This window comes from Streptomyces shinuiensis (genome assembly GCF_043660855.1).
In the GTDB taxonomy this organism is placed as follows: domain Bacteria; phylum Actinomycetota; class Actinomycetes; order Streptomycetales; family Streptomycetaceae; genus Streptomyces.
The window spans coordinates 3,506,628-3,563,462 of sequence record NZ_JBIHML010000001.1; the positions used below are offsets into that span (position 1 = coordinate 3,506,628).

A 56,835-nucleotide genomic window follows, 5' to 3' on the forward strand; every position below is an offset into this window, starting at 1 on the left:
CCTGGACATGTCCTCGGCCAGCTCCAGGACGGCGCCCTCCACGTCCGGGAAGTACTGGTAGAAGGTCGCGGGGGAGGTGCCCGCGCGCCGGGCGACGTCGATCACCCGGACGTCGCGGTAGGGCGACGAGCTGAGCATTTCGTCGAGGCAGGTGAGCAGCTTCTGCCGCGTCGCCTGGCCGCGGCGCCCGGCCACCCGGCCGTCAACAGTTCGTACTTGTCCTGTCATGTCGTCAGCTTACCGAGGGATGATCGGCCCGCGATTCGACCGACCCCAAATGGGGTGATCTACTACAAGAGGGGTGCTACGTGGATGGCGTTCGCCTGTCGGGGCGCAACCGTACGGAAGGAGCGGGAGATGGTCGCTGCCGAAGGCGCCTCCGCCGAGGGCACACCCTGCTGGACCGACGCGATGCTTCCCGACCTGGAGGCGGGCAAACGCTTCTACGGCGAGCTGTTCGGCTGGACTTTCGGCGCCCCTGCACCGCCCGGACCGCCCGGACAGGAGTCCCGCACGGTCGCGCTGCTCGACGGCCGGCGGGCCGCGTCGCTCGTCCGCAAGCCGGACGGCCGGCTGCCGACGGTGTGGACGGTCTACTTCGCCACCCCCGACGCCGCGGCGACCGCCCGGCGCATCCGGGCCGCGGGCGGGCAGCTCGTAACCGAGCCCGAGGCGGTCGGCCGGGACGGGGTGGCGGCCACCGCAGTCGATCCGGGCGGCGCGGTCTTCGGCCTGTGGCAGCCGGAGGCACTGGCGGGTTTCGAGGCGGTGCGCGAACCCGGTTCGTACGTGTGGACGGAGGTGTGCACCCGGGAGAGGGAGCCGGTGGACGCCTTCTACCGGGAGGTCTTCGGCTACGTCATGTATCCGGCCGGTGACGAGAGCACGGGTGAGGCGGCCGACGTCATGGTCTGGGCCCCGCGCGGGGAGCCCGCCGACGACGAGCATGCCGTCGGCAGCCGTACGATGATCGACGAGACGTACCCGGTGGAGATGCCCGCCCACTTCCTCGTCCACTTCGCGGTCGCCGACTGCGACGCGGCCGTCCGCACGACCGTGCGCCTGGGCGGCCGTACGGTCGACGGCCCGCAGGACACACCCTTCGGACGCCACGCCGTCCTCGCCGACAACCAGGGTGCGCGCTTCGGGGTCCTGGACACCTCCACGGTGCTCTGAGGCCGGAAGCCCGTCCCGGAGCCCGCCGGCCGGGGAATGGGCGACTCACCGCCCCCGGGTTCGCAACCGAGGGCTTCGCCAGGAAGAATCGCTGTCGGACCGCGGGACCGGTACGCCGGTGGAAGGCTGCACGGGGCGGCGATCGTCGACCCCGACGGGGAGGTGGCAGGCAAGTGGTGGAGCAGCTGACGCAGCACGATCCGCGGCGTATCGGCCCGTTCGAGGTGCTCGGGAGGCTGGGCGCCGGGGGCATGGGGCTGGTCTACCTCGCCCGTTCGGCCTCCGGGCGCCGGGTGGCGATCAAGACGGTGCGCACCGAGCTCGCCGAGGACCAGCTCTTCCGCGTCCGCTTCACCCGGGAGGTGGAGGCGGCCCGCGCCGTCAGCGGTTTCTACACCGCCGCCGTCGTGGACGCCGATCCGCGCGCCGCGGTGCCGTGGCTGGCGACCGCGTACGTGCCCGCGCCGTCCCTGGAGGAGATAATCAACGAGTGCGGGCCGCTCCCGGCGCAGGCCGTGCGCTGGCTGGCCGCCGGGGTCGCCGAGGCGCTCCAGTCCATCCACGGGGCGGGCCTGGTCCACCGTGACCTGAAGCCCTCCAACGTGCTGGTGGTCGAGGACGGCCCGCGGGTGATCGACTTCGGTATCGCCTCGGGGGTGTCCAACACCCGGCTGACGATGACGAACGTCGCCGTCGGCACCCCCTCGTACATGTCACCCGAGCAGGCGAGGGACTCGCGCAGCGTCACGGGCGCCAGCGACGTCTTCTCCCTCGGCTCCACCCTGGTCTTCGCCGCCACCGGTCATCCGCCCTTCCACGGGGCGAACCCCGTCGAGACCGTCTTCATGCTGCTGCGCGAGGGCCCGGACCTGGAGGGCCTGCCCGACGAGCTCGGACCGCTCATCGAGTCCTGCATGCGCACCGAGCCCGACCAGCGGCCCACCCCGGCCGATCTCCAGGCGCAGCTCGCCCCGCACCTGTTCTCCTCCGGCGGCGACGACAGCGGTACGGCCTCCGCCTGGCTGCCGGCCGGCGCGGTGGCGCTGATCGAGCGGCACCGGGGCGGGCGGGCGCGGCCCGTGCGGCCCGCCTCCCGGCCCAGGCACCGGGCGCCGGAGCCCGCGGCCGCGCCCGCGCCCGCGGCCGTCCCGGCCCAGGCGGCGGCCGGACCCGGGGCCGGGTGGCGGCCCCCGGCCGCCGACCCGCGGAGCGGGGGGGCGCCCGCCGCGTCAGTGGCCGCGCCCCCGGTGCCGCCACCTCCGCACGCCCCGGTCCCGCCGCCCTCGCACGCCCCGGAAGAGGGCTCCGTGCGGCTGCCGGGCGCTCCGCTGCCCATCGGCCCCGGCCCCCGGCGGCCCCGCGCCCGCGTCACCGAGGTGAGCTCCCCGACGTCCTGGGTGCTGCGCGCGCCGGACGGCGGCGGCGCGGACGGCACCGGCGCCCTCGGCGCCACCGTGGCCCACCCTCGGCCCCGCACCCCCTCCCAGGCCTCCTCCCACAGCCCTTCCGGCGGCTCTGCGGGCGGCTCCGCGGGAGGTGAAACCGCCGCGCCGCCGCGCTGGCGGCCGTGGCGCTTCCGGATGTCGAACGACGTGTGGGGCACCCCGGTCGTCGCCGACGGCCTGCTGTACGTCACCTCCTTCGAGGTCCACGCGCTGGACGTGGCGACGGGGCGGCGGCAGTTCAAGACCCGCGAGGTGGCGTGGTCGATGGCCGTGAGCAACGGCCGGGTCCACGCCTCCGACGGCCCGAGCCTGTACGCCCTGAACGCCCGCGACGGCTCCGACGTCTGGCGGCTGGCGGCGGACGGCTGGGTGTACGCGCTCCGCGCCGACCGCGGCACGGTCGTCACCGGCACCCGCGGCGGCGGCGTACAGGCCTGGGACGCGGCGGGCGGCGAGCGGCTGTGGGAGCTGTCCGGCGCGCAGACCGACTTCGAGACCCCCGAGGCCGGTCCGGTGATACGGGGCGGTTCGGTCTACGTCTGGGGCGACGGGCGGCTGTACGCCCTGGACGCGCGCACCGGCACCGAGCAGTGGTCGTACCCGGTCGGCGACTCCTCGGCCACCGGCGGTGTCCCGGTGCGGCTGCTGCCCGCCGACGACGGCGCGGTGTACGTCAGCGCCGGCTCGCGCGTCTTCGCCCTGGACGCGGCCACCGGAGCGGAGCGGTGGCGCTTCGACGCGCCCGCCGCGTTCCTGTGCCCGCCGGCCTTCGCGCCGGGCGCGGCGATCGCGGGCGGCGGCGTGTATCTGGCCGACTACCTGGGCACGGTGTACGCGCTGGACGCCGCCAACGGCCACGACCGCTGGCGGATCGCCACCGAGTCCCGCCAGTCGGCCGAGCCGGTGGTGGTGGCCGACGGGCTGGTCCACCTGGGCAGCGGCGGCGCGCTCTACACGCTGGACGCGGTCAGCGGCACCCCGCGCTGGCGCTTCGCGACGGGCGGCGAGATCACCGGTGCCCCGGTGTCGGCGGACGGCCGGGTCCACTTCGGCTCGGCGGACCACTGCCTGTACACGCTGGACGCCGTCGGGGGCCAGCTGCGCTGGAAACTCGCCACGGAGGGCGAGATCACCGGATCGCCGGTGGTCGCGGGCGGCGTGGTCTTCGCGTGCAGCCGGGACCGCTGCGTGTACGCGCTGGACGCGGCCAAGGGGACGGGCCAGGCCCGCTCCTGACGGCTCGTCCTCCCCTGCCCGCCACGCCCCGCCGCCCGCCCGGTTCACCGGCGAACCGCTTTACGCGGGAACCCCGTCGGCCGCTCTCCGCGTGAACCCTGTTAGAAAATCCGGCAGTCGACAGGCGGGCGAGCGCGCCGAGCGCACCCGGGGGAGAACGCGTTATGAAGCGCTCTGTGAAACGTCATCTCAGGCTGATAGCCGTCGTCACCGTCGTGACGCTGGCCCTGTCCGGTTTCAGCCAGGCCCGAAGCGGCGGCGGCAAGGGCGGTGGCGGCCGGGGAAGCAGCAGCAAGAGCGGAGGCGGAGGCGGAGGCGGGGGCGGGGGCGGGGGCGGCGGCTGCGGTAAGGACGGCTCCAGCAGCCGGTCGGGCTACAGCGGCTATCGGAGCACGACGGCCGGCAGCGGCTCGGCCGGCTCCTCCTCGCGCAGGGACGAGCCGGACGCCGAGATCATCTCGTGCGCCGAGGGGAAGAAGGGGGCGGTGGTCGAACTCTCCGACGGCGACGCCGGCACCTACACCGTCCACGTGTATCTGGTCGACGACTTCGGGGACACCATCGACACCTCCTCCCAGCGCGTCAGTGTGGGAAGGGACCAGACCAGGCGCGTCGAGGTGAAGCCGAGGGACCCGAGCATGGTGGGGGCCGCGGACGACTGCCGCGTCTCGGTGATCGGCTGAAACGGTCCGGGAGCGGCGGGAACCGCGACGGGGGCGGCGCGTACACGGGCCCCTCGGGCAGCGGGACCCCGCGGTGCGGCGTGGCCAGGGCCGACCGCACCCTGACTCGAACGGGTCGGGGGGCGGAGCCGCGACAGCGGTTCCGCCCCCCGACGGGTGCCCGGAAGTCCTCCGGGTACCCGCCTCAGTTTCCGGCCGGCTGGGAAGGCCAGGAAACGAACGCGTGGTTGTCGGCCAGCGCCGGCGCCGCGCCGATGCCCACCGCCGCCACCGCCAGCGCCAGGGCGGTCAGGAACTTCGTCACGCGGGTCATTCCAACTCCTTGGTGTGGGCCGGGGGATAAGGGTTCCGGGTTCGCAGAGGTGAAGGTAGCTCCTCAGCGCGTACAGTTCTGTTCTTCCGCGCATGACTGTCCGGTAATCGCCTGTATGCACATGACAAGAGCCGGCCGCGGCGGCTCCCCCTCTGCGCCGCCGGGGCCGGCCCCGTCTGCCCCCGTGGTGTGCGGTCCTACTGCCCGTTTTCCTCGTTGACCTGGGTCTCCGGGGCGGCGGTGGTCTCGGTGCCGGTGGACTCCGAGGTCGTTGAACCGCCCTCGCCGGGAGCCGGCGCGTGATTGTCGAGTTGCGGGCCGCCTGTCGTGATCTTTTTGGTGGTCTCGCTCATGTGGACCAGCTCCTAGGTTCTGGTGGCAGGGAGGTCCTGAGCACGTCCGGCGACTCCCCCGTGGGCCGCCGGACGTGCGCTTCCGGGCTACTCGCCCTGACGACGCAGGGCTGTCGGACCCATCGACCCGCCTGCCCCCCGACGCGGCGGATCGATGTGCATAAGCATGGCGGGTGGCGATAAACAATCGATGAACGCCCACTGCCGATGACTGCGGTGCCTAAGCGACGGCGACGGGGAAGAGCAGCTTGCGCACCTCGGCGGCCTCGGGCGAGTCCAGGGACTCGAAGATGCTCAGCGCATCCTGCCAGCAGGCCCGGGCGCGGTCTGTCTGGCCCAGCGCGTCCAGGGCGCGTCCCAGTACGGTCAGCACGTTTCCGCGCCGCCAGTCCCAGCCGATCACACGCATCGCGAGGGCCTGCTCGGCGTGGGCCGCCGCCTGCGTGGGCCGTCGCGCCGCCATGTGCGCCTCGGCCATCCGCAGATGGGTCGCTCCCTCCCACATCGGCTGGCGGCTCTCGCGGAAGAGCACAAGAGCCTGGTTGAGTTGGTCGAGGGCCTCGGCGGTGCGCCCGGCGCCGGTCAGGGCCATGGCCAGGGCGTAGCGGCCGTTCGCCAGCCGCATGGCCATCCCCAGATCGGCGTAGACGGCCACGCCCTGCTCGGCGAGCCGGATCGCGCTGTCCGTCCGGCCCAGCCCCAGACGAACGCGGGAGAGGTTGCACAGCGCACTGGCTTCGCCATTGGGGTTGTGATCCGCGCGGAACGCGTCGAGGGCCTGGTTCAGATGCGTTTCGCCGTCCTCGTAACGGCCGCGGGAGATGGCGATGATGCCGCGGTCGTTGGGTGCGTACCCGCTCACCACCGGGTCACCGGTGTCCTCGGAGAGTTCCATGGCACGCTGCGCGCTCCGGTTCGCCTGTTCGAAGCGTCCGGCCACGATGTGAACATGGGTGAGCATGATGCGGGCGCGTCCTTCGGCCCAGGCGTCTTCGGCGGCCCGCGCGGCCTCGTGCACGGCGGTGGCGGCCCGTTCGTAGCGCAGTGAGTGGATACCGGAGTCGGCCAGGTCCTTGGCGACGAGCAGCAGGTCGGCCGCGCGGCGCAGCGTGTCACCGTCCGCCGACTGCTCCACACAGGCCAGCAGGCAGTCGGCCTCGGAGAACAGCCAGTCCAGCGCGGCGGCGTGATCGCCGAACTCCAGCCCGGGGTGCTCGGTGGCGGCCAGATGGCTCACGACCCGGTCGCCGGGGCGGGCCAGGGCGAACACGCCCGCCGCCGTGGCCAGGTAGAAGTCCAGCAGCCGGGACCGCGCGGCGGACCGGTCCGAGGAGGGGGCCTCGTCGCGTTCGGCACAGGTGCGCGCGTAGAGCCGCACCAGGTCGTGGTAGCGGTAGCGGCCGGGGGCGGCCGACTCCAGCAGGGAGGTGTCGACCAGGGACTCCAGCAGGTCCTCGGTCTCCTCCGGGGTGCGGTCCAGCATGGCGGCCGCGGCCTGCACGGAGATGTCGGGGCCGTCGGCCAGGCCCAGCAGGCGGAAGGCGCGGGCCTGCTCCGCCTCCAGCTGGCCGTAGCCCAGTTCGAAGGTGGCCTTGACCGCCTGGTCGCCGGCCTGGAGCTCGTCCAGCCGGCGGCGTTCGTCGGCGAGCCTGCGGGCCAGGAAGGAGACCGTCCAGGTGCGGCGGGCGGCCAGGCGGGAGGCGGCGATGCGGATGGCCAGGGGCAGGAAACCGCAGGCCGCGACGACGTCCATGGCGGCCTCGCGCTCGGCTCCCACCCGTTCGGCACCGACGATCCTGGTGAACAGCGTCATGGCCTCCTCGGGGCTCATGACGTCCAGGTCCACCAGGTGCGCGCCGGCCAGGTCCACCATCCGCACCCGGCTGGTGATCAGCGCGGCGCAGCCCTCGGTGCCCGGCAGCAGCGGACGGACCTGGGCGGCGTCGCGGGCGTTGTCCAGCAGGGTCAGGATGCGGCGGCCGGCCAGCGTCGAGCGGTAGAGCGAGGCCCGCTCCCCCACCCCGTCGGGGATCGCGGAGTCCGGGGTGCCCAGGGCCCGCAGGAACGCGCCCAGGACCGCCTCCGGCTCCGCCGGGGCCGGGCCCGCCCCCTGGAGGTCGACGTAGAGCTGGCCGTCGGGGAAGCGGTCGCGGGCGGCGTGGGCGACGTGCACGGCCAGGGTGGTCTTGCCCACCCCGCCGATGCCCGCGACCGCCGAGACCGCCATGACGCGGCTCTCGGCGGTGACGAGCTGGTCGCCCAGCTCCGCGACGAAGGCGGTCCGGCCGGTGAAGTCCGGTACGGTCGCCGGGAGTTGTGCGGGCCGTACGAAGGTGGCCGTGCCCGGCGGTACGGACTCCTCGACGGGCCGCGCCAGCTCCTCGTCGGCCCGCAGGATGCGCTGCTGGAGCTCGGCCAGCTCCGGGCGTGGGTCCACCCCCAGCTCCTCGGCCAGCAGCCGCCGGGTGTCGGCGTAGACGGCCAGCGCCTCGGCCTGGCGGCCGCTGCGGTACAGAGCCAGCATCAGCAGCTCGCGCAGCCGCTCGCGCAGCGGATGTTCGGAGGTCAGGGCGGTCAGCTCGCTGACCGCCTCGGCGTGGGAGCCGAGCTGGAGGCCGAGATCGAGGAGGTGCTCCAGCAGGGACAGCCGCCACTCCTCCAGCCGGGTCCGCTGGTTCTCGGCGTACGGCCCGGGAACATGGGCCAGGGGCTCGCCGTCCCACTGCGCCAGCGCCAGGCCGTACAGCTCGCGCGCCCGGTGGCGGTCGCCGGAGGAGGCGGCCTTCTCCGCCTCCAGGGCGTGGGCGGCGGCCGTGTCCGCGTCGATCCCGGTGTCGGGGCCCAGCCGGATCGCATAGCCGCCGGACTCGCTGATCAGGGCCTCGGCGCCGAGCACCTTGCGCAGCCGGGAGGCGTAGGTGCGCAGCGCGGCCAGGGCGCGCTGCGGCGGGTCCTCGCCCCACAGCGCGTCCACCAGCTCCTGCGCGGTGGCCGTCTGACCGCCGCGCAGCAGCAGGGCGGCGAGCAGGGCCCGCTGCTGGGGCGAGCCGACGCCGACCGGCTCGCCGTCCCGCCAGGCACGCACCGGTCCGAGCACGGCGAAACGCAGCCGGTGACGACCGTTGTCCGGCTGCTGCAGTCGTTCGCGCCCGGTGTGCCCCTCGCCGTCCATGGTGCCCCCTGCGAAGTGTGACGACCCGCAGCGCACAGTGTGCCCTGCCAAGGGTCGGTACGTCAGCCGTGCCCCTGCCTATCCTCGCAGTCACCGCAAACCAGCGACCGAATCGACAACTGATGACCCGACAGATGGCGAGATGTCCGGTGGTGGAGCGAATTCCTCGTCGGGCAAAGGAGTTGGCCAATGGCGGCGCCTCCGCCTCTCGGCGCGCCCCAGCCACGGCGGGTTGGTCGTCGCCGCCATGGGACCCGGCAGCCCCGCGCCGCCGCCCTGGACGGGGTGGCGCACCTCGGCGCTCCGTCCCCGCCCCCGCTTCCCTCCGCGTGCGCGAAGCCCGCGCTCCGGAGTGCGGGCGCGCTCGCAGCCCCCGCGGCAGCGGACGGCCTCGGTACGTCGCGCCGGTCCGTGGAAGCCCTGCCCTGTCGCCTCGGATGTGACGCGGGGCACTTTCCCACGCGTACGTGACGGGCGCGGAAAGGGCCTGTGGACAACTGGGCCGATACCGCATGACGGCGAGTGCGGCGAGGACGCGGGAGAGGCCGCGGCAGTGGGGAGAAGGTGTGGGGAACACCCCCGTCCCCGCCTTCCGGCCGACGCCGGGGGCGCTCGTATGCTCGCTTCCATGACTTCGTCGAGCGGGCAGGCAGCACCCACCGCCAACGCCATGCGCCGCGCCCTGCGGCGGGCCCGTGACGGGGTCGCGCTGGACGAGGCCGAGGCCGCCGTGCTGCTCCAGGCACGCGGGGAGGACCTGGCCGACCTGACGGCGTCCGCCGCCCGCGTACGGGACGCCGGCCTCGGGGCGGCCGGCCGCCCCGGTGTGATCACCTACTCGCGCAAGGTCTTCATCCCGCTCACCCGACTGTGCCGGGACCGCTGCCACTACTGCACCTTCGTCACCGTGCCGGGGAAGCTGCGCCGCGAAGGGCACGGCCCCTACCTCTCCCCGGACGAGGTGCTGGACATCGCCCGCCGGGGAGCGGCGACGGGCTGCAAGGAGGCGCTGTTCACCCTCGGCGACCGGCCCGAGGACCGCTGGCCCGAGGCCCGCGAGTGGCTGGACGCGCACGGCTACGACGACACCCTCGCCTATGTGCGCGCCATGGCGATCCGGGTGCTGGAGGAGACCGGCCTGCTGCCGCACCTCAACCCCGGGGTGCTGACGTGGACGGACTTCCAGCGCCTCAAGCCCGTGGCCCCGTCCATGGGCATGATGCTGGAGACCACCGCCACCCGGCTGTGGTCCGAGCCCGGCGGTCCCCACCACGGCTCGCCCGACAAGGAGCCGGCCGTCCGGCTGCGGGTACTGGAGGACGCGGGGCGCTCGTCCGTCCCCTTCACCACCGGCATCCTCATCGGCATCGGCGAGACGTACGCCGAGCGCGCCGAGTCGCTGTTCGCGATCCGCCGCGTCCAGCGGGCTTACCAGGGGGTCCAGGAAGTCATCGTGCAGAACTTCCGCGCCAAGCCCGGCACCGCCATGCGCGGCATGCCCGACGCCGAACTGGAGGAACTGGCCGCCGCCGTGGCCGTCGCCCGCCACGTCCTCGGTCCCGCCGCCCGCATCCAGGCCCCGCCCAACCTGGTGGGCGGGGAGTACGCGCTGCTGGTCGGCGCCGGGATCGACGACTGGGGCGGCGTCTCCCCGCTCACCCCCGACCACGTCAACCCCGAGCGCCCCTGGCCCCAGATCGGCGAACTCGCCGGGCACACCCGCGCCGCCGGCTTCGAGCTGCGCGAACGCCTCACCGTCTACCCGGAGTTCGTCCGCCGCGGCGAGCCCTGGCTCGACCCGAGGCTGCTGCCCCACGTCAACGCCCTGGCCGACCCGGACACGGGCCTGGCCCGCGAGGGCGTCACCGTCACCGGCCGCCCCTGGCAGGAGCCCGACGAGGCGTTCACCACCACCTCCGCCGGCCGCACCGACCTGCACCGCACCATCGACACCACCGGCCGCACCGCCGACCGCCGCGCGGACTTCGACGAGGTCTACGGCGACTGGGGGGCGCTGCGCGAGAGCGCCGCGCCCGGCATGGCGCCGGAGCGGATCGACGCCGACGTACGCGCCGCCCTGGCCACCGCCGCCGACGACCCCACCCGCCTCACCGACGACCAGGCCCTCGCGCTGCTCCACGCCGACGGGCCGGCCCTGGACGCGGTGTGCCGCATCGCGGACGACGTGCGCCGCGACACCGTCGGCGACGACGTGACCTACATCGTCACGCGCAACGTCAACTTCACCAACGTCTGCTACACCGGCTGCCGTTTCTGCGCCTTCGCCCAGCGCCGCACCGACGCCGACGCCTACACCCTCTCCCTGGACCAGATCGCCGACCGGGCGGCGCAGGCGTGGGAGGTCGGCGCGGTCGAGGTCTGCATGCAGGGCGGCATCCACCCGGACCTGCCGGGCGCCGCGTACTTCGACATCGCGCGGGCGGTGAAGGAGCGTGTGCCGGGCATCCATGTGCACGCCTTCTCCCCGATGGAGGTCGTCAACGGCGCCACCCGCACCGGCATGCCGGTGCGGGACTGGCTGACGGCGGCGAAGGAGGCCGGGCTCGGTTCCATCCCCGGCACGGCCGCCGAGATCCTCGACGACGAGGTGCGCTGGATCCTCACCAAGGGCAAGCTGCCGGCCGCCACCTGGGTCGAGGTGGTCACCACCGCGCACGAGCTGGGCCTGCCGTCGTCCTCGACGATGATGTACGGGCACGTGGACCGGCCCCGGCACTGGCTGGGCCATCTGCGGCTGCTGGCGCAGATCCAGCAGCGCACCGGCGGCTTCACCGAGTTCGTGACGCTGCCGTTCGTCCACACCAACGCCCCGGTCTACCTCGCCGGGATCGCCCGCCCCGGGCCGACGGTGCGTGACAACCGCGCGGTGACGGCCATGGCCCGTCTGCTGTTGCACCCGCACATCACCAACATCCAGACGAGCTGGGTCAAACTGGGCGCCGAGGGTGCGGCCGAGATGCTGCGCTCGGGCGCCAACGACCTGGGCGGCACGCTGATGGAGGAGACCATCTCCCGGATGGCCGGCTCCTCCTACGGCTCGTACAGATCCGTCCGGGACCTGGTCGCCATCGCCGAGGCCGCCGGGCGCCCGGCCCGCCCCCGCACCACCACCTACGGCGAGGTTCCCGGGGAGCGCGTACGGGCCGCGGAGGCTTCCGACGGGCGCCTGCCGGAACTGCTGCCGGTGCTGGAGGACTGAGGACCGGGGCGCGCCCGGGGCCTCCGCGGAACGGGCGGGCCGGAACGGGCGGGCACGGGGCGACTTCCGGCCGTCTTCCCGGTATCTCCGGCCCCCGTCCGCCTCCGGGCCGCTTCCGCCTCCGCACCGTCGATTACAGTGCGGTCCGAAACTGGCGGGAACGGACCGGGGCGGACGAGAGCGGACGAGAGCCGAGGGCGAACGGGAGGGGACGGCACGGTGACCGCGACATCTGGCGGCGGCATCTGGGGCCGCACCGAGCAGCAGGACTTCCGCAGCCGGGTACGGGGCTGCCTGCTCGGCGGCGCGATCGGCGACGCGCTCGGAGCGGGGGTCGAGTTCGACTCGCTCGACGCCATCCGGGCCGCCCACGGCGTCCAGGGGGTGACGGACTACGTGCCCGCCTACGGGCGGCGCGGCGCCGTCACCGACGACACGCAGATGACCCTGTTCACCGTCGACGGCCTGATCCGCGCCCATGTCCGGCGCGACACCGGGGCCTGGCACCCACCGACCGACGTGCACGCCGCCCACCTGCGCTGGGCCGTCACCCAGCGCGACTGGGGCCCCGACGAGCGCCGCACCGAGGACGGCTGGCTGGCCCGCCAGGAGTGGCTGTACTCGCAGCGCGCACCCGGCCGCGCCTGCCTGACCGGACTGGCCGACAGCCGGATGGGCACACTGGAGGCCCCGAAGAACCCCGGCTCCAAGGGCTGCGGCACCGTCATGCGCTCCGCGCCCTTCGGTCTGCTCGTCGGCTGGGAGCCGCAACTCGTCTTCCGGCTCGCCGCCGAGTGCGCCGTCCAGACCCACGGCCACCCCACCGGCTACCTGTCGGCGGGGGCCTTCGCCGTCATCGTCCACGCCGTCGCCCGGGGCGAGAGCCTGGACGTCGCGGTGCAGCGGGCCCTGGCCCACCTGGCGGCCCACTCCGGCCACGAGGAGACCACGGACGCCCTCAAGCACGCGCTCGGAGCCGTACGCCAGGGGCTGCCGGGCGCGGAGCGCGTGGAGTCGCTGGGGGAGGGCTGGACGGCGGAGGAGGCGCTGGCGATGGGCGTGTACTGCGCGCTGGTGGCCGAGGACGTACGCCACGGTCTGCTGCTGGCGGTCAACCACGGCGGCGACTCCGACTCCACCGGCTCGGTCTGCGGCAATCTGCTGGGCGTGATGCACGGGGAGACCGCCCTGCCGCCGAACTGGGTCGCCGAACTGGAGGGGCGCGCCACCATCCTGGAGCTGGCCGACGACTTCGCCATGGAGATGACCCAGGGGCCGGCCCTCCACAGCCCGGCCACTCCGGCCGGCTCACCGGGCTGGCTGACCCGCTACCCGCGCGCCTGACCGGGCCCGGCCCCGCGCGGAACCGGATCTCACGCGCGGAACCGGGCCCCGCGTGCGGGGCCCGGGAAGCACCGAACCCCCTCGGCCGGGACGGCGAACCAGTCGAGAGGGCTTCGGTCGCGGTGCCGCGCGGCACCGCGAGGCACGGCGCCGCCGTGGTGCGTCGTGCGGTGTGCGGGAGCGGTCAGCGCCGGGCGAGCGAACCCTGGCCGAGGGCTCCCACGAACGCCGTCCACGAACCGGGGACGAAGTCCAGCGACGGCCCCTGCGGGACCTTGGAGTCGCGCACGGCGACCGCCCGCGGCTCCGGGGACCGCACCTCCACGCACGCCCCGTTCCCGGCGGAGTGGCTGGACTTGGTCCACCTGTCGGTCATGCCCTGTCGGATTGCCATGTCTTCTCCGTTTTCTCCCAGACGGTGAAAATAGCCGGTTGGGCCCGGCGTGCGGCAGACGGTACCCCTCAACCGGGGCCTCCATTAACGCCGTTCACTCGACCGGATGGCATATTCCAAACAGCTCTTCACATCGACACGCCGCTAGGTGTAACTTGCCGTGCCGCCCGCGCCGGCGCCGCCCGTGCGCCGCTGGTGCGCCGGTCTCAGCCCTGGGTGTACTCCTTGGCGATGCCCTCGACGAACTCCCGGGTCTGCTCGACGTTGAGGGCCTGCGCCCGCAGGTGCTCGTACATCACGCTGTAGTTGTGCACGTCGCCGGCCTTCTCCAGATAGAGGTCGCTGGTGACGCCCTCCAGATAGACCACCGTCGAGTCCGCCGCGTCCGGGAACTCCAGGATCGCGTACTGGCCGTTGAGTCCGGGGTGCGCGCCCATGGCGAAGGGCAGCACCTGCACCGTGACATGGGGCAGCCGGGAGAGTTCGAGCAGGTGCTCCAACTGGTCCCGCATGATCTGCTTTCCGCCGACCGTCCGGCGCAGCGCGGCCTCGTCGATCACCGCCCACAGGCGCAGCGGGCTCTTCCGGTCGTGGATGCGCTCCTGCCGGCGCAGCCGCACCTGCACGCGCTTCTCCACGTCCTCCGCCGACGCCTCGGGCAGCGCGCCCGCGACGACGGCCTCCGCGTACCGAGGGGTCTGCAGCAGCCCCGGCATGACCTGCGGCTCGTACACGCGCAGGGACGCCGCGTCCGTCTCCAGCCCGATGTACACGCTGTACGGGATGTCGCCGAACGCGTGCCACCAGCCCTGCTGTCTGGACTCCTTGGCCATCTGCATCAGCGAGTCGACTATCCGCTGGTCGTCGACGTCGTAGACCCCGCACAGATCGCGGACGTCGCGCTGGCTGATGCTGCGGCGTCCGTTCTCCAGCCGGCTGATCTTGGACTGGGAGACCAGCAGCCGGTCGGCGACCTCCTCGGCCGTCATGCCTCTCTGCTCACGGAGCCGGCGCAGCTCCTGACCCAGCCGGCGCCGCCTGACGGTGGGATTGACACTGGATGCCACGGTGCGCACACCTCCGCTTACGCCAATAGGACCGCTCTTGCAGCAGATTGCCACCAACGACCGCGTTCGCGCTGGAAAACCGCCACACAGGGTGTGCACACGCACGCGCGGGGTGGCGGTCCGCACTCCGGTCCCGGAGTGCGGACCGCCACCCCGCGCTTCGCGGCCGACAGAGCGGATTTCGGCCGAGTTCGGGAAATCCGCCGGGTGTCCGCCGAGTGGGGGTGCGGCAGGGTCAGCGGGCGCCCGCGCGGGCCATCCCGCCCCGCCGTGCCTGTCCGGCGAGCGACTGCGGCGCGGTGGCCCGCGTCGCGGCCCGCCCGCCTCCCGGCCCGCCCGCACCCCTGCCGGGAGCGGTGCGCCGGGGCTGCGCGCCCGCGCCGTTCTGCACGTCCATCACGGCGTGCGCGACGAGGCCGCCCATCGGGTCGTGCCTGATCAGATCCCTCAGCCGGGAACGGGATGACCGTCCCTCGTTGCCGGGGTAGAGGTGCTTGCCGAGGCCGACCGCGTGGGCCAGCGCGGCGAGTGCGGCGGTCCGCGGGTCCGGCGGTACGCCGGTGCGGATCGCGTTGTCGAGCCGGGCCCTGATCTCCCGGCTCACGGCCGTCTCCGTCGCCTGGTAGCGAGTCGTCGGCAACACCCCGCACATCTGGCTGGATACGGCATGGACCATGCCGCAGCGCTCCAGGTGTGTGAGATAGGTTTGGCGTAGCCCGAGTCTGGGCCCGCCGATCCAGTGGACCGCGCGGACGGGGCTGCCGCGCCTGCGCAGCAGCTCCAGTGCGGAGTCCAGGGTTGGATCTCCGGTCGGCCGTGGCAGCACCACGGCTATGCGATCCCCGTCAGGGGCTATCCGTCCTGCGAGAGCCAGCTCCACGAGCTGGGCCCCGGCCAGGCCGAGGTCGAGCGACTGCGGCTGCGCCGTGGTTCCCGTTGCCGGGTCCAGGGCCAGCAGCAGAAGCTCCTCCGGAATTGTTCTGCGGCTCCTGCCCATCCATGCCTCCCCGCGTGGATGCATGACAGGGTGACCCCTCTCACAGAGGTCTGTCGAGAGTGCCTGAGTGCTTTGTCATGGAACCGGTAGGTATGTCGTTACCGTCTGGCAATTTAGCGGGCCCTCGCGGCCGCGAAACAGGGCCGGAGTGCCGGGAGAGGACCGGCGTTCAGGACACTGTTTACTGATATGACGAGTGGCGACACCAAGCAGGAGGCATAGGTGGCGGGCAAGTCCCCCGACAGTTCGGAACGGCAGACTTCGTTGGGGGAGACGACCGGAGAGGCCGGAACGGTTCCCGAGCGGGGGCGTGATCCCCGCGTGGCGCTGTACGAGGCACCCGGGGACGAGGCCGGGGCCGGTGGCGAGGAGCCCTCGCCGAACGGCGACGGCCCGGCGGGAGCGGCCGGAGCGGCCGGTTCCGCCGAGGACGGTGCAAAGGCGGAGGCAAAGGCGGAGGCGCGGGAGCCGGAGCCGGAGGAGGCCGGGAAGCCGGAGGCCGCCGGTGAGGACCGGCCCGCCGGTGGGGAGTCCGGGACCGGAGGGCCCGCGGCCGAGGCCGGGCCCGTGGACCGGGCGACGGCGGTCTTCCGGGCTCCCGGGAACAAGACCGGGGACAAGACCGACGAAGCCGACGAGGGTACCGGCGCCGAGGCGGAGACCGACGGGGGCGGGGCTTCCCAGGACGCCGACGCCGGCGTCGATGATGCCGAGGCCCGGCCGGTGGATCAGGCGACGGCGGTGTTCCGCACCCCCGGGGACAAGGCCGAGGACGGCGGGAACGACGAGGACGACGAGGACGCCGGGACCGGCCGGCCGGTCGACCGGACCACCGCGATGTCCCGGGTGCTTCCGGGAAGCGCCCCCGAGGAACCGGTCTCGAAGGACCGCGAGGAGACCGGGGAGCCGGAGGAGACCGAGGCCCCCGCGGAGGCCGCGGAGCCGGCGGAGAGCGAGGCCGAGCGGACGAGCCGATTCGTACCGCTGCGGTCCGCCGACGCCCCCCGCGTGCCCCCGGCCGTCGTGTCGCCCGAGCAGCCGCCGCACACGCCGGGCCCCGAGCTGCCGGAGGCCGAGCGGACGAGGCAGCAGCCGCTGCCGCCGCACAGGCCCCTGGAACTGCTGGCCGAGCTGACGAACAAGCCCGCCCCGCCCGAGACCCCGGTGCGGGTCGCCCTGCGGCGGATCAAGATCTGGTCGCCACTGGTCCTGCTGCTGGTGATCGTTCTGGCGGTCACGCAGCTCATGCGCCCGCTGCCCGCCCCCGAGCTGGTGCTCACCGCCTCCGCCACCCACACCTTCGAGGGCGAGGAGCCCGCCCTGGACTGGCCGCCCGAGGGCCAGGCCGTCCTGGAGGTGGAGGGGCTCGGGTCCCTCGGCTCGTACGGCGAGGAGAAGCCGGTGCCGATAGCGAGCGTGGCGAAGGTGATGACCGCCTACGTCATCCTGCGCGACCACCCGCTCAAGGCGGGCGAGGAGGGCCCGAAGATACCGGTCGACGCGCAGGCCGAGAAGGACGCGGGCCTCAGCGCCCAGGGCGAGTCGACCGTCGAGGTGGAGGAGGGCGAGGAGATCACCCTCAACGAGGCCCTCCACGCCCTGATGATCGCCTCCGCCAACAACGTGGCGCGGCTGCTGGCCCGCTGGGACTCCGGCGGCTCGGAGAAGGCGTTCGTGGAGAAGATGAACGCCGCCGCCGAGGAGCTCGGGATGGAGAACACCACCTACACCGACGCCAGCGGGCTGCGGAAGGACACCGTCAGCACGGCCGCCGACCAGGTGAGACTCGGTAAGAAGGTGATGGACTACGAGGCGTTCCGGGACATCGTGAAGAAGCCCTCGTACGAGGACCGCAACGGCGTCAACCACCGAAACTGGAACGGACTCGTCCCGTACAACCGCGCGATCGGCATCAAACCCGGCACGACCACCGCGGCCGGCGGCAATCTGCTGTTCGCGGGGGAGAAGGAGGTCGGCGGCACCACGCAGCTGATCGTCGGCGCGGTCATGAGCCAGCACAAGCCGTCGATCATCGACACGGTGGTCGCCGAGAGCCGCGATCTGCTGATCTCCGCGCAGGAGGTCCTGAAGTCGGAGAAGATCGTCGCCAAGGGCGACGTGGTGGGCTATGTGGACGACGGCCTCGGCGGCCGTACGCAGGTGGTCGCGACCGAGGACGTCTCGGCGGTCGGCTGGTCCGGCCTGAAGGTGGAGCTGGCCCTGACCGACGGCGGCAAGGGCGTGCCGCACACGGCGGCGCCGGGCGACACCGTCGGCACCCTGACCGTCGGCAGCGGGCCGGGCCAGGTGAAGGTCCCGGTCGCCGTCCGGGGCGAGATGGCCGAACCGGACGTGGGAACGCGGCTGACCCGCATCCTGTGACGTACGGGCCGCGGGGCCCGTAAGCGGGGCGCGGTACGGACGGGAGACACCGTCCGTACCGCGCCCCGCGCGCGTCCGGCCGGGCCCGCCGTTACCCAGCCGTGCCCCCGGCCGGCACATGTCCGGGCCCGCGGCGGTAATCCTCAGGACCATGGCGAAGACGTGGTGGGCCGTCGCGCGGGGCATGGCCAAGGAGTTTTTCGACGACGAGATCCCGGACCGGGCGGCGACCCTCACGTACTACGGCGTGCTGTCGATCTTCCCCGCCCTGCTGCTGCTCGTCTCGCTGCTCGGCGCGGTCGGCGAGACGGCGACGGAGTACATCCTGGAGAACCTCCAGCGGCTCGCGCCCGGCCCGGCCCGCGAGATCCTGAGCGACACGGTGGGCGAGATCCAGCGCGGTGGTGGCGGCGGCTTCGTGGCGGTCGTCAGCCTGCTGGGCGCGGTGTGGGCCTCCTCCGGCTACGTCGCCGCGTTCATCCGCGCGGCCAACCGCGTCCTCGACATCCCCGAGGGCCGCCCGGTGTGGAAGCTCACGCCGCTGCGGATCGGCGTGACGCTGACCCTGATGGTGCTGCTCGTGGCGAGCGCGGTGATCGTGGTCTTCACCGGCGGACTGGCCGAGCAGGCCGGGAAGGCCGTCGGCATGGGCGACCAGGCGCTGCTGGTGTGGTCGGTCGCCAAGTGGCCGGTGCTGGTGCTGCTGGTCGCGGCGATGATCAGCATCCTGTACTGGTCGGCCCCCAACGCCCGGCTGCGGGGCCTGCGCATGGCGCCGGGCAGCGTACTGGCCGTGCTGCTGTGGCTGGCCGTCTCGGCGGGCTTCGCGGTCTACACGGCGAACTTCGGCTCGTACAACAAGACGTACGGCACCCTCGCCGGCGCCGTGGTCTTCCTCGTCTGGCTGTGGCTGTCGAACCTGGCCATCCTGCTCGGTCTGGAGCTGGACGCCGAGCTGGCCCGCCGGCGGGCGTACGCGGACGGGCTGCCGAAGGGGGAGGAGCCGTACGTGGAGCCGCGCGACACCACCAAGTGGCCGCGTTCGCTGCGGCTGCGGCTCAGGCGCCTCAGGTGGCTCAGGAGGCAGCGGCGCGGAGGCGAGCCCGCCCGCACCGGCCCGGACCGGGACCGGGCCCCGGATCGGGACTCGGACCCGGACGCCTCACGCGGCCATACGCTTGACAAGGCGGCGGACTGACGCCGGCATCCGCGGGTCGTGGCGCAGCGGGTGCCGCTGCCGCAGCACCTGCCGCCGCCGCAGCACCACGGCGGCCACGGCGATGGCGAGCGCGGCCCCGCCCGCCACGGCCAGCGGCACGGCGTTGCGCCGGCCCGCCCGTACGGCGCCCGCCGCCTTGCGCTGCGCCAGGGCCCTGACGTCGGCCTTGGCCGTCAGCTCCTCGATGGTGTCGCCCAGCTCCCGGCGCGTGCGGTCGATCCGCTCACGCAGCTCGGCGGGGGTCTCCGGGTCGACGGGGATGCCCGGGGTGTCCGGGACCTCCGCCTCCCTGGTGTCCCTCGAAACGCTCATCGCCGCACCCTTCCCCTGATCTCGTCCAGATCGTCGTGCACGCCCCGCAGCGCCCGCTCGGGCTTGGCGGGCGTCGCCCTGCGCATCTGCTGCCGCCCCAGGAACGCCAGCACCCCGGCGACGAGGAACAGCACCGCCATGATCACCAGGGCGGACAGCCACACCGGCCACACCACGGACAGACCGGCGATCGCGGCCGTCACACCGGCGCCCACCGCGTACAGCGCGACCACCCCGGCGCCGCCGAGCATGCCGCCGCCCATACCGGCCCGCTTGCCCTTCTCGGCCATCTCCATCTTGGCGAGCTGCAGCTCCTCCTTCATGAGCTGCGACATCTGCGCGGTGGCCCGCGACACCAGTTCGCCGACGGAGTGCTCCTCTCCGGGCCCGTGCCCGCGCTCGTGTCCGTCCATCCGCTGCATCGTGTTCATCGTCGTCGCGCTCCCCTCATGGGTCAGCACTCCGAGTACCTCCGCTCACCGCCCGCTAACCCGGCCTCACCCGTTCGTCGCGGCGTCCGGCGGCGTCCGGCGGCGTCCGGCGGTGTCCGGCGGTGTCCGGTGGTGTCCGGGGCGCGGGAGCGGGCACGGCGGCGCGTCCCCGTCCCGCCGTGCCCGCCGCCCGAGTGCCTTCCCGAAAGCCGGAGCTCCCGGGGCGCCGAGCCCGGCCGGCCTGGGCGGTCTCATGCAGACGGCTCCCGCAGCCGGTCTGTGCCTCCCGGCACGGTGACCGGAGGGTACGGGGAGGTGTCCGCCGGGCCGGCGGGTCACCGGCCGGCCCGGCGGGCGGAGCGTTCGGCGGCGAAGACGTCCTCCAGGCGGTAGAGCAGGGCGCGTCCCTGCCGTCCCGCCGGGGCGAGGCGGCCGAGCTGCACCCACTTGCGGATGGTGGCCGGTGCGACCGAGACCTCCCGGGCGGCCATCGCCGCGGTGACCAGCATCAGGCGCCACCGCCTCGCGGTCCGTCCGGCGGTCCGTCCGACGGCTCGTGCGGCAGCGCGTGCTGTGGCCAGGAGTGCCGGTGGGCGGGGTCGGTGCGGCAGCCGCACCCGGGGCCGTCGCAGCGGCAGCCGGGGTTGGTGGTGCGCCGCGACGACGGCTCCCTGGCGCTGACGGTGTGGACCGGCAGCCCGGACGTCCTGCCCGACCAGCCGGTGCAGATCATCGACCGCAAGGGCAACGTGGTCGTCGCCGACGACGCCCGGCGCCGCGGACTGGCCCGCCCCTACGTGCCCTATCCGCTGCCCGCGCCGGTGGCGGTCAGCCGCTGGGAGTCCACCGCGGCGACCTCCTGGACCACCCTCGTTCGCCCATGGCCCCCACTCTCCGACCCGCCCGGGCGGCGGGCCGGTCCCACGCCGTGGTGATCGGCGCCGGCCTCGCGGGCCTGACGGCGGCCCGCGCCCTCGCCGACGCCTACGAGCGGGTGACGGTGCTCGACCGGGACGCGCTCCCCGCCGACCCGGCCCCGCGCCGCGGCGTACCGCAGGGCCGGCAACTCCACGTACTGCTCGCCCGCGGCGCGCAGGCGCTGGAGGAGCTGTTCCCCGGATTCCTGGGGGAGCTGCTCGCGGCGGGGGCCACCCGCGCGGACACCCAGGGCGAGGCCCACTGGTACCTCGACGGCCACCTCCTGCACCCGGCACCCTCCGGGGTCATCTCCTACGGCGCGAGCCGGCCGCAGGTGGAGCACCACGTACGCGCGCGCGTCGCGGCGCTCCCCGGTGTCGCGATCCGGGAGAGGGCGGAGGCGCTCGGCCCGGTCACCGGGCCCGACCGCGGCCGGGTCACCGGAGTCCGGGTGCGCCCGCGCGCCGGCGGTGCCGGGGAGCCCGGGGAGGAGACGATCCCCGCCGACCTGGTCGTCGACGCCTCGGGCCGGGGCTCGCGGGCCCCGGCCTGGCTGGAGGAGCTCGGGTACCCCCGGCCGCGGCAGACGCGGGTGCGCGCCGACGTCGTCTACGTCACCCGGCACTTCCGGCGCGAACCCCACCACATCGGCGGCCGGAGCGGCGTCGCGCTGGTGCCCTTCCCCGGACTGCCGCGCGGCGGTGCCATCGTCTCGGAGCGTGAGGACCGGTTCGCGGTCGTCCTCTTCGGCCTGCTGGGCGAGGAGCCCCCGGCCGACGAGGCGGGCATGCCGGCATACGCCGAGACCCTGCCCGGACCGGATGTGGCCGAGGTGCTGCGCACGGCCGAGCCGCTGAACGAGCCGGTGAGGATGCGCTATCCGGCCAGCGCGCGCCACCACTACGAGAAGCTGGACCGCCACCCCGGCGGCTTCCTCGTCACCGGCGACGCCCTGTGCAGCTTCAACCCCGGCTACGGCCAGGGCATGACGGCGGCGGCCCAGCAGGCGATCGTGCTGCGCGCGCTCCTCGCCCGGGACCGGGACGCCGACGCACTGCCCCGGCGCTTCTTCCGCGCCGCCGCCAGGGTCGTCGACACCCCGTGGCTGCTGGCCGCCGGCGGCGATCTGCGCTTCCCCGAGGCGGAGGGGAGGCGTGGCCCGGCCGACGGGCTGCTGGACCGGTACCTCACCCGCTACCGCGCGGCTGCCTCCGTCGATCCCGTGCTGGGCCGGATGTTCCCGGCGGTGGCCCACATGCTCCAGCCGCCCGCCCGGCTGATGTCGCCCGGCCACGTGCTCCGCGTACTGCGCGCGCCGAGGAGGGCCGGCGGCCCGGTGGGCGCGGAGTCGTAAAGAAATCGTGTACGCGGCAAGTAAGGCACGCACGGGTCTTGCCCGGCACCGGTGACCGGCCAGTAACCTGCGATCCCCCCCCCACGGTGCAACCGCTCTCCGACCCCCGTCCCCCCGCATCCACTTGAGGTCGCAGTGAAGAAGAAGTCACTGGCCGTCGCGGCAACCGCGGCATCCATGCTCGCGCTCACCCTCCAGGCCCCGGCCGCGGCGGCCGCAGCGTCTCCCTCCGCCTACGGCCCCGGCAGCAACCCGATCCTGTTCGTCCACGGCTGGAACAGCAGCGGCTCCACGTGGAACACCATGGCCGACCGCTTCCGCGCCGACGGCTGGCCCACCAGCCACCTGAAGCAGTGGACGTACAACACCGGCCAGTCCAACGCCACCACCGCCCAGCAACTCGCCACCGAGGTCGACCGGCTGCTCGCCGCCACCGGGGCGAGCCAGGTCGACGTGATCACCCACTCCATGGGCGGTCTCTCCTCGCGCTACTACGCCAAGAACCTCGGTGGCGCGGCGAAGATCGACGCCTGGGTCTCCCTCGGCGGCCCCAACCACGGCACCGACACGGCCTACTGGTGCTTCCAGACCTCCTGCTACGAGATGCGCATCGGGTCGAGCTACCTGAACTCCCTCAACTCCGGTGACGAAACACCCGGTTCGGCGCGCTACGCCACCTGGTGGTCGCCCTGCGACACCGTCATCAACCCCGACAGCAGCGTCGCCCTGTCGGGTGCGGTCAACAACAGGACCGCCTGCCTGTCGCACTCCGGGCTGCTGAGCGACTCCACGGTCTACGGCCAGGTCCGGGACACGGTCAACAGCTGAACCCCGGCGGACGCCCCGTCCCGCCCCTTCCCGGGAGGGGGTGTCCGCCCCGGGCCCGCCCCCGATGAGCGGGGCGGCCGGGCCCGTGCCCGCCGCCCCGGTCGGCGTCGCCGTCGGCCAGGGGCGCGACGCCGTCGCCGCCGGCGGGCGGAGCCCGGACCCGTCAGGCGCTACTCCTTGACCGCTCCCGCGTTGGCGCCGTGGACGAAGTAGCGCTGGAAGCAGAAGAACAGCGCCGCCACCGGCAGGGTCGCCAGCAGCGCCGCCGCCAGCTTGAGCGGGTACTGGGTGCCGCCGCCCAGGCCGCCGGAGACCAGCCGTGCGAGACCGGTGGTCAGGGTCTCGTACTGGCTGGACTGGGTGGCCACGAGGAAGTGGGTGAACTCGTTCCACGAGCCCTGGAACGACAGGATGGTCAGTGTGATCAGGGCGGGCCGGGCCATCGGCAGGACCACCGACCAGAAGGTGCGGAAGACCCCGGCGCCGTCGACACGGGCGGCCTCCTCCACCTCCCGCGGGATGGACTCGAAGAACTGCTTCATGATGAAGATGCCCGCCGCGTCCACCATGAGCGGCAGGATCATCCCGGTGTAGGTGTCGAAGAGACCGAAGGTGTTGAGCACCAGGAATCTCGGTATCAGCAGGGCCACGTTGGGCACCGCGAGGACGGCGACGACGAAGCCGAACAGCAGGGCGCGTCCGCGGAAGCGCAGCCGGGCCAGGGCGTACCCGGCCATCGAGTCGAACAGCACCCGCCCGGCGGTGACGACGACCGCGACGACCGCCGAGTTGCCCAGCCAGCGCAGGAACGGCACTCCGTCACCTGCCTGGCCGAGTCCGAACAGACGCTGGTAGGCGGCGGTCGTAGGGGTTACGGGAACCAGCCCGAGGGGGTGGGCGGCGGCGTCCGGGTCCGTTTTGAACCCGGTCACCAGCTGGATGACGAACGGCATGAGGTACAGCAGTCCGAGTGCCGCGACCAGCGTGTATCCGAGGATCCGCAGTGCTGCGGGGAAGCGGCCGAGCACCGGAGGACCCGACGCCCGGGCGGCCGCGGCCTTCGAGTTCATCGGTTCCTCCGGGTACGGGGGGCCCGCTCGCGCAGGACGAGGCGCTGCAGGGCGGTCATGGCCAGGATCAGGGCGAGCAGGATGAAGGCGATGGCCGCCCCCTGTCCGAAGTCGGCGTCGCCGAAAGCGGACGAGTAGGACAGGTAGGCAGGGGTCAGGGTCGTGTTGCCGGGGGCGCCCTGGCTCATGACGTACACCTGGTCGAAGACCTGCCAGGTGCCGATCAGGCCGAGGGTGAGGACGAGGAAGAGCACGGGCCGCAGGGACGGCAGCGTCACGTGGCGCAGTATCCCGAAACGGCCCGCGCCCTCGATGGCGGCCGACTCCTCCAGCTCGCGCGGGATGTCCTGAAGGGCCGCGAGGAAGATCAGCATGAAGGTGCCGGAGGTCGTCCACACGGCGAGCAGGATGATCGTGCACATCGCCACGGACGGTCCGGACAGCCACTCGAACCAGGACAACCCCATGAAGGAGCGGTCGGCCAGGGCACCCGGGGGGCGGTCGGTGTCGACCACACCGAGGCCGTCGAGCAACAGGGAGAGGACCCCGCGGGGGTCGTTGAACCAGTTCGGTCCCTTCACCCCGATCCAGGACAGCACGGTGTTGACGGCGCCGCTGCCCTGGAACAGGAAGAGGAAGACGGTGGCGACCGCGATGGAGCTGGTGACCGAGGGGAAGAAGAACGTGGTGCGCAGGGCGCCGCGGCCGCGCAGCAGCCGCTGGTTGACGATGAGCGCCAGGGACAGCGCGAGGACGGTCTGCAGCGGCACGGTCAGCAGCACGTAGTAGAGGTTGTTCCGCAGCGAGGTCGCGAACAGGGCGCGGTCGAGGCCGTCCTGGGTGAGCAGGGCCCGGTAGTTGTCGAGCCCCACGAAGTCCGCCCGGCCGCTGAAGGGGTTGGACTGCCCGTCCCAGTGCAGCAGGCTCACCCACAGCGCCATCAGGATCGGCAGGACCAGGAACAGACCGAGGACGAGCACCATGGGGCTGACGAACAGCCAGCCCCAGGCGCCCTCGCCGCGGCGCCCCGCACGCGGGGAGGGGCGTGCGTGGGGCGCCGCGGCCGGGCCGGGCCCGCCGGGCGGGGTTGGTACGCCCGGCGAGCCGGCCGTCTGGGGGGCGCCACCGGCCGCCGTACGGGTGGTGTCACGGACAGGCACGGTGGCTCAGTCGCCCTTCGCGAGGACCTGCTCGCCGTTGCGCTGCAGGTCGGCGAGGATCTTCTCCGGGTCGGCGGTGGCCAGCGCCGCGAGGTCGGTGTTGAACTGGGTGAGGACCTTGTCGAAGCCGGCGACGGTCACCGGGCCCTGGGCGTAGGCGCCGGCGTCGGCCCACGCCTGGGCGGACGGGTTCTGCCCGGCGTACTCGGCGAGGGCGCTGGTGCGCGAGGGCATGACGCCGAAGGCCTCGGCGTTCTTCAGCTGCTGTGCGCTGGTGGTGAGGTACTTCACCAGGTCCACGGCCGCCGCCCGGTGGGCACTCTCGGCGGCGACGCCCCAGCACTGGCTGAAGGCGAGCGTGCCCTTGCCGGCCGGGCCGGCGGGCAGCGGGACCACCTTGTACCTCACGTCCGGGTAGTCGAGCTTCATGGCGCCCGCGAGCCAGTTGCCCTCGATGGTCATGGCGGCCTTGCCCTTGCCGAAGGCCTCGCCGCCCCAGTTGGTGTCGACCTGGGCGGCGTACTTCATGGAGCCGGACTTCAGCAGGGAGCGCACGTACTCGAGCGCCCGGACGTTCTGCCTGCTGTCGGCGGTCATCCTCGTCTGGTCGGCGTCGGTTATCCAGCCGCCGGACTCCTTCATGAAGACGCCGATCCGCTGGTACTCGCCGTTGACGACGAGTCCGGTGACGTCACCGGCGGTCAGCTCGTCGGCGACCTTCTCCAGCTGCGCCCAGGTGGTGGGATGGTCCTCGGCGGTCAGCCCGGCCTTCTCCCACAGGTCGGTGTTGATCGCCAGGGCGAGGGTGGAGGTGTCCTTGGGCAGGCACACCAGCTTCCCGTCGTGGGTGAAGGAGGCACGCAGGCGGGGGGAGAAGTCGTCCGCGTCCTCGACCTGGTCGCCGTAGGCGTACAGGGAGCCGCCCCCGGCGTAGTTCGCGAACTGGTCGGAGTTGACGTAGAAGGCGTCCGGCGGCTTGTGCCCGGCGAAGGACTGGGCGAGCTGCTGGTTGATGTCCTTGGCGACATCCACGGTCACGGTGTTGCCGGACCGCTCGGCCCACGCGTCCGCCGCTTCCTTGACGGCTCTGGTCTCGGCGTCGCCCGAGGAGGCGATCAGCACGGTGAGGTGCTGTCCGTCACCGGTGGCCTGCGGTGTGCCCCCGGTGTCGCCGAAATCCGACGAACAGCCGGTGGCGGCGAGGAGTGCCGTGCAGGTTGCGAGGGCCGCGAAGACCGTGCGGTTGACCATGGGTTCCTCCGAAGGGGGCGGGGTGGTGCGTACGGCTTCACCCGGACGGCACGGGCGTGCGCGCCGGGTGGGGGGTGCGGGGGAGCCGGATGTTCCGGGTCCGGGCGGTGCCGGCCGACGGCTCGGCGGCGCCTACCCGGCGGCGGTGGACGCGGCCGCGGCGGTGCTGTCACGCACGATCAGGGACGGCTCCAGCAGGAGCCGCTCGGGCGGCGCGTCGGGGGCGGACATCCGGGCCAGCAGCAGGCGTACGCACTCCCGGCCGACGTCCTCCAGCGGCTGGTCGACGGAGGTCAGCGCGGGGGAGAGGAGCGCCGCGGCCGGTGAGTCGTCGAAACCGACCACGGCGACGTCCCGGCCGGGCCGGGCGCCGCGCTCGCGCAGCGTCTGGTAGCAGCCGAGCGCCAGCATGTCGCTGGCCGTGATCACAGCGGTCGCCCCCGCGTCCAGGAGCGGCTTGACGGCTGTGCAGGCCGCCGCGATGTCGTTCACGCTCTGCGCGCGCCGTCCCCGGGTCGGCAGTCCGTGCCGGCGCATGGCCCGCTGCCAGCCCGCGGCGCGGTCGTCACCGGTGCCGGAGGCGCCGCGCTCCCAGCCCAGGAAGGCGATCCTGCTGTGACCCAGGGCGACCAGGTGCTCGACGGCGGCGTCGGTGCCCGATGCCCCGTCGACGTCGACCCAGTCGCCGATCTGCCGCCCCGACCACATCCGGCCGAAGCCGACGAAGGGCACACCCCGCTTGGCGAGCCACGCCTGGCGCGGGTCGCCCCGCTCGGTGCCGCTGAGCACGAAGCCGTCCACCCCGTGCTGGCCGAGCATCTCCTCGTAGCCCTCCAGGCTCGGGCCGCCGGGCGGGCAGGCGAACAACAGGACGCGGTAGCCGGCCTCGTCGGCGGCCTTCGACAGCGCGTGCAGGAACCGGTCGAGGACCGGATGGCTGGACGGCACGGGCAGTACGCCGTAACCGATCAGCTTGCTGGACCGGGTCCGCAGTGTCTGCGCGGCACGGCTGGGGCGGTAGTTCATCTCGTCGATCACGCGGCGGACCCGCTCCAGGGTCTCCGGCCGCAGCATGTCCGGCGAGTTGATCGCGTTCGACACCGTCTGCGGTGAGACCCCGGCCCGGCGGGCGACCATCGCGAGGGTCGCCGGGCCGCCCTTGGCCGCGGAGTCGTTCCTGGAGCGGGGCATGTGGGTCTCCAACTCGCGGAAGAGACAGAGGGATTGTTTTAGCGTTCCAAAGGCGTTGTCGGCCTTCACGGGATTGACTTAGGGTCTTTGGAACGATCTAACGCTGAGAGGTTCCACTCACTTGGACAGCACTGTCAAGACCCAGGACACCGGCGGTCCGGCCACGGCCCCCCCGCGGGCGGCCGCGGGCCTGCAACCGTTCCTGCACGACGCGGTCCTCACGCTGTACGCGCCGAGCCTCGTGATCTCCCGCGCGGACGGTCAGCTCAGCGGGGGAGGGGACGGCTTCTACCACGGCGACCGCAGAGCGCTGTCCCGGCTGACCGTCGCGGCCGAGGGCATCGCCCTGGCGCCGGTCCAGGGCGGACTGCGGGGAGCGGACCGGGCGGACTTCCGGGCGGTTCTGCGCGGTCTCGGGGAGACGACGCCGGACCCGGCGGTCACCGTGCACCGGCGTCGCAGCACGGCGCCCGGCCGGCTCGAGGAGGTCATCGAGGTCACCAACGCGGGCAGCGAACACGTCCGCTTCCGGCTGACGGTGACCGCCGGCACGGACCTTGCCACCATGGAACAGGTGAAGTCCGGACAGACCCCGCAGGCGGTGACGCCGCAGGCCGCGGACCCCGGTGCCGCCCTGTCCTGGACGGGCGGCGACCTCACGGTCGGCCTGGCCTGCGAGCCCGCGCCGGACACCCTCCAGGTGCCGGCGGGCCGGCTGCTCTACGACATCGACCTCCGGCCCGGCACCTCGTGGAGCGCGACACTGGACTGCACCGCGGCCCACGCGGACGGCGACCAGTTCCCGGCCGCGCCCGCCGGCCGGCTCCCCTGGCGCACTCCGGCCCCGCGCAGCGCGGACCGCCGACTCGACCGGTGGCTGGAGCAGTCCCTCGCCGACCTGGACCGCCTGCGCCTGACCGATCCGGAGTCGTCGCGGGAGGGCCGCCGGGACCAGTTCCTGGCCGCCGGCGCCCCCTGGTTCCTGACCCTCTTCGGCCGCGACTCGCTGTGGGCCGCCCGCATGCTCCTCCCGCTCGGCACCGACCTCGCCGCCGGCACCCTGCGCACCCTCGCCCGCCGTCAGGGCGCCGTCACCGACCCGGCCACGGAAGAGCAGCCCGGCAAGATCCTGCACGAAGTGCGCCGTGACACCCTTCGGATCGCGGACCGGCTCTCCCTCCCGCCGGTGTACTACGGCACGGTCGACGCCACCCCCCTGTGGATCACCCTCCTTCACGACGCCTGGCGCTGGGGCCTGCCCCCCGAGGAGGTCGAGTGCCTGCTGCCGCACGCCGAGTCGGCGCTCGCGTGGATGCGCGAACAGGCGGACGCGAGCGGCGACGGTTTCCTCAAGTACGTCGACCACACCGGTCACGGTCTGTCCAACCAGGGATGGAAGGACTCCGAGGACTCCATCCGCTACCGCGACGGACGCCTCGCCGATCCTCCGATCGCCCTGTGCGAAGTCCAGGCGTACGCCCATGAGGCCGCACGCGCCGGAGCGGCTCTCCTCCGCGCCTTCGGCCGGCCGGGCGCGGACACCTGGGAGGAATGGGCCCACCGCCTCGCCCTCCGCTTCCGCGAGCGCTTCTGGGCCGAGGACGGACGAGGCCCCTATCCGGCCGTCGCGCTGGACGGCGACGGCCGCCCGGCGGACGCCGTCACCTCCGGCTTCGGCCACCTGCTCGGCACGGGTCTGCTCAACGGGGAGGAGAGCGCGCTGCTGGCCGCCCGGCTGACCGGGCCCGACCTCGACGCGGGCCACGGTCTGCGCACCCTCAGCAGCGAGGCGGTCGGATACAACCCCTACGGCTACCACACCGGCTCCATCTGGCCGCACGACACCGCCGTCGCCGTGCACGGTCTGGTCAGGGCCGGCTTCCCGGACGCCGCCGCATCACTGGCGGACGGCCTGCTGACGGCATCGGCCGCCTTCGACGCACGGCTGCCCGAACTCTTCGCCGGCCACGGCAGCCGGGCGGGCTCCGGCCCCGCCCCCTACCCCGCGTCCTGCCGCCCCCAGGCGTGGGCGGCCGCCTCCTCCGTCCTGGTGCTCCGGGCCGCCCTCGGCCTCGACGCGGACGTCCCCGGCGGCACCGTCACCGTGACCCCCGCCTTCGCCTCGTCGTTCACGCCGCTCACGGTGACGGGGCTCCAGGCCGGTGGAGAGCGACTGGACGTCTCGGTCGCGGCGGACGGATCGGTCGAGGTGACCGCGCCGGAAGGGCTGAGCGTGATCACCTCCTGATTCCGCCCGGGCGGCCCCGCGACGCCTCCGCCGTGCCCGGAACACGCCCGGTGCCCCTGCGGTGACGGGCGCGGGCCGTTCCGCTCCGTGCACGGGCGGCGGTGGAGGCCGTGTCCCTCCGGGCAGCGGTTTCCCGCGATCGGCGGACGGCCGACGCCGTCCGGCGGCTCGGGCCGCTGCTCAGCCCTTGACGGCGGAGGCGGCCACCCCCTGGACGAACCACCGCTGGAAGAACGCGAAGACGACCAGGACGGGCAGGACGAGGAGCACGCCGAAGGCGAGGACCTGGCCCCAGTCGACGGGCATCTGACCCTGGAAGACGCTTATCTGCAGGGGCAACGGGCGCACCGAGGGATCGGAGACCATCAGGACGGGCCACAGGAAGGAGCCCCACTGGATGAGGAAGGTCAGGATCGCGACCGAGGCGAACGCCGGCTTCGACATCGGAACGATGATCGCGAAGAAGGTGCGCCAGGGGCCGGCGCCGTCGATACGGGCGGCTTCCTCGATGCTGGGCGGGATGGCGCGGAAGAAGGTGGCGAACTGGTAGAGGGAGAAGGCGTTGGCGATGAACGGGACGGCCTGGATGTAGATGGTGTTGCGCTGGTCGTTGAGCATGTAGAACAGCGGGACGGCGACCGCTTCGAACGGGACCAGCATCAGCAGCAGGACGAGGGTGAAGACAGTGCCCTGACCGCGCCATCTCAGCCGGGTGAGGCCGTAGGCGGCCATGGAGTTGACGATCAGGCCGCCCAGGACCACGACGCCGGCCAGGAGCACCGAGACGCCCATGAAGCGCCAGAAGTAGCCGGTGGCCTCGGAGTCGAAGCTGCTGAGGACGGCGCTGTAGTTGTCGAACGACAGGTCGGTGGGCAGGAAGCCGGTCAGGCCGTCGAGCACCTGGTCGGAGGGCTTGAGACTGCCGAGGACCAGGTAGAGGGCCGGCAGGACGAAGATGAACGCGAGCACGCTGAGGACGGCATAGTCGAGGAAGCGGCGCAGGGGTGTGCGGGTCATGGTCAGTCCTCGTTGCCGGGGCGCACGACACGGCGCTGGATGAGGGTCAGGGCGACGACGATCAGGAAGAAGACGACGGTGATCGCGGATGCCTGACCGATGTTGTTCTGGTCGAAGGCGGTGGTGACGGCCTGGTACATCACGGTGCGGGTGGCGTCCTCGTCGAGTCCGCCGCCCTTGACGAGGACGTAGACCTGGTCGAAGACGCGGAAGGACAGTACGGAGGTGAGCATGGCGACGAAGACGAGGGTGCCGCGGATGCCCGGCATGGTGACGTGGCGGAACTGCTGCCAACGGGAGGCCCTGTCGAGCCGCGCGGCCTCGTAGAGCTCGGTGGGGATCTGCTGGAGGCCGGCGAGCAGTATGACCATCTGGAAGCCGACGCCCTGCCAGATGGACAGCACGATGATCGAGGCCATGGCGGTGAGTCCGTCGCCGAGCCAGTCGAAGGCGCCCCAGTTGCCGAAACTGACCGCGTTCAGGGCGGAGTTGAGCAGGCCGTCGCCGCTGCGGGAGAGGATGAGCCGCCAGATGACGGCGACCAGGGCCATGGGGAAGACGACGGGGAGGAAGAACAGCGACCGGAAGACGCCGATCGCCTTGAGCTTGCGGTTGAGCAGGATCGCCAGGCCCAGGGCGAGGGCGGTCTGGAGGGGGACGACGACCGCGGCGAAGGTCAGGTTGTTCAGCAGGGCCCGCAGGAAGGGGCCGGACATGTCGGGGTCGGTGAAGATGCGCCGGTACTGCTCCAGGCCGAAGAAGCGCGGCGGGAGTGGGGAGCCGAGCCGCACGTTGTAGAAGGACAGGACGACGGCGTAGACGAAAGGCACACCGACGAAAGCGATCAGTCCGCCGAGGGCGGGTGCGGACATCAGCAGTCCGTGCACCCGGTCACGGTCGGGCCGCCGGGGCCGTACCGGCCCGGCGGACGCTGGTGACGGGTCCGGCTTCCGCCGGTCCGGTGCGGCGGGTGCGGGGTTCACGGTGGTCACGGTGGGGTCCTCTTCCCGGCCGGGAGGGGCGGGCGCGTCGGTGCGCGTCCACCCCTCCCGGCCGCTGGGTGCCGGCTACTGCGACTCGTAGCCGTCGTTGTCCGAGAAGTCCTGGTCGATGGCGCGGGCGGCTTCGGCGAGGGCGGTCTCCGGGTCGGTGCCGCCGTAGACGTCACTCAGCGCCTGGCTGAACTCGGCGGTGACCGTGGGGTACCCGGCGGTGATCGGCCGGGTCACCGCGACGCAGGACTCGTCGACGGCGCTGTCGCCGCAGGGCTTGGAGAGCTGGTCGGCGAAGAGCTGGAGCGGGCCGCCCCGCTTGTACAGCTCGCTCGCGGCCAGGGCGGACCGGGTGCCGGGAGGGGCGCCGTTGGCCGTGGTCATCGCGGTGACGTTGGTGTCGTTCAGCAGGGAGTCGAGGAAGGCGCCGGCGGCCTTGCCGTTCTTGGTGCCGGCGCCGATGCCCCAAGCCCATGATCCCTGCCCGGTCTTGGGGCCGCTGCCGAAGTCGGGCAGGGGCAGGACGACGAGATCGTCACCGAGGGCCTCGCTGTAGGTGGGGTACATCCAGTGGCCGACCCAGCTCAGTGCGGCGCGGCCCTTGGTGAACGCGTTGCCGTCGGTGTTGGGATCGACGTACTTCTTCCAGGACTGGAAGGTCTTCAGCGCCGAGGCCACGGCCGGCGTGTCCAGTACGCCTTCGGCCTTGCCGTTCTCCAGCAGTGAGCCGCCCGCCGACCAGACGATGGGCGCGAAGCCGTAGGTGCCCCACTCGGAGGCGTACCCGTTGGCCTCCTGCAGGTCCAGGCTCTTGCCGTCGGGGTCCTCGGCGGCCAGCTTCTTCACCGCGTCGGTGAATTCGGCCGCGGTCCAGGCATCGGACAGACCCTCGGGGTACTCCACCCCGGCGGCTTCCAGCAGCTTCTTGTTGCCGTAGACGCCGAGCCCGGAGTCGTACATGCCCAGCCCGTACTGCTTGCCGTTGATCTCCCCCTGGGCCTTGACGGCGTCGGTGGCGTTCGCCAGCGTCCCGGCCGAGACGTAGTCACCGATCGGGGCGAGCTTGTTGTTGTAGACGAAGTTCGCCATGGTCGGGCCGTCGAACTCCATCACGTCCGGCAGCCTGGAGGCGTCGGTGGTGGTGATGGTCTTGGTGTAGTCGGCGTCCGGAATCAGGGTCAGCTTGACCTGGACCTTCTCCTGCGAGGAGTTGAAGGACTCCACCGCGTCCTGCAGCGCGTCGGCCTCGGCCTTGACGCCCTGGTGGGCCCAGACGGTGATGGTGCCCGTGCCGCTGCCCATCTCGGCGGAGGTGCCGGTGCCGCTGCCCCCGCCGCAGGCGGCCAGCGCGGTCAGGGGCAGGACGAGCGCCAGGGCCGTGCAGGCCGTTCGGCGGGATCTTGTGGTGCCGGGTTTCATGGTGGGTTCCTCCGGTGTGCGGTGCGGATGAGGGCGGGTGGTGCGGGGATCCGGGGTCGGCACGCGCCTCACGGCGAGGTGGGCGGCGACTCCGCCGTGGGGGCCTGCCCGTCCGGCAGACCGGGTTCGGAGCCCGGTTCCCCGATCACGAGGGGCAGCAGTTCCCAGGCGTCGACCGTGTGGCCCAGGCGTGCGCCCGGAGCGGTGCGGGCCTCAAGACGCCAGGGTCCCTCCCCCGTGGGGTAGAAGCGCAGGGTGAGAGCCTGGCCGGTGGAGGTCAGGAAGACTTCGGCGATGGAGTGGTCGACGATCACGCGCAGGTCGACCGGCTGCCCGGTGGGGCAGGGCATCCGGTAGGAGCCGCCGTGCGCGCGGCCGTCCAGCGAGGCGTGGTCGCGGTCGACGACCAGTACGCCCGCGGCGGCGTCGAGGCGGATGTCGAGATACTCGGAGCCGTCCGCGGTGGTGAGCAGCCGCAGGCTCACCGCTCCCGCCGTCTCCAGACGGGCCGTCAGGTCGAAGGCGCGGCCCACGGTGCCCAGTTCCGTGGGCTCCGGGCCGTGGCCGTGGTCGACACCCTCGGCATGGAGGGTGTGTTCGCCGCGAAGGGCGAGCAGTTCGGCAGCGGGACGCTGACACAGCGTGCCGTCGCCGCCGACCGAGATCTCGCGGGGGTGGGTCAGTACACCGGCCCATCCCTCCGACACCGCCCAGGACTCCTCGCGGGCTTCCGCGGACCAGCCCCACAGCAGCCACCTGCCGCCCGGCGCCCGCAGCAGGGCGGGGGCGTAGCAGTCCGGACCGTGGTCGACGAGGACGGGCGGGCCGGCCTCGAAGACACCGCCGCGTTCCTCGCCGACGAGGGCTGTGACGCAGCGTGCGCCGTCGTGGTCGTTCCACGCGCTGAAGACGAGGGCACCGGGCCGTCCGGACTGCGGCGGCAGGTACTGGGGGCACTCCCAGCCCTCACCGGTGTGCAGGCCGGTGTCGCCGACCGGCTCCCGATCACGGGCGTCGAAGGGGCCCAGGTGGGTCCAGGACTCCAGGTCCGGCGACTCGTACAGCAGCGCCGCACCACGTCCGTCCGCGAGGGCGGCGCCGACCAGCATCCGCCACCTGTCGCCGTCCCGCCACACGTACGGGTCGCGGTACATGGTGCAGTCCTCGGGCCATGCGGGGATGGCCAGGCCCTCCCGCGGGCTGAAGGTCCGGCCGCCGTCACGGGAGGTGGCAGTGGTGACCGGCTGATGACGGGGCGAGCGGTCCCAGCGGTTCGCCGAGTAGAAGACGACCAGCCGGTCGCCGTCGGAGACGGCGTTGCCGGAGAAGCAGCCGTCGGCGTCCACGCCGCCCGGGGCCGGGGACAGGGCGATGGGCAGCGGCTCCCAGTCCACCAGGTCGGGGCTGCGGAAGTGGCCCCAGTGCATGTTCGCGTGGGTCGAGCCGTAGGGGTTGTACTGGTAGAAGACGTGATAGTGGCCGTCATGGAAGACCAGCCCGTTGGGGTCGTTGATCCAGTTCCGTGGTGGTCGCAGATGCGCGACGGGCCGGTACGGATCGCATGGCGCGGTGGACACACGCGTGCCTTTCGGTATGCGCAGCAGAGCATGCGAGGACGGACGGTCATCTGACGGGCCGGCCGGGACCCCCCGGGGGATCCCGGGGAAGGCGGCTTCCACCGGCACCCGCCACAGGCCCTCGTGGCCCGGCGGCGGAAGCCGGGCCCGGCACGCTGCCGACGGCGGGACGCGGGAAGGGCGGTGAGGCGCCGACGACGGGCCGGCCGGAAGCGCGGCTCAGCGCTCCGCGGCGCTGTCGCATGTCAGACGGGCACGCCGCCTCGGCGGCTCGCCCAAGATCTCAGGGGACATGTGTGTACCCTCACTGTGTTCCGAATGCCGACAGGACCGACGACCGGTTGCGACGGTCGCCTGTCACGGTGCGAAACGCTTCGCCGCTTTGGGGGTCAGAGTCGGGGCGGCGAAGTGACCGATGCCCGCGCCACCAGCGGGCAAGGCAGCAGTTCCTGGTTGCCCGGGCCCGGTGGCCGGCCCGGAGTCCTGGTGAGTGCGAGCAACTGGGCCACAGCCCGTGCCCCCATCTCGTAATGCGGGAGCTGAACCGTGCTCAGCCGTGGGTGGACCGACTCGCAGACCAGCTCCTGGTTGTCGAACCCGATGACCGACAGGTCGCCGGGAACGGACAGTCCCAGCTCGGCGGCAGCCCGGTAAGCACCGGCCGCCATACGGTCGTTGAAGCAGAACAACGCCGTGGGGCGTCGTTCCGGCGTCAGCAGGCGTCGCGCGGCGCGGTAGCCGGCGTCCACGTCGCCGCCGACCGTGTTGAACGGCACCGCCGTTTCGGCGGCGACCAGAGAGGGGTCGTAGGCGACACCGACCTCGGCCAGCGCCTTGCGGTAGCCCTCCAGACGGCCCTGCCGAGCGGGAAGACCGACGGTCTGCACGGTCACACCGATCCGGCGGTGACCGTGGTCGATCAGCTCGCGCACCGCCGCGTAACCGCCCTGGACCTCGTCCGGTACCACGAAGGGGACGGAGGAATCGCTCGAGCCCGCGTCCAGCAACACCGTCGGCGTCGAGCGCAGGCTCTCCGGCAGGTCGACGATGCGGTGGTACATGGCCGCGTACACCACCCCGTCCACCTGCCGCTGGAGCAGCATCTCGATGCTCGTGCGCTCCAGCCCGGCGTCGCCGCTCGTGTTGACCACCAGCAGCACCAGACCCTCGGCCGCGGCGGCCTCCTGCGCACCCAGGATCATCCGGCCCGCATGGGGGGTCGTGGCGATCTCGTCGCTGACGAACCCGATGGTCTGCGACCGCTGCAGCCTCAGTCCCCGGGCGAGGCCGTTCGGCGCGTATCCGAGCTCTTCGGCGATCCGGAGGACGCGCTGCCGGGTCTCCGGGCTGATCCGCTTGCCCTCGACCCGGTTGAGGATGTGGGACACGGTCGTGACGGACACACCTGCCGTCTCGGCCACGTCCTTGATCCTGCTCCGGCGCGCCATTACCCCTGCCAAAATGGTTGATTCCGGGTTGCCCAATCGATTTGGCATCCGCGTGCACATGAGGGTGCCGTCAGCCGAAGCCGCTGTCAATGGCTTGTTCCGAACCCGTGGAGGGCTGCCCGCTCATGCATCGCCCACGTGCCCGGGACGCTTCTCGCCCACGGCGGAGCGGGCACCGGTACACGCGAGCGCGGCAAGATCCACGAGGAGCTCGCCGGCTGCGCCGGCACAGCTGTTGGGCCACCGGCCCCACGGCCGGACAGAGCAGCGCGGTTCCTCCGAGCGCTGCACCCGCCGAGAGCAGGACCCCCGGAGGCCCGGGCGCCCTCGAGGACCTTGAGGAATCCGGCGCGTACCGCGACAAGGGCAGAGAACAGCACCGTGACCAGCGGCCAGGAAGTCCAGGCACTGTTCGCGGGTTCGGAGGCCGACGTGGGAGGGGCGCCGGAGCGGACGACCGGTGCCGGGTGTGCACGGCGACGCTTCCTTCTCGGGCCGGTGGCGGAGGAAGGCGTCAGGGGCGGGTTCGGCGGACGAGCCCGGCAGCGCGCCGGCCGTGGCGATACGGGTGTGTCGCACCGAAGGCACTCGAGCATCCTCGGAGGCGGGCCCGGCCATCGCCGCGGCCGCAGGCCGACTCGGACCGCCCGTCCGTGCCACCTACGAGAGCACCGGTTCCGAAGCAGAGTCCGAGTGATCCGCGAGGACGGGGAAGAGACCACCGTCAGGGAGACGCGGCATCCGCGTGGCACGCATGGGACCCGGCTTCGAACACGACGAAGGGCCGGCCCGGGAGGCCCCCCTGGGCCGACCCTTCGTGCTGTGCCCCCGGCAGGATTCGAACCTGCGACACCCGCTTTAGGAGTTTCCTCTGGACGGGGTGGTGAGCTGCGGAAACGTCGCCCACAGGGCCTCTGGACCGGGAAACTCCCCTCCGCGGTTCTCACGTGTTCGCAGGGGTTCCCGGCCTCATGTGTGCCAAATCCGTTCCGGGCGACCACCTCGCCGGAGTCGGAGTCCCGAACCCAGGCGGATGCCCACCCCGGCCGCAAAACTGTGAGCGGGCGGGCGGAAACCCGTAGCCTGGGGGCGACAGCGCTACGCCACCCGACCAGTTGCGGAGGGGATGCCGATGACCACAGCTCCCAGCGGTGGGCCCCACCCGCCGTCCCAGTCGTCGTCGCATCCGCTGCGGACCATCCGTGACATCCGGGAGTCCTTGCCCGAGGACCAGCGTCGGCACTTCGACACGGAACTCACCGATACGGAGATCGAGGCGCTGCCCGAGATGCTCCACCGCTGGGTGACGCTGAGCAACGACGGCTTCGAGGAGTTCCTGCTCTCCGCTCCCTTCGAGGGGCTGGACTTCGGCGCCCGCTCCTACGACGAACATGCGGACACCGAGTGATCTACCTGCTCGACACCAACGTCGTAGCCGAACTCACCGCCCGGGCGAGGCCGGACCCACGCGTCATGGCCTGGTTCCGGTCCACGGCCAGGCCCAACCGCTTTCTGAGCGTGATCACTGTTGCCGAGATCGAGGCAGGGGTGGCCGCCACTCCGGATCCCGTACGGCAGGCCCGCTACGCCCGAGCGCTCGCCGCGGTACGGCACGAATACCACGACCGCGTCGCGTCGATCGGCGGGCCGGAAGCAGCCGCCTACCTTGCGATCCACAAGACACTCAAGGCCGCCGGTGCGGGCATCGACCCACCGGATGCCCTGATCGCCGCCACCGCCCTGGCCAACGGCTGGACCGTAGCCACCCGGAACGTCAAGCACGTGGCCCGGACCGGGGCCCTGGTGATCAACCCGTGGGAGGGGGAGCTGTAAGCGGCACTCGTCCCGTGGTCACGATTCACTCTGTTGACGCCGGACGTGGGACCTGTGTGCGGTTCTCCTCTGCCCTCCGGTCGCTCCCACGTTCGCCGTCCCCACCTCTGGCGGCAGTGTCCCGGAGAGCGACCTGCTCCGAGTCTTCAGCCGCTCCAACGTCCAACACGACCAGCGACCGTGAGCCGGGACGTTGTTGGCGGGGCTCCGGTGCGTGATCCGCGAAAGCGGGGAGAGGCCACCGGTCGGGGAGACACAGCACGCATGGGACCCGGCTTCGAACACGGCGAAGGGCCGGCCCGGGAGGGTTGCCTCCCGGGCCGGCCCTTCGGCCCGTGCCCCCGGCAGGATTCGAACCTGCGACACCCGCTTTAGGAGAGCGGTGCTCTATCCCCTGAGCTACGAAGGCAGAACCCGTGCGAGGTTTTGTCGGGCCGCACGGCGCACTGCGGCGCCCTCCGGGACGCCTGATCGACAGGATACCGGATCAGGGCTCGGGCGAGCGCACCCGTTCGGTGTCCGGCCGGGTAGGGGCCGGGGCACGGGCGGTCAGTCGTGGCCCGGATGCCGTGAGCGGTGCAGACGTACGGCCACCGCGACCGCGGTGAGCGGCACCGCGACCGCGTACAGCAACAGCCCGGTCGGTACTCCGGTTTCCGGGCCGGTGCGCAGTAGTCCGGCGTGCGCCTGCTGGTTGAGCGTCAGCACGACGAGCAGGACCAGGGCGCAGACGACGGCGGTACGGCGGTGCGTCACCCGGACGTTCAGCCATCGGCCGGTCCCTCGGCCGAACGCCTCGCGGGCCACCGCGGCGAACGCGCCCACGAGCACGGGGAGGCCGAGCGGGTTGTACCGCCACGCCTCGCCGAAGCGTCCGAGCGCGGCCGCGTGCACCGCGCGGGTACCGCCGCACGTCGGTCCCATCACACCGGCGTAGTGCAGGGGGCTGTGCAGGTCCACCGGTGGCAGTCCGAAGACCGCCATGGCCGCGCCGGCCACGAGCCCGGCCAGGGCCGTCGGGCCCGCCCAGCTGTGCCGGTCCCCGTCCTCCAGGGCCAGACGGAGGGGCGGCCGCACCCGCTTCCGCGCGTCTGCCATGTTCCTCCTCCGCGAGGCCGCCGGTCGCCACCGGTTGTCGTCCGGCGGTGACCTTACAGCCCGCTGTGCCGACACGGCTCTGGGCGGCTTCGGCCGGCTGCTGTAGTTTGACCGGCCGATGACAGGACCGTGGAGGGAGCCGCCTCGGATGCGCGCAGGGACGGTGGTGCGCTGGCTGGTGCTGACGGCAGTTCCCGTCTTCGCGCTGGCGCACGGGTTCGCCGGGGCGGCCACCCACCTGCCGCACCACCCCGACCGTGCGCTCGCGGCCGTGGCCGGGCCCCTGTCCGACTCCGGGCCGGACGAACACGGCGGGCACGGCGGGGCGTCCTGCGATGTCGTCGCCGGAGGCGGCTCCCACCAGCAGCCTCCGGCCGTGGGCGGCTGCGTCGTCGCGCCGGCCTCGCCGCGCGGCGGAACGGCGCCGCACGGCGGGGCCGCGTCGTCCCGGTCGCCTCCGGGACCGTCTCCGGTCGCTCTTTCCGTACTGCGGATCTAGAGGGTGCGCCGCGTACGCGATCCGTGTGCGGGTGGCGTACGTGCCAGGTGACATCCGCGGATCCGACGGAACGGAACGAATCACATGGGAACCAGACGCAGGACCAAGGGCGGGAAAGGGGCGCGCACCGCGCCGGGAGGCGTGGGCGCGGACCGAGTCCTCGCGGCCTTCGCCTCGCTGGGGGCCGCCGCGATCCACGTCGCGGCGGCTGCGGACCATTACGACCAGTGGTGGGTCTCCGGGCTGTTCTTCTACGCCGCCGGGATCTTCCAGGCCGGCTGGTCGGTGGTCGCGCTGCGGACAGCCCACCCGGCCGGAATGGTCGTCGGCCTGCTCGCCAACGTCGCCGTCATCGCCACCTGGGCGGTCAGCCGGACGGCGGGGGTTCCGGTGGGGCCCGGCGCGGGCGTGCCGGAGCACATCGGCCGGGCGGGCATCACCGCTGTGGCCTTCGAGGCGGTGGTCTGCCTGGTGGCGGTCCGGTACGTGCGGCGCCGGGTCGCACGTGGCCTCGCCTCCCCGCTGCGGGCGGTGGTGCTGGCCGGCGTCGCCGCTTCTGCCGTGACGGGCCTGACGGTCCCCGCGGTGGAGAGCGCGGTCAGCCACAGCCACGGCACGGCGGAGGAGCCGTCGGCGCCGCACGGCCACGGTGACGGCGGCGAAGGAGACGGCCACGACGAACACGGCGACGGCGGCTCTCCGGAACCGGACGCGGGTACCGCGTCGTCGGCGCCGCCCGGACGGTCCACGGGCGACGGGCAGGACGGGCAGGACGGGCACGGCCACGGTGGCGAGCCGCACGGCCACTGACGGCCCCGCGGGCAGAGGAACGGCGCCGGCTCCTCCCCCCGCGGGCCGCCGGCGTCAGTACGTCAGGCCGTGTCCGAAGGGGTAGAGGGTGCCGGTCGAGCCGAGGGCCGGGATGGCGACCGGGAGCCTGCCGGCGGGGGAGAGGTCGCCATAGGCGGTGCGGACGGCGGCCCGGAGGGAGGGGGCACCGTAGGAGTAGGTGGCCAGGTAGGCGGGGACGCCGGGGAAGCGGCGGATGTCGTACGGGTTGCGGACGGCGACGGCGACGACGGGTGTGCCGGTGTCCATCAGGGCCTGGACCAGCCTCGCCTGGGCGGCGCCCTTCTCGGAGCCCGCCGCGGCCGCGTTGACGGAGACGATCACCAGGCCGTGGCCCGCCGCCGCGCGGGCCGCCCCGGTGATGCGGTCCGCGGAGGGGACCGCGCCCGTCTCCAGCACGGCGGCGCTCTGGCCGGGCCGCTCGGCGACGGCGTCGGCGAGGGCCCGGGTGGTGCCCACCCCCCAGCCCGTCACCAGGACGGAGCGGGCGCCGGAGGAGAGGGGAAGGAGGGAGCCCTCGTTCCTGACCAGGGTGACCGTGCGGTCGGTGATGGCCCGGGCATCGGTCCTGTGGTGCTCGGCGCCGACGGTGCGCACGGCGTGCTGCTCGTCCACGTACGGGTGCCGGAAGAGGTCCCGGCGGAGTTTGTGCGCCAGGATCCGCTCCACCGAGGCGTCCAGGCGGGAGGCGGGGATCCGCCCGCTGCGCACGGCCTCCAGGACGGCGCCGTGGGCGGTGTCCAGCTCCGGCGCCAGGACGAGCTGGTCGCAGCCCGCCTCGAGGGCCCGGACCGGCGCCACGTCCGGCGGGAACTGGCCCGAGGCACCCTGCATGTCCAGGGCGTCGGTGACGATCAGGCCCTCGAAGCCCAGCTCCTCGCGCAGCAGTCCGGTGACGATCGGCCGGGACATGGTGGCCGGGACGCCCGACGGGTCCAGGGCCGGGACGACGATGTGGGCCGTCATGATCGTGTCGACGCCGCGCGCGATGGCGGCCCGGAAGGGGGGCAGGTCGATGTGCTCCAGTTCCTCGCGGGTGTGGTCGATCCGCGGGAGGCCGGTGTGGCTGTCGGTGTCGGTGTCGCCGTGTCCGGGGAAGTGCTTGGCGGCGGAGGCGACCCGGCCGCGGTGGTAGCCGCTCACGGAGGCGCCGACCAGGGAGGCGCACAGGGCGGGGTCGGAGCCGAAGGAGCGGACGCCGATGACCGGGTTCTCGGGGTTGACGTTGACGTCGGCGACCGGGGCGTAGTTCTGGTTGACGCCCACCGCCGCCAGCTCCAGACCGGTGATCTCGGCCGAGCGCCGGGTGTCGGACGTGGACCGGCCCGCCGCCAGCGCCATGTTCCCGGGCAGGAGGGTGGCGGGGTCGGTGAGGCGGTAGACGACGCTGCCGCCCTCCTGGTCGATGGAGACCAGCAGCGGCACACGGGCGCCGGCGCTGCGCGCGGCCCGCTGGAGGCCGTTGGACAGACGGGCGGTCCGGAGCGGGTCGCGGACGTTGTCGGGGCCGCGGCGGGCGTCGAAGTAGATCACTCCGCCCGGCCGGTACTTGGCGACGACCTCGGCGGGGGTGTCCACGCCGTACAGGGCGCGGTTGCCCGCGGAGGCCGTGTCGGCGGCCTGTCCGTAGACCTCGACGACGAAGAGCTGCCCGACCTTGTCCTCCAGGGACATACGGCGGACCAGGGCCCGGGCCCTGGCGCGTACGCGGTCGGTGCCTGAGGCGGCGGCCGGTCCGGTGCCGGCGTGCGCCGGGGAGGAGAGGGCGGCGGAGGCGGTCAGCGCCGCGGTGACACCGAACAGGCCGGTGGCGAGGGCTTGTCTGCGACTGGGAGTCGCGGGCTGCTGCATCGGGTCTCTCCTCACATGGGCGGACGGAACGGGTGGGGCCGGTGGTGCGCGTGCGGAAGGGACGGCGTGCGGGGGCGGGCGCCGGAGCCGTGGCGGCCACATCGTTCCAGCGTGTCGGGCCCGCGGCCAGAGGGGCGCGGGACTGTCAGTGGTCGGGCCATTGGCGGGGCGCGGGGGGAGGAGCGGAAGGAGGGCTCGGGGGCCGAGCCGGGAGGGTGGCTTCGGGGGGAGCGGTTCGGGCGGGTCCACCGGGATTGTGCGGTGGTGGCCGGCGCAGGGTGCGGCGACGCGCGGCGGGGGCGCGGCACGGTGGCCCCGGAGGGTGACGCGGTCGGGTGCTGTGCGCGGGCGGCGGGTGCGCCGGGCACTGGGCGCCGGACGCCTCAGCAGCGCCTCGGGAGCCCGGCGGCTTCTCGTACCAGGCCACGTCCCGGTACCGGCCGAACTTCCGGCCGACCTCGCCGTACGTGCCGATGCGGCGGAAGCCGAAGCGGGCGTGGAGGCGTACGGAGGCCTCGTTGGGCTGGGCGATGCCCGCGTGGGCGCGGTGGACGTCCTCGCCGCGGAGGGCGTCGAAGAGGTGCTCGTACAGCAGGGTGCCGACGCCCCGTCCGCACGCGTCGGGAGCGAGGCGGACGCCTGTCTCGACCGGGGTGGAGCAGGCGGGCTCGGGGCGGAAGGGCTGCTGGTGGCGTAGCCCAGGGCGCGGTTCGAATCCGCGTCCTGGGCAACCGGAAGGCGGTTCGGGCCGTCCTCGGGGTGGGAGAGCAGTCAGGGATGTCTGGCCCCGCCGGTCAGGGGCACGATGTCGAATATGACGGGGGTCTCGCGGACGCAGTGGTTGCAGATGTCCGTCAGGTCCGGAAGGTCGCCCTCCTCGCCCGCTCCGACCTGGACTTCCCCGCGTTCCGTCATGGAAGGCCCCCTCTGTGTGGCGGCGCAGAATACCGCAAGATCCGGAAAAACGATGCGCGCCGCGGGAATTCTGTCCGGATTGAAGTCGTTGATTCCATCGGAACGGGCACCCGAACCAGGAGACGCCGGGTGGCTGGACCGCCACCGACCAGTTGTAGACCACGACTCGCAAGGGAGTACGCATGGCAACCCGTGCCGTCGCCCGTCGTCAGGCCGACCCCAAAGGCGCTGACGAGGCACGACCTGTACGTACCTCGTCGGCAGGGGATGTAGCGGACCGGGACCTGGTCGGCATGTACCTCGACGAGATCGCCCGCACCCCGCTGCTGGACGCGGCGAAGGAGGTCGAGCTCTCACTCGCCATCGAGGCGGGCGTGTACGCCCGGCAGATCCTCGACGGCGATGTCGAGCCCGTCTCGGGGGACTCGCCGGGTGCGACCGCGACTCGCGAGGAGCTGGAGGCCGTGGCCGCCGAAGGCGAGCGTGCCAAGGACGTGTTCATCCGCTCCAACCTGCGCCTGGTCGTCGCCGTCGCGCGGCGCTACCCCCGCAGCGGTCTGCCGCTGCTGGATCTGATCCAGGAGGGGAACGCGGGCCTGGTGCGGGCGGTGGAGAAGTTCGACTACCGCAAGGGCTTCAAGTTCTCCACGTACGCGACGTGGTGGATCCGCCAGGCCATCACGCGGTCGATCGCCGACCAGTCGCGCACCATCCGCCTCCCCGTCCACCTGGTCGAGGAACTGGGACGGATCCGGCGCGTGCAGCGGGAGTTCAACCGCGAGCACGGCCGCGACCCCGAGCCCGCCGAGATCGCCGAGGAGCTGGGCTCCAACCCCGAGCGCATCACGGACGTGCTGGACTGGGCGCGTGACCCGGTCAGCCTGAACATGTCCGTGGACGACGAGGGTGAGACGCAGTTCGGCGATCTGCTGGAGGACACCTCCGCGACCTCTCCCGAGGACTCCGTGCTCGTGATGCTGCGGCGCGAGGAACTGGAGGGCATGATCGGCCGGCTCGACGACCGGACCGCCTCCATCATCCGGGCGCGCTACGGCATCGAGGACGGGCGCGAGCGCACGCTGACCGAGGTCGGCAAGCAGCACGGCCTGACGAGGGAACGCATTCGCCAGATCGAGAAGCACGCCCTGCTCGAACTGAAGAAGATGGCCCATGACACGGGCTTCGACGCGGCGGCGTGACGGCGTCCGGCGCGGTGGGGCACACCGCGCCGCGACGGGACACGACCGAAGACGACCGGACACGCACCCTGGACAGGGACCCCGGCGCACCCCCAGCGCCGGGGTTCCGCTGTGTCCGGGGCCCCGTTGTGTGCCCGGCCCGCGACGCCCGGCACTGGGGGTGCGTGCGGCGGACGGTGAGGTGGGGCCGGGAATCCGCAGCCGGTGACGTACCGGCTCAGGGGCGGCCGTAGAGGTCGTGGTAGGCCGGGAAGACTCCGCCCGGGCCGTCCACGCCCTCCGCGGCCCGTACCGCTTTGACCACCGCACGCGTCAGGGTGTCGGCGCCGGCCGCCAGCACGTCGTTGATCTCCTCCGCCTCCAGGCGGCGTGCGCCGGTGGACAGGGTGAAGACGGTGTCCCCGTCGGTGAGCAGATGCACCGGGCGGACCGCGCGGGCCAGCCCGTCGTGGGAGGTGCCCGCCAGTTTCTGCGCCTGGGCGGGGGTGAGCCCCGCGTCGGTGGCCACCACGGCCAGCGTGGTGTTGAGCGGCGTGCGCACCGAGGCGGCAGAACGGCGCTCCGACTCCTGCTGGGCGGCGGCCAGGGCTCGCAGCGCCTCGGCGTGCTCGGTCTCCGGGGGGAAGACCGGACGTTTGCCGTACAGCTCGCCGTAGAGCACGCCCGTGGCCGGGTCCAGGGCCGAGCCCACCGCGTTGACCACGGCCAGCGCGCCCACCGTGGTGCCCGAGGGCAGAACCGTGCTCGCGGTCCCCACCCCGCCCTTGAGACCGCCCGCCACGGCTCCCGCACCGGCCCCGACGCTGCCCTGGGGGACCGGCTCGCCGACGCCCGTACGGGCGGCCGCCTCGGCCGCCTCCCGGCCGAGCGCGGCGTCGGGGCGGGCCCGCCAGGAGCCGCCGCGGCCCAGGTCGAAGAGGCAGGCGGCCGGGACCACGGGCACCACCTGGTCCGGCTCCGGGCCGACGGGGAAGCCCCTGCCCCGCTCCTCCAGCCAGGCCGTCACCCCGCAGGCGGCGTCCAGCCCGAAGGCGCTGCCCCCGGTCAGCACCACGGCGTCGACGCGCTCCACCAGGTTGCGCGGGTCCAGGGCGTCGGTCTCCCGGGTGCCGGGTCCGCCGCCCCGCACGTCCACGGCTGCGGTCGCCCCGCCCTCCGGGGCGAGGACCACGGTCGTGCCCGTCAGCCAGCCGTCGCCGATCCGCTGGGCGTGGCCGACCCGCAGGCCCTGGACATCCGTCAGTGCGTCGTTGACCCTCGAGGCGCTCATGAGGCCATGATCCTCCTCCCGGGAGCGGACCGGGGCCGCCGTACTCTGGAGGGATGAGCACCTCCGCCACTCCCGGCTCCGGCCCCGGCGCCGCGCCCCGCGACCCGGCCTCCGCGCTGGACTTCTCCGATCCGCTGAACCGGCCCTCGGCCGACGACACCGACCGCGGCTGGGGCGAGCGCCCGGAGGCGGGCGGCGACGGCGGTGCGGGCGACCTGGCCCGCTTCCTGGACGAGAAGCCTCCGCACCACCTGTGAGACCGCCTGGGAGGTCGCCTGTGAGGCGCCCGGGGGAGCGCCCGCGTCAGGCCTTCCCGGAGGCGCCCCCGGACGCGCCGGATGCACCGGACGGCCCCCCGGTGCCCGGCCGGGCACCGTCCTCGGGGGCGTTGCGCTGCGCCGCCAGCAGGCCGGCGGCGTCCGCGGTGCCGTCGCCGTCGCGCTGGGCCAGCAGCGCGTCGCGGATCTCGGTGAGCAGCTCCACCTCGGTCCTCTGGACCGGAGTCGCGGCCGCTTCCGCCGCCTCCTCGGCGCTCAGGGCGTCCAGCCGCTTCTTGAACCTGTTCATCGGCACGATCATCAGGAAGTAGACGACCGCGGCGGTGATCAGGAAGGTCAGCGCGGCGCTCAGCACCGAGCCCCACTTGACCGCGATGCCGCTGATGGCCGCACCGGTCGCCTCGTCGAACTCGCAAGGGCCCTGGAGACAGGACTGGTAGCGGTCGAGGTCCCTGGGGCCGATGGAGCCCACCACCGGGTTGATGACGCCCTCCACCACCGAGTTGACGATCTTGGTGAAGGCAGCCCCGATGACGACGGCAACGGCCAGATCGACCACGTTGCCCCGCATCAGGAATGACCTGAACCCGGCCAGGACGCCCTGCTTCTCGCTCAACGGACCGCCTCTCCTCCGCACACGCGCTCCGGCCTCCGCCGGATGAACGCAGCACACGCTGCACGAACACCGCGCGCACTGTCCAGTCCGGGCCACACTCCCGGCCCTGGTGGGCTGCGGTCAGCACAGTGTCACCGCCAGACGGGAGTGCGCCGCCGCGCCGGCGAGCCGGGCGGCCGTCGGCCGGGGCACCGAGAGCACCACCAGCGCCCCCTCCCGGCCGCCGGAGCCAGCCTCCGGCCCGGAGGCCGGCTCGGGTACGGCCGCCACCCGCACGTTCCGGGCGATGGTCCGCGCGCTGTCCGCCGGGGTGCCGACGGGCGCGGCCAGCACGTCCACCCTGTCCCCGGGACGCAGCAGCCGCACCGCCCCCGCGTCCGTGATCCGCACCGGGGCGTCCACCGTCGCATCGCCTTCCTCCCCGTCCGGGGACGCGGGCGGAGCCGGACCCGCCGGTACTCCCCCGGCCGCCGACCGGGCCGCCGGGAGCGCGCGGTCCCCGTTCCCGTCCCCGTTCCCGCTTCCGGACGCCCCCCAGAGGGCGGCACCTGCGGAGGCGACGGCCAGCAGCAGTGCCACCGCCCGGAACCACCGGCCCGCCGCCCGGAGGGGGCCGAGAGGGCCCCGCCCCGCGCGCACCGGTTCGAATTCCGGCACGGGGCCGGCGGCCGGAGGGCGTGAGGGTGGAGGCAGGGAGTGGGGCGTGGAAAGGGAGGGAGCGGAGTGAGAAGGGCGGGGGGAAGAGGGCGAAGAGGGCGAAGAAGAGGAAAGGGAGGTGGTAGGGGGAGTGGGGTGGAAGGAAGAGGACATCGCGGTCACCGCCTTGTGGTGGAAACACCCCAACGATGTCCGGTTCCGCGGCAACCTGCCGGGCCCTGTGGACTGCCCACCGGTTGTGGACAACTCGCTCACCCGTACGAGGTAGAGGAACCGCGCGAGCCGCATCCACCCCCCTACCGCGCCGCTCCCGCCGGTCCCGCAGCGCCAGTGGCCGGGGCCGGGAGACCGGCAGCCCCTACGGAAGATCGATCCCCGGGTCCATCCCGTCCAGCGCCGCCGCGCATGCGCAGTCCCGCTCCGCCGGCAGCCCGGCCACCGTGTCGAAGAGCACCTCGCGCAGCCGTCCGACGTTCTGCGCGAAGACCTGGAGCACCTCCTCGTGCGAGACGCCCTCGCCCGTCTCCGCACCGGCGTCCAGATCGGTGACCAGCGCCATAGAGGAGTAGCACAGGCCCAGTTCGCGGGCGAGGACCGCCTCCGGGTGCCCGGTCATCCCGACCACCGACCAGCCCTGCGCCGCGTGCCAGCGCGATTCCGCGCGGGTCGAGAAGCGCGGCCCCTCGATCACCACCATGGTGCCGCCGTCCACCGGCTCCCAGCCGCGTCCGCGCGCAGCCGCGACGGCCGCCGCCCGGCCCGTCTCGCAGTAGGGGTCGGCGAATGACAGGTGCACCACGTTCGGCACCGAGCCGTCCGGCAGCGCCTCGCCGTCGTAGTAGGTCTGGACGCGGGACTTGGTGCGGTCCACGAGCTGGTCCGGCACCACCAGCGTGCCGGGCCCGTACTCGGGCCGCAGACCGCCCACCGCGCACGGCCCCAGCACCCGCCGCACACCGACCGAGCGCAGGGCCCACAGGTTGGCCCGGTAGTTGATCCGGTGCGGGGGCAGATGGTGTTTGCGGCCGTGCCGGGGCAGGAAGGCCACCCTGCGCCCGGCGATCTCGCCGATGAAGAGGGAGTCGCTGGGCTCGCCGTACGGTGTGTCCACCGCGACCTCTATCACGTCGTCCAGGAACGAGTAGAACCCTGACCCGCCGATGACGCCTGTCTCCGCCTGTGCGCTCATGGCCGAACACACTAGCCCCCGACGCCGCGACCCCGCCGCGGTGCGCACCGCGGCGGGGTCGGAACAGGCCGGTTACGGCTCCGGGCCGCAGGCGCGACGGGGTCAGGCCGCCGAGGAGCCGGCCTTGGACGACGAGCCGCCGGACGAGCCCGAGCTCTTCTCGGAAGAAGAGGAGGACGCCGACGACGAAGACGACGTCGAAGAGGACGACGTCGAAGAGGACGACGACGCACCGCCGGACGAGGAGCCGCGGCTGTCGTTCCGGTAGAAGCCGGAGCCCTTGAAGACGATGCCGACCGCGGAGAACACCTTCTTCAGGCGGCCGTTGCAGCTCGGGCACTCGGTGAGCGCGTCGTCGGTGAACTTCTGAACCGCTTCCAGGCCCTCGCCGCACTCGGTGCACTGGTACTGATAGGTCGGCACTTGCTCCTCCTGGCACTCTTCCTTGTGGAGTGCTAACGACGCACCATGGTGCAGCATTCCGGCGGCTTAGTCCACCGGGGAGCGGCGGACGGTGACCCTCGCCACGCCCCGGCGTGCCTCTCCTGTCCTCCGCCCGGAGCCCTCGTCACCCGGTTCGCGGCCCCTTCCCGTCGCCTGTCCGCCGGTCGTCCGTCCGCCCGTCCCCGGCCTGCTCGCCGTCCGGCTTCAGCCATCCGCGCAGCGCCGCCACCGTGACCAGCGCCAGCGCCGTGGCGGCCAGCGGCACCGTGAACCCGGCGTTCGCCCCGAAGCCGTCCGTCAACTGCCCGGCGGCCGACGCGGCGCCGGCCTGCCCCAGTGCCACAGCGCCGGCCATCCAGGTGAACGCCTCGGTGCGCACGCCCGCCGGAACCAGCCGCTCCACCAGGGTGAAGCCGGTGATCAGGCTCGGCGCGATGCCCATGCCCGCCAGCAGTCCGAGGACGGCCAGCAGCGGGACCACGTCCACCGCCCACAGCGGCGCGGTGGTCAGCGTCAGCAGCGCGTACGCCGCCAGCAGCCGGCGCTGCGGGGCCGAACGCCAGGTCAGGGCGCCGTAGACGAGGCCGGCGAGCATGTTGCCCGCGGCGAAGATCCCGTACAGCACGCCGTTGAGGCCCGGCTGTCCGATGGAGTCGGTGAAGGCGGCCATCGACACCTGCATCCCTCCGAAGACCGCGCCGATGCCGAGGAAGGCGACGATCAGCACCCGCACGCCCGGCACCGACAGTGCCGAGGCGTGCCGCGCGCCGTCCGCTCCCCGGGCGCGGCGGTGGGCGGGGGGCGCGGTACGGCGCTGGGCCGCGAAGAGCAGCCCGCCGACGATGGTCAGGGCCGCCTCGGCGGCCAGCCCGGCGGCCGGGTGCACCCCGGTGCACAGTGCGGTGGCCAGGACCGGGCCGATGACGAAGGTGAACTCGTCGGTGACCGACTCGAACGCCGCCGCCGTCGACAGCAGCCGGGTGCTGCCCGCCCCGCCCCGCCCGGCGGGCGGGCCCGGCCTGCTCCTGAGCAGATGCGCCCAGCGGGCGCGCACCATCGGGCCGACCTGCGGCACCGAGGCGCCGGCCGGCACGGCCGCCAGCAGCAGCGCCCACAGCGGCGCCCGGGACAGCGCCAGGGCCACCAGTACGCCCACGGCGGCGGCGTGCAGCAGCACCCCGGGCACCAGGACCGCGCGCTGGCCGAAGCGGTCGGCGAGCCGGCCGCTTCGGGGTGCGAACAGGGCCATCGACACGCCGGTCACCGCCGAGACGGTGCCCGCCGTGCCGAACGATCCGGTGGTGTCCTCGACCAGCAGCACGATGCCGAGCGTCAGCATCGCGAAGGGCTGGCGGGCCAGGAAGCCGGGCAGCAGGAACGTCCACGCACCGGGGGTGCGCAGCAGGTCCCGGTAGCCGGGCTTCCGGTTCGTGACGGGAGTGACCGTGGTGGCCACGGCCGTACCTTTCTGCCGCCTGGTAGCGCGCCGCGGACCGTACGGCGAGCGGTGTCGCGGTACGGCGGGGGCACGCCGAAGGCCGTCCTCTCGCACGGACCGCGGCGTGTGGTCGGCCGGGCGGCCGTGCCGGCCCTGCATCAGGCGGGGTCGAAACTCCGGTAGCTCCGAAAGTCGGACAAACGTACGGCCTCAGGGTAGCCGATCACCCCGCAGGCCCGGCCGCGACCCGTTCTCGTCCCTGTCTCCGCCTGTCTCCGCACCTCAGCCCCTCCGCAGCGCCGAACTGCCCGCCGTCCCCAGCCAGCCCGCCAGCTTGCCGCCCCGGCCCACGGCCATCAGCCGCCGCTCGGTGGCGTCGCGCACCGCGTCGGTGGCGACCACCAGCAGTTCGTCGCCGTGCCGCAGGACGGTCGAGGGCGAGGGCACGAAACTGCTGCCCTCCCGTACGACCAGGGTGACCGCCGCGCCTTTCGGCAGCCGCAGCTCGCCCACCTCCACGCCCTGCATGCGCGAGCCGTCGGGGATGGAGACCGCGATCAGATGTCCGCGCAGCCGCTCCAGCGGGGCCGACTCGATCTCCAGGTCCTGCGTGCCGTCGGCCTTGTCCAGCCCGAGCCGGCGGGCGACCCACGGCAGGGTCGGCCCCTGGAGCAGGGTGAAGACCACGACCAGCACGAAGACGATGTTGAAGATCCGCCGGCTGCCCTGCACCTGGCCGACCATGGGGATCGTCGCCAGGATGATCGGCACCGCGCCGCGCAGCCCCGCCCACGACATCAGCGTCTGCTCCCGCCAGGGGAGCCGGAAGGGCAGGGAGCACAGCACCACGGACACCGGCCGTGCCACCAGCGTCAGCACCAGCCCCACCGCCAGCGCCGCCCAGGAGTCGCGCAGCAGCTCCGAAGGGGCCGCCAGCAGGCCGAGCAGTACGAACAGGCCGATCTGCGCGATCCACGCCATGCCGTCGGCGAACCCCCGGGTGGCCGGGCGGTGCGGCAGCCTGGAGTTGCCGAGGACGACCGCGCTGACGTAGACCGCCAGGAATCCGCTGCCCTGCGCCAGCGCGCCCCCGGCGTACGCCAGGACGCACAGCGCCATCACCGCGATCGGGTACAGGCCGGAGGCCGGCAGCGCGACCTGCCGCAGCCCGTACTCGCCCAGCTTGCCGACGGCCAGGCCCACCGCGAGCCCGATGGCCAGCTGCAGCGCGATCTGCCCGAGCAGGACGTACCACGACTCCATCGGGCCGGCCGAGGCGAAGGCGACGACCAGAATCACCACCGGGGCGTCGTTGAACCCGGACTCCGCCTCCAGCATCCCCGTCAGACGGGGCGGCAGCGGCACCTTGCGCAGCACGGAGAAGACCGCCGCGGCGTCCGTCGAGGAGACGACCGCCCCCATGATCAGTGCCGGGCGCCAGTCCAGCCCCACCAGGTAGTGGGCCCCCGCGGCGGTGACACCCACGCTGATCGCGACGCCCGCGGTCGCCAGTACGGCCGCGGCGGGCACCGCCGGGCGGATCTGGCGCCACTTGGTGCCCAGACCGCCTTCGGCGAGGATCACCACGAGCGCCGCGTAGCCCAGCACCTGGGTCAGTTCGGCGTTGTCGAACTCGACCCCGAGGCCGTCCTGTCCGATGACGAGTCCGATGCCGAGGTAGATCAGCAGGCTGGGGAGCCCCGTGCGGGAGGAGAGCCGGACGGCCGCGACGGCGACGAGCAGGACGAGCGCGGAGACCAGCATGAGTTCGTTGAGGCGGTCGACAGTCAGAAGCGGATCCTTCCGTGGGCGTGCGGAGGCAACGGCCGGGACCCGGCCGCCGGGAAGTCATTTCATTGCCTAACAATTTACCATTGCTTGAATCTTCGGCCCCCGATGCGCGGACTCCCTGCCGACCGGTGACCCGGCTCGTCCTATGGTTGCTCCAGCACCTCTGGTCCCACCCTGCCCTCGAAGGACAGCGATGCCCGCCAAGAAGACCCCGCGACGCGCCCGCCTCCTCGTGATCGCAGTCGTGCTGCTGCTCGTGGCGGGCGTCGGCTACGGCGCCTACTGGAGCGTCGGCACCGTCCGCGCGTCCTTCCCGCAGACGACCGGCTCGATGGAGCTCGACGGCCTCTCCGCCCCGGTCACCGTCAAACGCGACGAGCACGGCATACCCCAGCTCTACGCCGACAGCGCCGAGGACCTCTTCCGCGCCCAGGGCTACGTCCACGCCCAGGATCGCTTCTGGGAGATGGACGTACGGCGGCACACGACGGCCGGGCGGCTGTCGGAGATGTTCGGCGAGAGCCAGGTCGAGACCGACGCCTTCCTGCGCACCCTGGGCTGGCGGAAGGTGGCGCAGGAGGAGTACGACACCAAGCTGTCGGAGACGACCAAGAAGTACCTGCTGGCCTACGCCGAGGGCGTCAACGCCTATCTGGGCGGCCGCAGCGGCGCGGAACTCTCCCTGGAGTACGCGGCCCTCGGCCTCGTCAGCGACTACAGGCCGCACAAGTGGTCACCGGTGGACTCCGTCGCCTGGCTCAAGGCCATGGCCTGGGACCTGCGCGGCAACATGCAGGACGAGATAGACCGGGCCCTGCTCTCCAGCCGCCTGACGAACAAGCAGATCGAGGCGCTCTACCCGGACTACCCCTACGACCGCAACAAGCCGATCGTCCGGGACGGCGCCGTCAGCACCCTCGACGGCGCCTACGACCCGAAGGGCACCGCCGCGGAGGGCGGGAGCGCCGCGCAGGACGGCACCGCCGTCCCCGGCGCCACGGACCCCGGCACCGCGGCTCCGGGCGGGACGGCCTCCCCCGGCGGCACCGCCCAGGGCGCCGAGACCGGCCAGGGCGCCCCGGCGGGCCAGGGTGCCGAGGCGGGCCAGGGCGCCCAGGGTGTGCGGACCCAGCTCGCAGCCCTGGCCGCCTCCCTCGACGCCGTCCCCGCCCTCCTCGGCCCCAGCGGCGACGGCATCGGCTCCAACTCCTGGGTCGTCTCCGGCGAGTACACGACCACCGGCAAGCCGCTGCTCGCCAACGACCCGCACCTGGCCCCGCAGCTCCCCTCCCTCTGGTACCAGATGGGTCTGCACTGCAACTCGGTCGGCAAGGACTGCCCCTTCGACGTCGCGGGCTTCACCTTCTCCGGCATGCCGGGCGTGATAATCGGCCACAACCAGGACATCTCCTGGGGCTTCACCAACCTCGGCGCCGACGTCACCGACCTCTACCTGGAGAAGATCGAGGACGGGACGTACCTCTACGACGGCGAGAAGGTCCCTTACGACACCCGCGAGGAGGTCATCAAGGTCGCGGGCGGCGAGGACCGGAAGATCACCGTCCGCTCCACCCGCCACGGCCCCCTCGTCTCCGACCGCAGCAACGAGCTGGCCGGCGTAGGCGACCACGCCCCGGTCGGCGACGTCGCCCCCGACCGCGGCAAGGGCTACGCCGTCGCGCTGCGCTGGACGGCGCTGGAGCCCTCCAGGACCATGGACGCGGTCTTCGAGCTGAACACCGCCGCCGACTTCGACGGGTTCCGCAAGGCCGCCCGGAAGTTCGCCGTCCCCTCCCAGAACCTGGTCTACGCCGACACCGAGGGCAACATCGGCTACCAGGCTCCCGGCCGCATCCCCGTCCGCGCCGAGGGCCACGACGGCCGCTACCCGGCGCCCGGCTGGGACCCGGACCACGAGTGGAGGAGCTACATACCGCAGGAGGCCCTGCCCTGGGAGTACAACCCGGAGCGCGGCTACATCGTCACCGCCAACCAGGCCGTGATCGACGCGGAGAAGTACCCCTACCTGCTCACCGAGGACTGGGGCTACGGCGCGCGCAGCCAGCGGATCGACGACCTCATCCAGTCCAAGATCAAGGACGGCGGCAAGGTCTCCACGGACGACATGCGGACCATGCAGCTGGACAACAGCAGCGAGATGGCCAAGATCCTGGTGCCGTACCTGCTGAAGATCGACGTCGAGGACCCCTACGTCCGCCGGGCGCAGGAACTGCTGGAGGGCTGGGACTACACCCAGGACGCCGACTCCGCGCCCGCCGCCTACTTCAACGGCGTGTGGCGCAACCTCCTCAAGCTCGGCTTCGGCAACAAGCTCCCCAAGGAGGTCCGAGTCGAGGGCGAGTGCCTGCGGGTCCGCCCGGCCGACGAGTCCGGCCCGATCGAGGACCTGAGCGGCAACCCGCGCACCGTCCGCGAGTGCGGCACACGCGCCCCGGAGTCCGCGCAGCCCGACGGCGGCGACCGCTGGTACGAGGTCGTGCGCACGCTGCTGGACGAGCCCGACAGCGGCTGGTGGACCCCCGGCAGCCGGTTCGAGGAGGGCGGGGGCGACCGCGACGCGCTGCTGGCCCGCGCCATGAAGGACGCCCGCTGGGAGCTGACCACCAAGCTCGGCAAGGACATCGAGACCTGGAGCTGGGGCCGTCTGCACCGGCTGATGCTCAAGAACCAGACCCTGGGCACCGCGGGCCCCGGCTTCGTACAGCACCTGCTCAACCGCGGTCCCTGGGACCTCGGCGGCGGTGAGGCGGCCGTCAACGCCACCGGCTGGAACGCGGCGGGCGGCTACGAGGTGATCTGGGTGCCGTCGATGCGGATGGTGGTCAACCTGGCCGACCTCGACGAGTCGAGCTGGATCAACCTCACCGGCGCCTCCGGTCACGCCTACCACGCCAACTACGTGGACCAGACGGACAAGTGGGCCGAGGGCGAGCAGCTCGACTGGGCGTTCAGCCGGGAGGCCGTCGACGACGCGACCGAGGACACCATGGCCCTCACCCCGTCGTAGCGCCGCGGGGGCCCGGCGCGCCGGGCCCCCGCGCAGGCCCCGCCGCGAGCCCCGCGCCCGCCGGTCTCACGCCGTGAAGCGGTGCACCCCCCCGGGGGTCACCGCGGCGTGCACCGGACGGTCGTGGGGCTCCGCCGGTACCCGGCGCAGGTACTCGCCGGAGTGCAGCAGCACCACCAGCGCCGGGGCGGCCCCGGACGCCTCGATCCGGGCCAGCACCCGGTCGTAGCTGCCCCCGCCGCGCCCCAGGCGCATCCCGCGCCGGTCCACCGCCAGACCCGGCAGCAGTACGGCATCCGCCCCGGTCACGGCCTCCGGCCCGAGCCGCGGCCCGGTGGGCTCCAGCAGCCCCCGGCGGGCGGGGGAGAGGAACTCGGCGCCCTCGTACGCGGCCCAGTCCAGGTCGTCGTCCGGCAGCAGCACCGGCAGCAGCACGCGTACGCCGCGCCAGCGCAGTTCGTCCACCAGCGCGCGGGTGTCCGGCTCGCGCCCCACCGAGACGTACGCGGCGACGTTGCGCGCCCCGGCCAGCTCGGGCAGTTCCAGGGCGTGCCGGGCGAGCGCGCCGGCGAGCCGGTGGACGCCGTCCTCAGGCAGATGGGCCCGCGCCGCCAGGAGGGCGCGCCGCAGGGCCCGCTTCTCACCGGCCACCGTCTGCGCCGTATCCGGTGCCGTGTGCGTACCCCGGTGTGCTCCGGTGGTTCCGTCGTCCTTCACGCCGTGTTCATCTCCCCGGCTCGATTACGCCAGTCCCTCGCCATGGCAGGCGCATTATCATCCTGATGGCGCGCCAGCGCGGCCCCGAGCATCGGGACATTCGCCCGTAAACCGCAACGGACCAGTCAGACATGCGCGTTACGTGACAAACCAACGGCTATGGTGCAGACATGACTACCTCGCGTACACGGCGGATCACCAAGGCCGTCATCCCGGCCGCCGGGCTCGGCACCCGCTTCCTTCCGGCGACGAAGGCCACCCCGAAGGAGATGCTGCCGGTCGTCGACAAGCCCGCGATCCAGTACGTGGTGGAGGAGGCCGTCACCGCCGGCCTCCCCGACGTCCTGATGGTCACCGGCCGCAACAAGCGCCCGCTGGAGGACCACTTCGACCGCAACTACGAGCTGGAGGAGGTGCTGCGCAGCAAGGGCGACGCGACCAAGCTCACCCGCGTCCAGGAGTCCACCGACCTGGCCACCATCCACTACGTGCGCCAGGGCGACCCCAGGGGCCTGGGCCACGCGGTGCTGTGCGCCGCCCCGCACGTCGGCGACCAGCCCTTCGCCGTCCTCCTCGGCGACGACCTCATCGACGCGCGCGACCCGCTGCTGTCGAGGATGATCGAGGTCCAGGAGACCTACGGCGGCAGCGTCGTGGCGCTGCTGGAGGTCGACCCGGCCAGCATCCACCTCTACGGCTGCGCCGTCGCCGAGCCCACCGGCGACGACGACGTCGTGCGTGTGTCGGACCTGGTGGAGAAGCCCTCCCGCGAGGACGCCCCCAGCAACCTGGCCGTCATCGGCCGCTACGTCCTGGACCCGGCCGTCTTCGAGGTGCTGCGCAAGACCGAGCCCGGCCGCGGCGGCGAGATCCAGCTCACCGACGCCCTCCAGACCCTCGCAGCCGACCCTTCCATCGGCGGCCCGGTCCACGGTGTGGTATTCAA

Annotated in this window: 48 protein-coding genes, 1 tRNA gene and 1 pseudogene (2 of these 50 running past the window's edge); 19 read left to right on the top strand and 31 right to left on the bottom strand. The window is 73.1% G+C overall.

The features are described 5' to 3' along the window. Positions 1 to 228: the 5' end (the start) of a TetR family transcriptional regulator gene (locus tag ACGRHY_RS16065; protein WP_394636020.1), read on the bottom strand. 420 nt of this gene lie to the left of the window's left edge; only the first 228 of its 648 coding nucleotides appear in the window; the start codon lies at positions 226 to 228; the stop codon falls past the left edge of the window. 129 nt (positions 229 to 357) lie between these two features. On the opposite strand from ACGRHY_RS16065, the gene ACGRHY_RS16070 reads away from it, so the two are divergent. From ACGRHY_RS16070 to ACGRHY_RS16080, 3 genes are all read left to right on the top strand, one after another. Beyond that, positions 358 to 1,176, top strand: coding sequence for a VOC family protein (locus ACGRHY_RS16070; RefSeq protein ID WP_394636021.1), 819 nt, complete (start codon positions 358 to 360; stop codon positions 1,174 to 1,176). A 173-nt stretch (positions 1,177 to 1,349) separates the two neighbouring features. After that, positions 1,350 to 3,857 (top strand): protein serine/threonine kinase AfsK, encoded by a 2,508-nt coding sequence (afsK, locus tag ACGRHY_RS16075; protein WP_394636022.1) that lies wholly within the window; start codon positions 1,350 to 1,352, stop codon positions 3,855 to 3,857. A 176-nt stretch (positions 3,858 to 4,033) separates the two neighbouring features. Further along, on the top strand, positions 4,034 to 4,540 hold the full coding sequence (locus ACGRHY_RS16080) for a hypothetical protein (protein ID WP_394636023.1): 507 nt from the start codon (positions 4,034 to 4,036) through the stop codon (positions 4,538 to 4,540). Between the two features lie 184 nt (positions 4,541 to 4,724). On the opposite strand, the gene ACGRHY_RS16085 is transcribed toward ACGRHY_RS16080, so the two are convergent. The 3 genes from ACGRHY_RS16085 to afsR all read right to left on the bottom strand — a co-directional run bounded on the left by ACGRHY_RS16085 (position 4,725) and on the right by afsR (position 8,378). Further along, on the bottom strand, positions 4,725 to 4,853 hold the full coding sequence (locus ACGRHY_RS16085; protein ID WP_394636024.1) for a hypothetical protein: 129 nt from the start codon (positions 4,851 to 4,853) through the stop codon (positions 4,725 to 4,727). 197 nt (positions 4,854 to 5,050) lie between these two features. Then, positions 5,051 to 5,206, bottom strand: coding sequence for a hypothetical protein (locus tag ACGRHY_RS16090; protein ID WP_394636025.1), 156 nt, complete (start codon positions 5,204 to 5,206; stop codon positions 5,051 to 5,053). Positions 5,207 to 5,426: 220 nt separating this feature from the next. Continuing rightward, positions 5,427 to 8,378, bottom strand: a complete 2,952-nt coding sequence (afsR, locus tag ACGRHY_RS16095) for an SARP-family global regulator AfsR (RefSeq protein ID WP_394636026.1) — start codon at positions 8,376 to 8,378, stop codon at positions 5,427 to 5,429. Positions 8,379 to 9,006: 628 nt separating this feature from the next. Here afsR and ACGRHY_RS16100 point away from each other — a divergent pair. Next, complete coding sequence (locus tag ACGRHY_RS16100) at positions 9,007 to 11,598, top strand: bifunctional FO biosynthesis protein CofGH (RefSeq protein ID WP_394636027.1); 2,592 nt, start codon at positions 9,007 to 9,009, stop codon at positions 11,596 to 11,598. Between the two features lie 219 nt (positions 11,599 to 11,817). Further along, complete coding sequence (locus tag ACGRHY_RS16105; RefSeq protein WP_394636028.1) at positions 11,818 to 12,942, top strand: ADP-ribosylglycohydrolase family protein; 1,125 nt, start codon at positions 11,818 to 11,820, stop codon at positions 12,940 to 12,942. A gap of 184 nt (positions 12,943 to 13,126) precedes the next feature. Here ACGRHY_RS16105 and ACGRHY_RS16110 read toward each other — a convergent pair whose 3' ends face one another. From ACGRHY_RS16110 to ACGRHY_RS16120, 3 genes are all read right to left on the bottom strand, one after another. Continuing rightward, on the bottom strand, positions 13,127 to 13,336 hold the full coding sequence (locus tag ACGRHY_RS16110; RefSeq protein WP_206346953.1) for a DUF397 domain-containing protein: 210 nt from the start codon (positions 13,334 to 13,336) through the stop codon (positions 13,127 to 13,129). Positions 13,337 to 13,542: 206 nt separating this feature from the next. After that, positions 13,543 to 14,403 carry a helix-turn-helix domain-containing protein gene (locus ACGRHY_RS16115; RefSeq protein WP_394636029.1) on the bottom strand — a complete coding sequence of 287 codons (861 nt, stop codon included), beginning with the start codon at positions 14,401 to 14,403 and terminating at the stop codon, positions 13,543 to 13,545. A gap of 235 nt (positions 14,404 to 14,638) precedes the next feature. Further along, positions 14,639 to 15,400 carry a GOLPH3/VPS74 family protein gene (locus tag ACGRHY_RS16120; protein WP_394636030.1) on the bottom strand — a complete coding sequence of 254 codons (762 nt, stop codon included), beginning with the start codon at positions 15,398 to 15,400 and terminating at the stop codon, positions 14,639 to 14,641. Between the two features lie 321 nt (positions 15,401 to 15,721). Here ACGRHY_RS16120 and ACGRHY_RS16125 point away from each other — a divergent pair, with 321 nt between their 5' ends. Then, positions 15,722 to 17,782 (top strand): serine hydrolase, encoded by a 2,061-nt coding sequence (locus ACGRHY_RS16125; RefSeq protein ID WP_394636031.1) that lies wholly within the window; start codon positions 15,722 to 15,724, stop codon positions 17,780 to 17,782. A 118-nt stretch (positions 17,783 to 17,900) separates the two neighbouring features. Next, positions 17,901 to 18,980, top strand: coding sequence for a YihY/virulence factor BrkB family protein (locus ACGRHY_RS16130; RefSeq protein WP_394636032.1), 1,080 nt, complete (start codon positions 17,901 to 17,903; stop codon positions 18,978 to 18,980). Here ACGRHY_RS16130 and ACGRHY_RS16135 read toward each other — a convergent pair. The 3 genes from ACGRHY_RS16135 to ACGRHY_RS16145 form a co-directional block, all read right to left on the bottom strand. After that, positions 18,945 to 19,313 carry a DUF3618 domain-containing protein gene (locus ACGRHY_RS16135; protein ID WP_394636033.1) on the bottom strand — a complete coding sequence of 123 codons (369 nt, stop codon included), beginning with the start codon at positions 19,311 to 19,313 and terminating at the stop codon, positions 18,945 to 18,947. The genes ACGRHY_RS16130 and ACGRHY_RS16135 overlap by 36 nt on opposite strands. Next, entirely contained in the window at positions 19,310 to 19,744 is a 435-nt protein-coding gene (locus ACGRHY_RS16140) for a phage holin family protein (protein ID WP_394636034.1), read from the bottom strand. The genes ACGRHY_RS16135 and ACGRHY_RS16140 overlap by 4 nt, the downstream gene beginning before the upstream one ends. 335 nt (positions 19,745 to 20,079) lie before the next feature. Beyond that, positions 20,080 to 20,253 (bottom strand): MerR family transcriptional regulator, encoded by a 174-nt coding sequence (locus ACGRHY_RS16145; protein ID WP_394636035.1) that lies wholly within the window; start codon positions 20,251 to 20,253, stop codon positions 20,080 to 20,082. 93 nt (positions 20,254 to 20,346) lie between these two features. Between ACGRHY_RS16145 and ACGRHY_RS16150 the strand changes: the two genes are divergently transcribed. From ACGRHY_RS16150 to ACGRHY_RS16160, 3 genes are all read left to right on the top strand, one after another. After that, a complete protein-coding gene (locus ACGRHY_RS16150; protein ID WP_394636036.1) occupies positions 20,347 to 20,679 on the top strand; it encodes a hypothetical protein in 333 nt (110 codons plus the stop codon). Beyond that, positions 20,625 to 22,016, top strand: a complete 1,392-nt coding sequence (locus ACGRHY_RS16155) for an FAD-dependent oxidoreductase (RefSeq protein ID WP_394636037.1) — start codon at positions 20,625 to 20,627, stop codon at positions 22,014 to 22,016. The genes ACGRHY_RS16150 and ACGRHY_RS16155 overlap by 55 nt, the downstream gene beginning before the upstream one ends. Positions 22,017 to 22,193: 177 nt before the next feature. Further along, positions 22,194 to 22,844 (top strand): esterase/lipase family protein, encoded by a 651-nt coding sequence (locus ACGRHY_RS16160; RefSeq protein ID WP_394638079.1) that lies wholly within the window; start codon positions 22,194 to 22,196, stop codon positions 22,842 to 22,844. A 170-nt stretch (positions 22,845 to 23,014) separates the two neighbouring features. Here the strand turns inward: ACGRHY_RS16160 and ACGRHY_RS16165 are convergent, their stop codons facing one another. The 4 genes from ACGRHY_RS16165 to ACGRHY_RS16180 all read right to left on the bottom strand — a co-directional run bounded on the left by ACGRHY_RS16165 (position 23,015) and on the right by ACGRHY_RS16180 (position 27,516). Continuing rightward, complete coding sequence (locus tag ACGRHY_RS16165; RefSeq protein ID WP_394636038.1) at positions 23,015 to 23,914, bottom strand: carbohydrate ABC transporter permease; 900 nt, start codon at positions 23,912 to 23,914, stop codon at positions 23,015 to 23,017. Next, entirely contained in the window at positions 23,911 to 25,074 is a 1,164-nt protein-coding gene (locus tag ACGRHY_RS16170; RefSeq protein WP_394636039.1) for a carbohydrate ABC transporter permease, read from the bottom strand. Before ACGRHY_RS16170 ends, ACGRHY_RS16165 begins: the two co-directional genes overlap by 4 nt. A gap of 6 nt (positions 25,075 to 25,080) precedes the next feature. Beyond that, a complete protein-coding gene (locus ACGRHY_RS16175; protein WP_394636040.1) occupies positions 25,081 to 26,325 on the bottom strand; it encodes a sugar ABC transporter substrate-binding protein in 1,245 nt (414 codons plus the stop codon). A gap of 132 nt (positions 26,326 to 26,457) precedes the next feature. After that, positions 26,458 to 27,516: a LacI family DNA-binding transcriptional regulator gene (locus ACGRHY_RS16180; RefSeq protein ID WP_394636041.1), complete on the bottom strand. Its 1,059-nt coding sequence runs from the start codon at positions 27,514 to 27,516 to the stop codon at positions 26,458 to 26,460. A 121-nt stretch (positions 27,517 to 27,637) separates the two neighbouring features. Here ACGRHY_RS16180 and ACGRHY_RS16185 point away from each other — a divergent pair, with 121 nt between their 5' ends. Continuing rightward, complete coding sequence (locus ACGRHY_RS16185; protein ID WP_394636042.1) at positions 27,638 to 29,764, top strand: amylo-alpha-1,6-glucosidase; 2,127 nt, start codon at positions 27,638 to 27,640, stop codon at positions 29,762 to 29,764. A 180-nt stretch (positions 29,765 to 29,944) separates the two neighbouring features. Here ACGRHY_RS16185 and ACGRHY_RS16190 read toward each other — a convergent pair whose 3' ends face one another. The 5 genes from ACGRHY_RS16190 to ACGRHY_RS16210 all read right to left on the bottom strand — a co-directional run bounded on the left by ACGRHY_RS16190 (position 29,945) and on the right by ACGRHY_RS16210 (position 36,190). Beyond that, on the bottom strand, positions 29,945 to 30,781 hold the full coding sequence (locus ACGRHY_RS16190; RefSeq protein ID WP_394636043.1) for a carbohydrate ABC transporter permease: 837 nt from the start codon (positions 30,779 to 30,781) through the stop codon (positions 29,945 to 29,947). Positions 30,782 to 30,783: 2 nt separating this feature from the next. Next, positions 30,784 to 31,773, bottom strand: a complete 990-nt coding sequence (locus ACGRHY_RS16195) for a carbohydrate ABC transporter permease (protein ID WP_394636044.1) — start codon at positions 31,771 to 31,773, stop codon at positions 30,784 to 30,786. A 75-nt stretch (positions 31,774 to 31,848) separates the two neighbouring features. Continuing rightward, positions 31,849 to 33,192 carry an ABC transporter substrate-binding protein gene (locus ACGRHY_RS16200; RefSeq protein WP_394636045.1) on the bottom strand — a complete coding sequence of 448 codons (1,344 nt, stop codon included), beginning with the start codon at positions 33,190 to 33,192 and terminating at the stop codon, positions 31,849 to 31,851. A 68-nt stretch (positions 33,193 to 33,260) separates the two neighbouring features. Further along, complete coding sequence (locus ACGRHY_RS16205) at positions 33,261 to 34,769, bottom strand: glycoside hydrolase family 32 protein (protein WP_394636046.1); 1,509 nt, start codon at positions 34,767 to 34,769, stop codon at positions 33,261 to 33,263. Between the two features lie 389 nt (positions 34,770 to 35,158). Next, on the bottom strand, positions 35,159 to 36,190 hold the full coding sequence (locus tag ACGRHY_RS16210) for a LacI family DNA-binding transcriptional regulator (RefSeq protein WP_394636047.1): 1,032 nt from the start codon (positions 36,188 to 36,190) through the stop codon (positions 35,159 to 35,161). A gap of 1,159 nt (positions 36,191 to 37,349) precedes the next feature. Between ACGRHY_RS16210 and ACGRHY_RS16215 the strand changes: the two genes are divergently transcribed. Further along, a complete protein-coding gene (locus tag ACGRHY_RS16215; RefSeq protein ID WP_093846752.1) occupies positions 37,350 to 37,625 on the top strand; it encodes a hypothetical protein in 276 nt (91 codons plus the stop codon). After that, complete coding sequence (locus ACGRHY_RS16220; protein WP_394636048.1) at positions 37,622 to 38,050, top strand: type II toxin-antitoxin system VapC family toxin; 429 nt, start codon at positions 37,622 to 37,624, stop codon at positions 38,048 to 38,050. Before ACGRHY_RS16215 ends, ACGRHY_RS16220 begins: the two co-directional genes overlap by 4 nt. Positions 38,051 to 38,386: 336 nt before the next feature. On the opposite strand, the gene ACGRHY_RS16225 is transcribed toward ACGRHY_RS16220, so the two are convergent. After that, positions 38,387 to 38,459, bottom strand: a tRNA-Arg gene (locus ACGRHY_RS16225). Positions 38,460 to 38,599: 140 nt separating this feature from the next. Further along, positions 38,600 to 39,148 (bottom strand): DUF2752 domain-containing protein, encoded by a 549-nt coding sequence (locus ACGRHY_RS16230; protein ID WP_394636049.1) that lies wholly within the window; start codon positions 39,146 to 39,148, stop codon positions 38,600 to 38,602. A 148-nt stretch (positions 39,149 to 39,296) separates the two neighbouring features. Here ACGRHY_RS16230 and ACGRHY_RS16235 point away from each other — a divergent pair, with 148 nt between their 5' ends. Further along, complete coding sequence (locus ACGRHY_RS16235) at positions 39,297 to 39,647, top strand: hypothetical protein (protein ID WP_394636050.1); 351 nt, start codon at positions 39,297 to 39,299, stop codon at positions 39,645 to 39,647. An 84-nt stretch (positions 39,648 to 39,731) separates the two neighbouring features. Continuing rightward, complete coding sequence (locus ACGRHY_RS16240) at positions 39,732 to 40,457, top strand: hypothetical protein (protein WP_394636051.1); 726 nt, start codon at positions 39,732 to 39,734, stop codon at positions 40,455 to 40,457. 54 nt (positions 40,458 to 40,511) lie between these two features. Here the strand turns inward: ACGRHY_RS16240 and ACGRHY_RS16245 are convergent, their stop codons facing one another. Then, positions 40,512 to 42,347 (bottom strand): glycoside hydrolase family 3 protein, encoded by a 1,836-nt coding sequence (locus ACGRHY_RS16245; RefSeq protein WP_394636052.1) that lies wholly within the window; start codon positions 42,345 to 42,347, stop codon positions 40,512 to 40,514. Between the two features lie 406 nt (positions 42,348 to 42,753). After that, positions 42,754 to 43,262 (bottom strand): annotated as a pseudogene (locus ACGRHY_RS16250) (GNAT family N-acetyltransferase); the annotation flags it as partial. Between the two features lie 182 nt (positions 43,263 to 43,444). Between ACGRHY_RS16250 and ACGRHY_RS16255 the strand changes: the two are divergent. After that, a complete protein-coding gene (locus ACGRHY_RS16255) occupies positions 43,445 to 44,461 on the top strand; it encodes a sigma-70 family RNA polymerase sigma factor (protein ID WP_394636053.1) in 1,017 nt (338 codons plus the stop codon). Between the two features lie 217 nt (positions 44,462 to 44,678). On the opposite strand, the gene ACGRHY_RS16260 is transcribed toward ACGRHY_RS16255, so the two are convergent. Further along, on the bottom strand, positions 44,679 to 45,731 hold the full coding sequence (locus ACGRHY_RS16260; RefSeq protein WP_394636054.1) for a P1 family peptidase: 1,053 nt from the start codon (positions 45,729 to 45,731) through the stop codon (positions 44,679 to 44,681). Positions 45,732 to 45,784: 53 nt separating this feature from the next. On the opposite strand from ACGRHY_RS16260, the gene ACGRHY_RS16265 reads away from it, so the two are divergent. Beyond that, the gene (locus ACGRHY_RS16265) at positions 45,785 to 45,988 is read left to right on the top strand and encodes a hypothetical protein (protein ID WP_394636055.1); all 204 of its coding nucleotides are present in this window, start codon (positions 45,785 to 45,787) and stop codon (positions 45,986 to 45,988) included. Positions 45,989 to 46,034: 46 nt separating this feature from the next. On the opposite strand, the gene mscL is transcribed toward ACGRHY_RS16265, so the two are convergent. The 6 genes from mscL to ACGRHY_RS16295 form a co-directional block, all read right to left on the bottom strand. Further along, a complete protein-coding gene (gene mscL / locus ACGRHY_RS16270; RefSeq protein ID WP_394636056.1) occupies positions 46,035 to 46,625 on the bottom strand; it encodes a large conductance mechanosensitive channel protein MscL in 591 nt (196 codons plus the stop codon). A 120-nt stretch (positions 46,626 to 46,745) separates the two neighbouring features. Next, on the bottom strand, positions 46,746 to 47,027 hold the full coding sequence (locus ACGRHY_RS16275; protein WP_394636057.1) for an RcpC/CpaB family pilus assembly protein: 282 nt from the start codon (positions 47,025 to 47,027) through the stop codon (positions 46,746 to 46,748). A 613-nt stretch (positions 47,028 to 47,640) separates the two neighbouring features. Further along, entirely contained in the window at positions 47,641 to 48,471 is an 831-nt protein-coding gene (locus ACGRHY_RS16280; RefSeq protein WP_394636058.1) for an S-methyl-5'-thioadenosine phosphorylase, read from the bottom strand. 102 nt (positions 48,472 to 48,573) lie between these two features. Beyond that, positions 48,574 to 48,894: an FmdB family zinc ribbon protein gene (locus ACGRHY_RS16285; protein WP_394636059.1), complete on the bottom strand. Its 321-nt coding sequence runs from the start codon at positions 48,892 to 48,894 to the stop codon at positions 48,574 to 48,576. A 145-nt stretch (positions 48,895 to 49,039) separates the two neighbouring features. Next, positions 49,040 to 50,371 (bottom strand): MFS transporter, encoded by a 1,332-nt coding sequence (locus ACGRHY_RS16290; protein WP_394636060.1) that lies wholly within the window; start codon positions 50,369 to 50,371, stop codon positions 49,040 to 49,042. A 264-nt stretch (positions 50,372 to 50,635) separates the two neighbouring features. Further along, positions 50,636 to 52,117: a potassium/proton antiporter gene (locus tag ACGRHY_RS16295; RefSeq protein ID WP_394636061.1), complete on the bottom strand. Its 1,482-nt coding sequence runs from the start codon at positions 52,115 to 52,117 to the stop codon at positions 50,636 to 50,638. Between the two features lie 220 nt (positions 52,118 to 52,337). On the opposite strand from ACGRHY_RS16295, the gene ACGRHY_RS16300 reads away from it, so the two are divergent. Then, the gene (locus ACGRHY_RS16300; protein ID WP_394636062.1) at positions 52,338 to 55,172 is read left to right on the top strand and encodes a penicillin acylase family protein; all 2,835 of its coding nucleotides are present in this window, start codon (positions 52,338 to 52,340) and stop codon (positions 55,170 to 55,172) included. A gap of 66 nt (positions 55,173 to 55,238) precedes the next feature. On the opposite strand, the gene ACGRHY_RS16305 is transcribed toward ACGRHY_RS16300, so the two are convergent. After that, entirely contained in the window at positions 55,239 to 55,823 is a 585-nt protein-coding gene (locus ACGRHY_RS16305) for a 5-formyltetrahydrofolate cyclo-ligase (RefSeq protein WP_394636063.1), read from the bottom strand. A 236-nt stretch (positions 55,824 to 56,059) separates the two neighbouring features. On the opposite strand from ACGRHY_RS16305, the gene galU reads away from it, so the two are divergent. After that, positions 56,060 to 56,835, top strand: partial view of a UTP--glucose-1-phosphate uridylyltransferase GalU gene (galU, locus tag ACGRHY_RS16310; protein ID WP_394636064.1) — the 5' portion only. 130 nt of this gene lie beyond the right edge of the window; the window shows 776 of its 906 coding nt (coding positions 1–776); it begins with the start codon at positions 56,060 to 56,062; its stop codon lies off the right edge, out of view.

Bases quoted from the DNA above. Each gene is read 5' to 3' on its own strand.
- ACGRHY_RS16140 (WP_394636034.1), bottom strand. From the start codon at position 19,744: ATGAACACGATGCAGCGGATGGACGGACACGAGCGCGGGCACGGGCCC.
- ACGRHY_RS16120 (WP_394636030.1), bottom strand. From the start codon at position 15,400: ATGGGCAGGAGCCGCAGAACAATTCCGGAGGAGCTTCTGCTGCTGGCC.
- ACGRHY_RS16090 (WP_394636025.1), bottom strand. From the start codon at position 5,206: ATGAGCGAGACCACCAAAAAGATCACGACAGGCGGCCCGCAACTCGAC.
- ACGRHY_RS16260 (WP_394636054.1), bottom strand. From the start codon at position 45,731: ATGAGCGCCTCGAGGGTCAACGACGCACTGACGGATGTCCAGGGCCTG.
- ACGRHY_RS16265 (WP_394636055.1), top strand. From the start codon at position 45,785: ATGAGCACCTCCGCCACTCCCGGCTCCGGCCCCGGCGCCGCGCCCCGC.
- ACGRHY_RS16300 (WP_394636062.1), top strand. From the start codon at position 52,338: ATGCCCGCCAAGAAGACCCCGCGACGCGCCCGCCTCCTCGTGATCGCA.
- ACGRHY_RS16245 (WP_394636052.1), bottom strand. From the start codon at position 42,347: ATGCAGCAGCCCGCGACTCCCAGTCGCAGACAAGCCCTCGCCACCGGC.
- ACGRHY_RS16135 (WP_394636033.1), bottom strand. From the start codon at position 19,313: ATGAGCGTTTCGAGGGACACCAGGGAGGCGGAGGTCCCGGACACCCCG.
- ACGRHY_RS16070 (WP_394636021.1), top strand. From the start codon at position 358: ATGGTCGCTGCCGAAGGCGCCTCCGCCGAGGGCACACCCTGCTGGACC.
- ACGRHY_RS16175 (WP_394636040.1), bottom strand. From the start codon at position 26,325: ATGGTCAACCGCACGGTCTTCGCGGCCCTCGCAACCTGCACGGCACTC.
- ACGRHY_RS16155 (WP_394636037.1), top strand. From the start codon at position 20,625: ATGGCCCCCACTCTCCGACCCGCCCGGGCGGCGGGCCGGTCCCACGCC.
- ACGRHY_RS16180 (WP_394636041.1), bottom strand. From the start codon at position 27,516: ATGCCCCGCTCCAGGAACGACTCCGCGGCCAAGGGCGGCCCGGCGACC.
- ACGRHY_RS16110 (WP_206346953.1), bottom strand. From the start codon at position 13,336: ATGGCAATCCGACAGGGCATGACCGACAGGTGGACCAAGTCCAGCCAC.
- ACGRHY_RS16130 (WP_394636032.1), top strand. From the start codon at position 17,901: ATGTCCGGGCCCGCGGCGGTAATCCTCAGGACCATGGCGAAGACGTGG.
- ACGRHY_RS16085 (WP_394636024.1), bottom strand. From the start codon at position 4,853: ATGACCCGCGTGACGAAGTTCCTGACCGCCCTGGCGCTGGCGGTGGCG.
- ACGRHY_RS16200 (WP_394636045.1), bottom strand. From the start codon at position 33,192: ATGAAACCCGGCACCACAAGATCCCGCCGAACGGCCTGCACGGCCCTG.
- ACGRHY_RS16215 (WP_093846752.1), top strand. From the start codon at position 37,350: ATGACCACAGCTCCCAGCGGTGGGCCCCACCCGCCGTCCCAGTCGTCG.
- ACGRHY_RS16160 (WP_394638079.1), top strand. From the start codon at position 22,194: ATGCTCGCGCTCACCCTCCAGGCCCCGGCCGCGGCGGCCGCAGCGTCT.
- ACGRHY_RS16165 (WP_394636038.1), bottom strand. From the start codon at position 23,914: ATGAACTCGAAGGCCGCGGCCGCCCGGGCGTCGGGTCCTCCGGTGCTC.
- ACGRHY_RS16280 (WP_394636058.1), bottom strand. From the start codon at position 48,471: ATGAGCGCACAGGCGGAGACAGGCGTCATCGGCGGGTCAGGGTTCTAC.
- ACGRHY_RS16100 (WP_394636027.1), top strand. From the start codon at position 9,007: ATGACTTCGTCGAGCGGGCAGGCAGCACCCACCGCCAACGCCATGCGC.
- ACGRHY_RS16235 (WP_394636050.1), top strand. From the start codon at position 39,297: ATGCGCGCAGGGACGGTGGTGCGCTGGCTGGTGCTGACGGCAGTTCCC.
- ACGRHY_RS16255 (WP_394636053.1), top strand. From the start codon at position 43,445: ATGGCAACCCGTGCCGTCGCCCGTCGTCAGGCCGACCCCAAAGGCGCT.
- ACGRHY_RS16145 (WP_394636035.1), bottom strand. From the start codon at position 20,253: ATGCTGGTCACCGCGGCGATGGCCGCCCGGGAGGTCTCGGTCGCACCG.
- ACGRHY_RS16230 (WP_394636049.1), bottom strand. From the start codon at position 39,148: ATGGCAGACGCGCGGAAGCGGGTGCGGCCGCCCCTCCGTCTGGCCCTG.
- ACGRHY_RS16295 (WP_394636061.1), bottom strand. From the start codon at position 52,117: ATGCTGGTCTCCGCGCTCGTCCTGCTCGTCGCCGTCGCGGCCGTCCGG.
- ACGRHY_RS16240 (WP_394636051.1), top strand. From the start codon at position 39,732: ATGGGAACCAGACGCAGGACCAAGGGCGGGAAAGGGGCGCGCACCGCG.
- ACGRHY_RS16190 (WP_394636043.1), bottom strand. From the start codon at position 30,781: ATGACCCGCACACCCCTGCGCCGCTTCCTCGACTATGCCGTCCTCAGC.
- afsR (WP_394636026.1), bottom strand. From the start codon at position 8,378: ATGGACGGCGAGGGGCACACCGGGCGCGAACGACTGCAGCAGCCGGAC.